The 48,280-nt window shown below is 70.8% G+C and carries 47 protein-coding genes (1 of these 47 running past the window's edge); 22 read left to right on the top strand and 25 right to left on the bottom strand.

What is annotated here, in order from left to right:
* On the top strand, window positions 1-539 hold a 539-nt coding region (locus tag IE209_RS33705; protein WP_229882638.1), incomplete at its 5' end, for a class I adenylate-forming enzyme family protein.
* A 3-nt stretch (window positions 540-542) separates the two neighbouring features.
* Here the strand turns inward: IE209_RS33705 and mnmH are convergent.
* Window positions 543-1,646 carry a tRNA 2-selenouridine(34) synthase MnmH gene (mnmH, locus tag IE209_RS01505; RefSeq protein ID WP_189685257.1) on the bottom strand — a complete coding sequence of 368 codons (1,104 nt, stop codon included), beginning with the start codon at window positions 1,644-1,646 and terminating at the stop codon, window positions 543-545.
* A gap of 129 nt (window positions 1,647-1,775) precedes the next feature.
* Between mnmH and IE209_RS01500 the strand changes: the two genes are divergently transcribed.
* Window positions 1,776-3,101: a C4-dicarboxylate transporter DctA gene (locus tag IE209_RS01500; RefSeq protein ID WP_189685256.1), complete on the top strand. Its 1,326-nt coding sequence runs from the start codon at window positions 1,776-1,778 to the stop codon at window positions 3,099-3,101.
* Window positions 3,102-3,105: 4 nt separating this feature from the next.
* The gene (locus IE209_RS01495) at window positions 3,106-3,792 is read left to right on the top strand and encodes a GntR family transcriptional regulator (protein ID WP_189685255.1); all 687 of its coding nucleotides are present in this window, start codon (window positions 3,106-3,108) and stop codon (window positions 3,790-3,792) included.
* Here the strand turns inward: IE209_RS01495 and IE209_RS01490 are convergent.
* The 16 genes from IE209_RS01490 to IE209_RS01415 form a co-directional block, all read right to left on the bottom strand.
* The gene (locus IE209_RS01490; protein WP_189685254.1) at window positions 3,789-4,379 is read right to left on the bottom strand and encodes a class I SAM-dependent methyltransferase; all 591 of its coding nucleotides are present in this window, start codon (window positions 4,377-4,379) and stop codon (window positions 3,789-3,791) included. The two genes, IE209_RS01495 and IE209_RS01490, sit on opposite strands and share 4 nt — an antisense overlap.
* A 3-nt stretch (window positions 4,380-4,382) precedes the next feature.
* Entirely contained in the window at window positions 4,383-4,928 is a 546-nt protein-coding gene (locus IE209_RS01485) for a DUF4256 domain-containing protein (RefSeq protein ID WP_189685253.1), read from the bottom strand.
* A complete protein-coding gene (locus IE209_RS01480) occupies window positions 4,925-5,830 on the bottom strand; it encodes a PaaI family thioesterase (RefSeq protein WP_189685252.1) in 906 nt (301 codons plus the stop codon). Before IE209_RS01480 ends, IE209_RS01485 begins: the two co-directional genes overlap by 4 nt.
* Window positions 5,831-5,886: 56 nt before the next feature.
* Window positions 5,887-6,360: a DUF2127 domain-containing protein gene (locus tag IE209_RS01475; protein ID WP_189685251.1), complete on the bottom strand. Its 474-nt coding sequence runs from the start codon at window positions 6,358-6,360 to the stop codon at window positions 5,887-5,889.
* Window positions 6,354-7,568 (bottom strand): cyclic di-GMP phosphodiesterase, encoded by a 1,215-nt coding sequence (locus IE209_RS01470; protein WP_189685484.1) that lies wholly within the window; start codon window positions 7,566-7,568, stop codon window positions 6,354-6,356. Before IE209_RS01470 ends, IE209_RS01475 begins: the two co-directional genes overlap by 7 nt.
* Window positions 7,569-7,614: 46 nt before the next feature.
* A complete protein-coding gene (locus IE209_RS01465) occupies window positions 7,615-8,415 on the bottom strand; it encodes an enoyl-CoA hydratase-related protein (RefSeq protein ID WP_189685250.1) in 801 nt (266 codons plus the stop codon).
* A gap of 197 nt (window positions 8,416-8,612) precedes the next feature.
* The gene (locus IE209_RS01460) at window positions 8,613-9,818 is read right to left on the bottom strand and encodes an ABC transporter substrate-binding protein (protein WP_189685249.1); all 1,206 of its coding nucleotides are present in this window, start codon (window positions 9,816-9,818) and stop codon (window positions 8,613-8,615) included.
* A 31-nt stretch (window positions 9,819-9,849) separates the two neighbouring features.
* A complete protein-coding gene (locus IE209_RS01455; protein WP_189685248.1) occupies window positions 9,850-11,127 on the bottom strand; it encodes an acyl-CoA dehydrogenase family protein in 1,278 nt (425 codons plus the stop codon).
* Complete coding sequence (locus tag IE209_RS01450) at window positions 11,124-11,486, bottom strand: DUF6285 domain-containing protein (RefSeq protein WP_189685247.1); 363 nt, start codon at window positions 11,484-11,486, stop codon at window positions 11,124-11,126. Before IE209_RS01450 ends, IE209_RS01455 begins: the two co-directional genes overlap by 4 nt.
* Complete coding sequence (locus tag IE209_RS01445) at window positions 11,486-12,481, bottom strand: phosphotransferase family protein (protein ID WP_229882636.1); 996 nt, start codon at window positions 12,479-12,481, stop codon at window positions 11,486-11,488. Before IE209_RS01445 ends, IE209_RS01450 begins: the two co-directional genes overlap by 1 nt.
* Window positions 12,471-13,493 carry a branched-chain amino acid ABC transporter permease gene (locus IE209_RS01440; protein ID WP_189685246.1) on the bottom strand — a complete coding sequence of 341 codons (1,023 nt, stop codon included), beginning with the start codon at window positions 13,491-13,493 and terminating at the stop codon, window positions 12,471-12,473. The genes IE209_RS01445 and IE209_RS01440 overlap by 11 nt, the downstream gene beginning before the upstream one ends.
* A 5-nt stretch (window positions 13,494-13,498) precedes the next feature.
* Complete coding sequence (locus IE209_RS01435; RefSeq protein WP_145544983.1) at window positions 13,499-14,371, bottom strand: branched-chain amino acid ABC transporter permease; 873 nt, start codon at window positions 14,369-14,371, stop codon at window positions 13,499-13,501.
* A 5-nt stretch (window positions 14,372-14,376) separates the two neighbouring features.
* A complete protein-coding gene (locus IE209_RS01430; protein WP_189685245.1) occupies window positions 14,377-15,093 on the bottom strand; it encodes an ABC transporter ATP-binding protein in 717 nt (238 codons plus the stop codon).
* Window positions 15,090-15,890 (bottom strand): ABC transporter ATP-binding protein, encoded by an 801-nt coding sequence (locus tag IE209_RS01425; protein ID WP_189685244.1) that lies wholly within the window; start codon window positions 15,888-15,890, stop codon window positions 15,090-15,092. The genes IE209_RS01430 and IE209_RS01425 overlap by 4 nt, the downstream gene beginning before the upstream one ends.
* Window positions 15,891-15,957: 67 nt before the next feature.
* Window positions 15,958-17,136, bottom strand: coding sequence for an acetyl-CoA C-acetyltransferase (locus IE209_RS01420; RefSeq protein WP_189685243.1), 1,179 nt, complete (start codon window positions 17,134-17,136; stop codon window positions 15,958-15,960).
* Window positions 17,137-17,189: 53 nt separating this feature from the next.
* Complete coding sequence (locus IE209_RS01415; protein WP_189685242.1) at window positions 17,190-18,416, bottom strand: CaiB/BaiF CoA transferase family protein; 1,227 nt, start codon at window positions 18,414-18,416, stop codon at window positions 17,190-17,192.
* 219 nt (window positions 18,417-18,635) lie between these two features.
* On the opposite strand from IE209_RS01415, the gene IE209_RS01410 reads away from it, so the two are divergent.
* Both IE209_RS01410 and IE209_RS01405 read left to right on the top strand, forming a co-directional pair.
* Window positions 18,636-19,073, top strand: coding sequence for an Hsp20/alpha crystallin family protein (locus tag IE209_RS01410; RefSeq protein ID WP_189685241.1), 438 nt, complete (start codon window positions 18,636-18,638; stop codon window positions 19,071-19,073).
* Window positions 19,074-19,099: 26 nt separating this feature from the next.
* Window positions 19,100-19,498, top strand: coding sequence for an Hsp20/alpha crystallin family protein (locus IE209_RS01405; RefSeq protein WP_189685240.1), 399 nt, complete (start codon window positions 19,100-19,102; stop codon window positions 19,496-19,498).
* A 16-nt stretch (window positions 19,499-19,514) separates the two neighbouring features.
* Here IE209_RS01405 and IE209_RS01400 read toward each other — a convergent pair whose 3' ends face one another.
* On the bottom strand, window positions 19,515-20,141 hold the full coding sequence (locus tag IE209_RS01400; protein ID WP_189685239.1) for a 2-hydroxychromene-2-carboxylate isomerase: 627 nt from the start codon (window positions 20,139-20,141) through the stop codon (window positions 19,515-19,517).
* Window positions 20,138-21,133 carry a Bug family tripartite tricarboxylate transporter substrate binding protein gene (locus IE209_RS01395; RefSeq protein ID WP_189685238.1) on the bottom strand — a complete coding sequence of 332 codons (996 nt, stop codon included), beginning with the start codon at window positions 21,131-21,133 and terminating at the stop codon, window positions 20,138-20,140. Before IE209_RS01395 ends, IE209_RS01400 begins: the two co-directional genes overlap by 4 nt.
* Window positions 21,134-21,370: 237 nt before the next feature.
* Here IE209_RS01395 and IE209_RS01390 point away from each other — a divergent pair, with 237 nt between their 5' ends.
* The 8 genes from IE209_RS01390 to IE209_RS01355 all read left to right on the top strand — a co-directional run bounded on the left by IE209_RS01390 (window position 21,371) and on the right by IE209_RS01355 (window position 29,617).
* On the top strand, window positions 21,371-22,591 hold the full coding sequence (locus IE209_RS01390; RefSeq protein ID WP_189685237.1) for an ABC transporter substrate-binding protein: 1,221 nt from the start codon (window positions 21,371-21,373) through the stop codon (window positions 22,589-22,591).
* Window position 22,592: 1 nt separating this feature from the next.
* Entirely contained in the window at window positions 22,593-23,651 is a 1,059-nt protein-coding gene (locus tag IE209_RS01385) for an alcohol dehydrogenase (RefSeq protein WP_189685236.1), read from the top strand.
* Window positions 23,652-23,658: 7 nt separating this feature from the next.
* Complete coding sequence (locus tag IE209_RS01380; protein WP_189685235.1) at window positions 23,659-24,801, top strand: acyl-CoA dehydrogenase family protein; 1,143 nt, start codon at window positions 23,659-23,661, stop codon at window positions 24,799-24,801.
* A gap of 189 nt (window positions 24,802-24,990) precedes the next feature.
* Window positions 24,991-25,773 (top strand): hypothetical protein, encoded by a 783-nt coding sequence (locus IE209_RS01375; protein ID WP_189685234.1) that lies wholly within the window; start codon window positions 24,991-24,993, stop codon window positions 25,771-25,773.
* Window positions 25,760-26,884: a hypothetical protein gene (locus tag IE209_RS01370; protein WP_189685233.1), complete on the top strand. Its 1,125-nt coding sequence runs from the start codon at window positions 25,760-25,762 to the stop codon at window positions 26,882-26,884. The genes IE209_RS01375 and IE209_RS01370 overlap by 14 nt, the downstream gene beginning before the upstream one ends.
* Window positions 26,848-27,984, top strand: coding sequence for a S1 family peptidase (locus IE209_RS01365; protein WP_189685232.1), 1,137 nt, complete (start codon window positions 26,848-26,850; stop codon window positions 27,982-27,984). The genes IE209_RS01370 and IE209_RS01365 overlap by 37 nt, the downstream gene beginning before the upstream one ends.
* The gene (locus IE209_RS01360) at window positions 27,965-28,459 is read left to right on the top strand and encodes a hypothetical protein (RefSeq protein ID WP_189685231.1); all 495 of its coding nucleotides are present in this window, start codon (window positions 27,965-27,967) and stop codon (window positions 28,457-28,459) included. Before IE209_RS01365 ends, IE209_RS01360 begins: the two co-directional genes overlap by 20 nt.
* 174 nt (window positions 28,460-28,633) lie before the next feature.
* Window positions 28,634-29,617: a diguanylate cyclase gene (locus IE209_RS01355; protein WP_373305253.1), complete on the top strand. Its 984-nt coding sequence runs from the start codon at window positions 28,634-28,636 to the stop codon at window positions 29,615-29,617.
* Window positions 29,618-29,634: 17 nt separating this feature from the next.
* On the opposite strand, the gene IE209_RS01350 is transcribed toward IE209_RS01355, so the two are convergent.
* Window positions 29,635-31,197: an acyl-CoA synthetase gene (locus IE209_RS01350; RefSeq protein ID WP_308433126.1), complete on the bottom strand. Its 1,563-nt coding sequence runs from the start codon at window positions 31,195-31,197 to the stop codon at window positions 29,635-29,637.
* A 205-nt stretch (window positions 31,198-31,402) separates the two neighbouring features.
* Entirely contained in the window at window positions 31,403-32,620 is a 1,218-nt protein-coding gene (locus IE209_RS01345) for an ABC transporter substrate-binding protein (RefSeq protein ID WP_189685229.1), read from the bottom strand.
* A 184-nt stretch (window positions 32,621-32,804) separates the two neighbouring features.
* On the opposite strand from IE209_RS01345, the gene IE209_RS01340 reads away from it, so the two are divergent.
* The 8 genes from IE209_RS01340 (at window position 32,805) to IE209_RS01305 (ending at window position 43,097) form a co-directional block, all read left to right on the top strand.
* Window positions 32,805-33,521, top strand: coding sequence for a glutathione S-transferase N-terminal domain-containing protein (locus IE209_RS01340; RefSeq protein ID WP_189685228.1), 717 nt, complete (start codon window positions 32,805-32,807; stop codon window positions 33,519-33,521).
* A gap of 1 nt (window position 33,522) precedes the next feature.
* Window positions 33,523-34,128, top strand: a complete 606-nt coding sequence (locus IE209_RS01335) for a 2-hydroxychromene-2-carboxylate isomerase (protein ID WP_189685227.1) — start codon at window positions 33,523-33,525, stop codon at window positions 34,126-34,128.
* Window positions 34,125-34,898, top strand: coding sequence for an enoyl-CoA hydratase (locus tag IE209_RS01330; RefSeq protein WP_189685226.1), 774 nt, complete (start codon window positions 34,125-34,127; stop codon window positions 34,896-34,898). Before IE209_RS01335 ends, IE209_RS01330 begins: the two co-directional genes overlap by 4 nt.
* 82 nt (window positions 34,899-34,980) lie before the next feature.
* On the top strand, window positions 34,981-36,219 hold the full coding sequence (locus IE209_RS01325) for an acetyl-CoA C-acetyltransferase (RefSeq protein ID WP_189685225.1): 1,239 nt from the start codon (window positions 34,981-34,983) through the stop codon (window positions 36,217-36,219).
* An 11-nt stretch (window positions 36,220-36,230) separates the two neighbouring features.
* Window positions 36,231-37,775 (top strand): AMP-binding protein, encoded by a 1,545-nt coding sequence (locus tag IE209_RS01320; RefSeq protein ID WP_229882635.1) that lies wholly within the window; start codon window positions 36,231-36,233, stop codon window positions 37,773-37,775.
* A gap of 92 nt (window positions 37,776-37,867) precedes the next feature.
* Window positions 37,868-39,358 carry a flavin-containing monooxygenase gene (locus IE209_RS01315; protein WP_189685223.1) on the top strand — a complete coding sequence of 497 codons (1,491 nt, stop codon included), beginning with the start codon at window positions 37,868-37,870 and terminating at the stop codon, window positions 39,356-39,358.
* 19 nt (window positions 39,359-39,377) lie between these two features.
* Complete coding sequence (lipP1, locus tag IE209_RS01310; protein WP_189685222.1) at window positions 39,378-40,319, top strand: LipP1 family hormone-sensitive lipase; 942 nt, start codon at window positions 39,378-39,380, stop codon at window positions 40,317-40,319.
* A gap of 51 nt (window positions 40,320-40,370) precedes the next feature.
* Window positions 40,371-43,097 carry an ATP-binding cassette domain-containing protein gene (locus IE209_RS01305; protein ID WP_189685221.1) on the top strand — a complete coding sequence of 909 codons (2,727 nt, stop codon included), beginning with the start codon at window positions 40,371-40,373 and terminating at the stop codon, window positions 43,095-43,097.
* 40 nt (window positions 43,098-43,137) lie between these two features.
* Here the strand turns inward: IE209_RS01305 and IE209_RS01300 are convergent, their stop codons facing one another.
* Window positions 43,138-43,995: a nucleotidyltransferase gene (locus IE209_RS01300; RefSeq protein ID WP_189685220.1), complete on the bottom strand. Its 858-nt coding sequence runs from the start codon at window positions 43,993-43,995 to the stop codon at window positions 43,138-43,140.
* Between the two features lie 152 nt (window positions 43,996-44,147).
* Between IE209_RS01300 and IE209_RS01295 the strand changes: the two genes are divergently transcribed.
* Window positions 44,148-44,918 carry a metallophosphoesterase family protein gene (locus IE209_RS01295; protein WP_189685219.1) on the top strand — a complete coding sequence of 257 codons (771 nt, stop codon included), beginning with the start codon at window positions 44,148-44,150 and terminating at the stop codon, window positions 44,916-44,918.
* Window positions 44,919-44,954: 36 nt separating this feature from the next.
* Here IE209_RS01295 and IE209_RS01290 read toward each other — a convergent pair whose 3' ends face one another.
* From IE209_RS01290 to IE209_RS01280, 3 genes are all read right to left on the bottom strand, one after another.
* Window positions 44,955-45,749: an SDR family NAD(P)-dependent oxidoreductase gene (locus tag IE209_RS01290; RefSeq protein WP_189685218.1), complete on the bottom strand. Its 795-nt coding sequence runs from the start codon at window positions 45,747-45,749 to the stop codon at window positions 44,955-44,957.
* A gap of 34 nt (window positions 45,750-45,783) precedes the next feature.
* On the bottom strand, window positions 45,784-47,943 hold the full coding sequence (gene fadB / locus IE209_RS01285; RefSeq protein ID WP_189685217.1) for a fatty acid oxidation complex subunit alpha FadB: 2,160 nt from the start codon (window positions 47,941-47,943) through the stop codon (window positions 45,784-45,786).
* 90 nt (window positions 47,944-48,033) lie between these two features.
* On the bottom strand, window positions 48,034-48,280 hold the 3' end of the coding sequence (locus IE209_RS01280) for a Bug family tripartite tricarboxylate transporter substrate binding protein (RefSeq protein WP_189685216.1). It continues 719 nt past the right edge of the window; the window shows 247 of its 966 coding nt (coding positions 720-966); the start codon falls outside the window, past its right edge — the gene reads right to left on this strand; its stop codon occupies window positions 48,034-48,036.

Raw genomic sequence — 48,280 nt, 5'->3', positions numbered from 1 at the left:
CCATCGCCGAGGTACGGATCGTCGACCGCGAAGGCCGCCCCGTGCCCAACGGCACCGTGGGCGAGATCGCCGCGCGCGGCCCCATGGTCATGCAGGGCTACTGGAACAAGCCCGCGCAGACCGCCGAGGTGCTGAAGGGTGGCTGGATGCACACGGGCGACGGCGGTGTGATGGACGAGGACGGCTTCGTCTACGTGGTCGACCGGCTCAAGGACATGGTGGTCACCGGCGGCGAGAACGTCTACTCGGCCGAGGTCGAGAACGCCATCGCGCAGCTGCCGCAAGTGTCCATGTGCGCGGTGATCGGCGTGCCCGACGCGCAATGGGGCGAGCGCGTGCACGCCGTGGTGGTGCTGCGCGCCGGCCAGGCGCTGACGGCGGAGGCACTCATCGCGCACTGCAAGACCTTGATCGCGGGCTACAAGTGCCCGCGCAGCGTGGAGTTCGTCGACGCGATCCCGCTGTCGCCGGCGGGCAAGCTGCTCAAGTACAAGCTGCGCGAGCAGCACTGGGCCGGGCGCGACCGCAAGGTCGCTTGACCCTCAGCGCGGCGCCAGCCGCTCGCGCAGCCAGTTCAGCACGGCCGCGCGCTCGCCCTCGAACACCACGCGCTCAGCCCGGCTCTGGCGCTGGTAGGCGTACATGGGGTCGTAGTACTGGCGCATCAGCACCGCGATCCATGCGCGGTGGCCGTCGACACGGCCACTGTCCAGCTGCTCGGCCAGCGCCTCTTGCATGACGCCCTGCAGCCGCTGGTACTGCGCGCCGCCCAGCCGCTTGGCCAGCCGGGCCAGGCTTTCCAGCAACCGGGCCGCGAAGCGCTCGGCGCCCTGCTCGGCGCCATGCACGGCGATGAAATCGGCGGCCTGCTGAACCACGTAGTCGCTGAGGATGCGGTCCAAGCGGGCCTCGAAGCTGTCGGTCAGGCAGACCAGCGGCGCCTGCTCCAGGCGCAGCCGCAGTTCCAGCGGCACCGAGCAGGTGCCCACGTGCCGGCCCTCGTCCTCCACCACGAACTGCTGCTGCCCTGCGGCGCGCTGGCGCAGGATGTCCACGGCGAGCCGGTTCTCGAAATCGATCTGCGCCGGCTGCGCCGTGGCGCGCGCGCCAAAGCTGGAGCCGCGGTGGTTGGCATGGCCCTCCAGATCCAGGCCGCCGGCCAGCGCCGCCAGCAATTCGGTCTTGCCGGTGCCGGTCAGCCCGCTCAGCACGAAGAAGCCGCACTGCGCCGCCGCCTCCTGCGTGGTCTGCAACAGGAAGCCGCGCATGGCCTTGTAGCCGCCCTCCACGCGCGGGTAGGCGATGCCGGCCTCGGCCTGCAGCCACTGCTGCACGATCTGCGAGCGCAGGCCGCCGCGGAAGCAGTACAGCACGCCCTCGGGATGGGCCTGGGCGAACGCAGCCCAGGCCGCGATGCGTTCGCGCTTGGTGGCGCCCGACACGAGGCGGTGGCCCAGCGCGATGGCGGCCTGCTGGCCTTGCTGCTTGTAGCAGGTGCCGACCTGCTGGCGCTCGCCGTCGTCCATCAGCGGGCGGTTGACCACACCCGGGAACGCGCCCTGCGCGAATTCGACCGGGGCGCGCACGTCCATCATGGGCACGGCGTTCAGGAACAGGGAGCGGTAGTCGGCAAACGTGGCGGGCATCGGCGCATTCTCGCGCCGCGCCGGCCCGGCCCTCCTTCTCATGGATAACCCGGTGTCGCTCGCAACGGCATCTTGTCTATATTTCTTGCATGCAAGATCAGCACGGTCTTGCATCCAACAGGAGCTGCCATGCGCTTTTTCCGTTCCCTCTTCGGCCAGGTCGTGATCGCGCTGGTGGTCGGCACCACGCTGGGCCTGGTCCATCCCGAGATCGCCGTCCAGCTCAAGCCGCTGGGCGATGCCTTCATCAAGCTGATCAAGATGATCATCCCGATGCTGGTGTTCTGCGTCGTGGTGCACGGCATCGCGGGCGCGGGTGACTTGAAGCGCGTGGGCCGCGTGGGCGTCAAGGCGCTGATCTACTTCGAGGTGCTGACCACGCTGGCCCTGGTGCTGGGCCTGGTGCTGGGCTACTGGTTCGAGCCCGGCGTGGGCATGAACGTGGACCCCAAGGCGCTGGACCCGACCGCCATGGCGGCCTATGCCAGCAACGCCGACAAGCTGACCAGCGGCGGCACGGTGGACTTCCTCATGAAGCTAATCCCCACCACCGTGGTCAACGCCTTCGCCACGGGCGACGTGCTGCAGGTGCTGCTGTTCGCCGTGCTGTTCGGCTGCGCGCTGGCGCTGCTGGGCGATGTCGGCCGGCCCGTCGCGCAACTGGTGGACACGCTGTCCCTGGTGCTGTTCAAGATCATGGGCATCCTGATCAAGCTGGCGCCGCTGGGCGTGCTGGGCGCCATCGCGTTCACGGTCGGCAAGTACGGCGTGGGCTCGCTCAAGCAGCTGGGCATGCTGGTCGCGCTGTTCTACGTGGCCGTGCTGCTGTTCGTGTCCGTGGTGCTGGGCACGGTGATGCGCATCTCGGGCTTCAGCCTGTGGAAGCTGCTGCGCTACCTGCGCGAGGAACTGGCCGTGGTGTTCGCCACCACGTCCTCCGACAGCGTGCTGCCGCAGATCATGGCCAAGCTGCGCCGCATGGGCATCCGCGACTCCACCGTGGGCCTGGTGATCCCCACGGGCTACTCGTTCAACCTCGACGCGTTCTCGATCTACATCACGCTGGCCGCGGTCTTCATCGCCCAGGCTACCAACACCCCGGTCAGCATGACCGACCTGCTGGCCATCCTGGCCGTGGCGCTGGTCACCTCCAAGGGCGCGCACGGCGTGCCAGGCTCGGCCATCGTGGTGCTGGCCGCCACGCTGCACGCCATCCCCGCGATCCCGGCCATCGGCCTGGTGCTGGTGCTGTCGGTGGACTGGTTCATGGGCATCGCGCGCGCCCTGGGCAACCTGATCGGCAACTGCGTGGCCACCGTGGCCGTGGCGGCCTGGGAGGGCGACATCGACCGGGCCCGCGCGCATGCGGTGCTGAACGGCGAGCCGGTCGAGGACGACGTGCCGGCATCGCCGGATGCCGCACCGGCCTACCCGGGACGCGCTGCTGCACACTAGCGCGATGTCCCACGAAGTCAGCCCCACGACCATCGCCGAGCGCGTGGTCCAGTCCATCCTCGCGCAAAAGCTCGCCCCGGGCGAGCGGCTCGGCGAGCAGCAGCTGGCCGACCTGTTCGGCGTGAGCCGCACCATGGTGCGCGAGGCGCTCATGCAACTGCAGGCGCGCGGCTTCGTCGAGGTGCAACCCAAGCGCGGCTGGTACGTGGTGCAGCCCTCGGCCGAGGAGGCGCGCGACGCCTTCGCGGCGCGGCGCATCGTCGAATCCGGCATCCTGGCCGCCGAGGGCAAACCGCTGGCCCAGACCATCCGCGCACTGCGCCAGCACATCGTCCAGGAGCAGCAGGCCATCGAGGGCGCCGATGCCGCCACGCGCGCCTTCCTGCTGGCCGACTTCCACGTCTGCCTGGCCCAGGAGATGGGCCACCGGCTGCTGTCGGACGTGCTGCGCGACCTGACGGCCCGCACCACACTGGCCGCCACGCTCTACCAGTCGCGCCACGACGCGGGCCAGTCCTGCGCCGAGCATGCCGCCATCGTCGCCGCCATGGAACGCGGCGACATGGGCGAGGCGCGCCGGCGCATGCTGGACCACATCGACAACGTCGAAGAGGCCTTGCAGACCGAGCAGGCCGAGCTCTCGCAGGCCGACCGGCTGCGCGCGACGCTGTCGCCGCTGGCCTTGCCTTAACTCCCTGCGGTTGCCGCGCGGCGCAGCACGGTTTCCCAGAGCGCCTTGCTGCGCAGGTACTTGCGCGTGTGCAGGTGCTCCTGCGCGATGCGCTCCCAGCCGGACGCGAACAGCCGGTCCAGGTCGGCCGCATCGAAGAAGCGCTTGGGCTGGCCGTCCACGCGGTAGTAGTGCGGTTCGATCGCGGGATGGCCGGTTGCGCCGAAATGCCGGTCTTCGGTCGAATTGAGCCGGCACAGCAGCAGGCCGCCGGGCCGCAGCGTGCGGTGCACCCGTTCCACCAGCGCCAATGTTTCCTGCCACGGGAAGTAGTGCAGGCTCAGGCTCGCCACCACGGCGCCGGCCGTGCCGGCGCCAAGCGGAAACGGGTCGCGGATGTCCTGGCAGCGGATGTCGGCGGCCGGTGCGCGCCGCCGGGCGGCGGCGACGGCGTCCGCCGAAATGTCGAAGGCCCTCACGTCCAGGCCGGCCGCCGTCAGCGTGGCCGTGTCGTCGCCCGGGCCGCAGCCGATCTCCAGCACGGGCATGTCGGCCGCTTGTTCGCGCAGCAGGGGCAGCCAGCGCTGCAGCCAGTGATCGGACAGCATGGCCTACACCTGCAGCAGGCCGCGAAAGCCGCGCGCCGCGTAGTACGACTGCGCGCCGTTGTGGTAGACGAAGACCTGGCCGTAGCGCCGGTCGCAGAACAATGCGCCCCCCAGTGCACGGATGGCGGGGGGCGTCTGCACCCAGCTGGAGGTCTTGAGGTCGAACTCGCCCAGTTGCTGCAGCGCGCGGTACTGGGTCTCGCTGAGCAGGGTGATGCCCATGGCTTCGGCCACGTCGGTGGCGCAGCCCTGGGGCTTGTTCTCCTTGCGCGCGTCGAGAGCCGCGCGGTCGAAGCACAGGCTGCGGCGCCCGCTGGGGCTCTCGGCCGCGCAGTCGCAAAACATGTAGCGGCCGCTCGCCGCATCCAGGCCGATCACGTCGGGCTCGCCGCCCGTGGCCTCCATGGCCTGCAGCGCATCGAGCGCGGCCGGGTTGGCGTCGAGCCGCGCCAGCACCTCGGTCCAGGCCAGGCCGGCATGCCGCTGCATGTGGGCCTGGAACCGCGCTTGCAAGGTCTGCAGCAGCGGCTTGCTTTCCTCGGCCTTCATGGGTTCGCCTCCGTCAACAGGAAATTGCCGCGCGCCACCGTGATCGGATGTTCAGGCCCCTTGCCCTGCCAGCAGCGCACCTGCACCAGCGCCACGCGCGCGCCCAGGCGCACGATCTCGCAGGCCGCGTAGGTGTCCTCGGGCCGCCCGCTGCGCAGGTAGTCGATCGAGAAGTCGATGCACTTGGGAAACTTGGCGCCGCCGATGGCCCCGATCAGGTGCAGCGTGGCCGCGCTCTCGGCGAAGCCCGCCACCACGCCGCCATGCAGGGCGGGCAGCTGCGGGTTGCCGATCAGCTTGGGCTGAAAGGGCAGGCGGTAGACCGGCGCGCTGCCGGGCTCGGCCTGGCGGATGCCCAGGTAGTCGGCGTAGGGGATGGCCATGCCATCCAGCACGGGCGCGTCGCCGGTCGGCGCGGCCCAGGAAGCGGCCTCGGCCGCCGCGGGGGCGGCCGGCCCAGCCGGGCGCCGCGCCGGCGTGGCCAGCATGAAGGCGGCCTGCACATGGGCCACCGGCTGCTCGGCCTCGGACTGCCAGACCGTGCCGCGCACGAAGGCCACGCTGGGCGTCATGCGGTAGCAGTGGGTCTCGCAATGCAGGTCCTGCCCCGGGCCGGCGCGGCGCAGGTAGTCCATGCGCAGGTCCAGCGTGGCAATGGGCTGGCGCTCGGTCAGCGCCGTGCCCACGGCCAGGCCGCAGCAGGAATCGGCCAACACGATCAGCGGGCCGGGGTGCAGCAGGCCGCGCGCCGGGTCGCCGATCCAGTCCGGCCGGTCCGGCAGCCGCATGGCGGCGCGGCCGACGCTGGCGGACGTGATCTCAAGGCCGATGTCGGCCATCTGGGGCGTGTGCGCAACGAAGCGGCGTTGCAGGGTTTCGATGGGAACGGGCAGGGCTTGCATCGCGGCGAGTATGCCGCCCGGCAGCGTGGCCGCAACCGCCCGGGTGTCCCGCCGGTTCAGGACCGCCAGCGCGGCCGCGCGCCGCGCTGGCGCAGCGCGCGCAGCATCAGCACCACAATGCCGGCATTGAGCAGCAGCAGCGCCGCGCTGAGCCAGCCCGGCCGGCGCAGCAATTCGGCCACCTCGAACGGCAGGTAGATGGCACCGCTGCCGGCCGCCAGCCATTCGGCCCAGGCCCGGCCGGTCCACAGGCCGTAGGCCTCGGCCAGGCGCAGCAGCGCGTAGGCCCCGGCGCCCAGGGCCAGCAGCGCCAGCCGCTGGTCCTGCAGGTGTTCGATGGCTTGCACGAAGACGTGCGGATAGCGCGCCGCCGGGTTCAGGTGCATGTGCTCCAGCAGCCGCAGCGCCAGCGCCTGCAGGTCGCGGTGGGCGAACACCAGCAGCCCGGAGGCACCGACGATGGCCAGCAGCCCCTTGGCGGCTTCGAACAGCGCCACGGTGCGCAGGGCGGGACGGGCCTGGCTCACCATGGCTGCACGGGAAAGCCCGCCCACAGTTCGTGCAGATCGGTGAAGTGCCACTGCGCCGGGTCCTCGCGCGCGACGATCTTCTCGTTCACGGTGCGCGACAGGTCCAGCACCTCGGGCACCAGGCGCAGCTGCGCCTTGGTCGAAAAGAAGATCTTGACCTTGGGCGTGGTCAGTGCCGGCGACTGCTCCACCACCACCGCGAGCCGGCCCGAACTGAGTTTCACGAGCGAGCCCACGGGGTAGATGCCCACGCTCTTGACGAAGGCCTGGAACAGCGACTTGTCGAAATGCCCGCCAGCCCATTCGGCCATGCGGCGCACCGCCTCGGACGGATCCCAGGCCTTCTTGTAAGGGCGGTCGGAGGTCACGGCGTCGTAGACGTCGCAGATCGCCGCCATGCGCGCGATGCGGCTGATGCCCTGGCCCTGCAGGCGGCCCGGATAGCCGCTGCCGTCCATCTTCTCGTGGTGGTGCAGGCACGCGTCCAGCACGGCCTCGCCCACGTCGCCGCAGGCCAGCAGCATGGCGTGGCCATGCACCGGGTGGCTGCGCACGATGTCGAACTCTTCGTCGGTCAGCTTGCCGGGCTTGTTCAGGATGGACAGCGGCACCTTGGCCTTGCCGATGTCGTGCAGCAGGCCGGCCAGGCCGGCGTCGCGCGTCTGCGCCTCGTCCAGGCCCAGCTGGGCGGCCAGCGACACCATCAGCGCGCAGACCGCGACCGAATGCATGTAGGTGTAGCTGTCGGCGGTCTTGAGCCGGGCCAGGCTGATCAGCGCGCCGGGGTTGCGCAGCACCGAATCGCAGACGTCCTCGACCAGCCCCCGGGCGGCCGACGAATCGGTCAGCCGCCCCATCCGCGCCTCTTCGAACACCGTGGTGATGCATTCGCGCGCCTGGCCGCAGAGCTTGACGGCGTTGCGCAGTTCCTCCTCCATGCCGGTCGCCGTGCGCCGCGAGGGCGTCGGCGTGGCCGCTTCCTGTGGCACGGCTTGCGCCGGCGTCGGGGCAGGCGGCGGCGCGGACAGCCTGCTGCGCGCCATGTCGATCCAGGCCGCCTGCACGCCGGAGGCGCGGATGCGCGCCAAATCCTCGGCGGATTCGAGCAGGAAGTTCTGACGCCAGAACGGATGGTCCATCCACGCACCGTCGAAACGCTGCAGGAACATGCCGAGGGTCAGGTCGGCGACGGGAACGCGCTTGAGCATGACGGCGCGCATTCTCGCCTATCCGGACTACATGTCCGAAAACTGATCAGTTTCTTGGAAAGATTGGATCTCTTTTCTCGCGAAACGCCTTCACACCCTCGGCGAACGAGGGCGCGTCGAGCAGCTCGCGCTGGCGTTCGGCCTCGTAGCGCATCTGCTCCACGAGCGAGACGCGGCCGGCCGAGTCGTAGGCCGCGCGCACCTCGCGCGCCGCATGGGCCGGCAGCTTGGCCAGGCGCTGGGCCAGGGCCAGGGCCTGGGCACGCAGCTCCGCATCCTCGACCACGGACCAGATGAGGCCCCATTGCGCGGCCTGCTCGGACGACAGCTTTTCGTTGAGCATGGTCATGCCGACGGCGCGGGCGCGGCCGACGAAGCGCTCGAGGAACCAGGTCGTGCCCAGGTCGGGCACGATGCCCAGCTTGGGCATGAAGGGCAGGTAGAAGTAGGCCGAGCGCGCGGCCACGACCACGTCGGCCGCCAGCGCGATGCCCACCCCGGCGCCGGCCGCCGGACCGTTGACGGCGCTGACCACAGGCATGGGCAGCGTGCGCAGGTCTTCGATGATGCGGTTTGACAGTGCCTCCATGGTCTCGTAGCTGGCCTGCCCGACCGAGGTGCCGTTGCCCGCCATGTTGCTGGACAGGTCGGCGCCCACGCAGAAGGCGCGGCCCGCGCCGGTCAGGACCAGAGCCGCAACGCTGCGGTCTTCGCGCAGCGCGGCCAGCCGCGCGCGCAGCGCGTGCTGCAGCTCGCGCGCGATCGGATTCAGCCGCTCGGGGATGTTCAGGCTGATGACGAGCACGTCGCCGTGGCGTTCTTCGAGCAGGGGGTTTTCGATGGTCATGGATACCTTTCAACTTTCGGTTGCACGAGCGCGCCGCACTGACGACGCTGGGCGGCACGCAAGCCGCCGTTCCGATGGCCGCGGAGCAGGCCATGCCAGCAGACGCGGCGCAACGGGCTCTGCCCGGGCGCTCGCGGCGCCCCCTGGAGGGGGGATGGGATTTCTACACGCAGTGAGAAATCCAAACGGGGGTTGTTTCATTTCAAACTCAGGACGGAACCGATGGGGTCGAGGTCGACCCCGTTGTAGCGCACGGGCTGCAGCGCGGCGAACACGTGCAGGTCCTGCGTGGAGGTGCTGATGCTGACGCCCGGCAGCAGCATCGCGATCCTGGGCTGCTTCAGACTGCTGGCGATGCGCCGTACGTTGTCGCGCGTGAGCTCGTCGCCGCACTCGCGCAGGATGTGGGCCATGAGCTGGCCCACCACATAGCCCGACACGCCCGAGGAGTTGTTCGGGTCCACACCGGGCGCATGGGTCTTGAGCAGGTTCAGGTAGGCCTGCATCTCGGGGTCGGCGGCCCAGCGCTTGGCAGCAGGCTCTTTCCAGGCCGACAGCGTGATCACGCCCTTGGCCTTGTCCGGCCCTGCCGGCTCCAGCGCCATCTTGACCGAAGAGCCCGCGAGATTGACGTAGCGGTCCGGCTCCCAGCCGAGCTCGGCCGCCTTGCGCAGGGCCTGGGCCACGGTGCGCGCCGTGGCGGCCAGCACCAGCACGTCGGCGCCGGCGGTCTTGAGCTGCACGATCTGCGAGTCCACCGTGGGATCGGTCACCTCGAAGCTGGCCTGGGCCACGAGCTTGGCGCTCTTGCCGGCCAGGCCCTGCTGCAGGCCCTTCTGGATCTCGCGGCCCAGATCGTCGTTCTGCATCAAGAGCGCCACCTTGGCCTCGGGCTTGTGGGCCAGGATGTGGGCCGCGAAGACACGGCCCTCGCCCTGGTAGCTGCCCAGGAAGGGCGAGGTCCAGGGGAACTTCTCGCCATCGTTGAACTGGCCGGCGCCGCTCTGCACGAACAGCTGCGGCACCTTCTTGGCGTTCATGTAGCGCTGGATCGCGAGGTTGGGCGCCGTGCCCAGGTTGCCGAACATGGCCAGGATCTGGTCCTGCTCGACCATGCGGCGCGCCACCTCCACGGTCTTGGGCGGCGAGTACTGGTCGTCGTAGATCAGCAGCTTGACCTTGCGGCCGTTGATGCCGCCCTGCTCGTTGAGTTGCTTGAAGTAGGCCTCGGCCACCTTGCCCACGATGGAATAGCCCGAGACCGGACCGGACAGCGGCATGGGCATGCCCAGCACGATCTCGGTGTCGCTGGCGCCGGGGTCGTATTTCTTCTGCGCGAGCGCCAGGCCCGGGGCCCACAGGGCCGCAGCGGCCAGGGTGATCTGTCGTCTGTTGATCTGCATGCGTGTCTCCTCGTTGCTCTGGTAGAACGAATCAGTGCTTGCCCGCGCCCATGTAGCCGAACAGGTGCCCGGCCACCTTGCGCATCTGGATTTCCTCGGAGCCTTCGGTGATGCGGTAGCGGCGGTGGTGGCGGTAGATGTGCTCGAAGGGCTTGTGGCGCGAGTAGCCCATGCCGCCGTGTACCTGCATGGCCCGGTCGGCCGCCTCGCAGACCAGCCGGTTCGCCCAGTAGTTGCACATGGAGACCTTGTCCGACAGCCGCTTCTCGACCTCGGGCTTGGGCATCTGGTCCATCTGCCAGGCGGTCTTGCGGATCAAGAGGCGCAGCATTTCCACCTGCGTCGCCAGTTCCACGAGCGGGAACTGGATGCCCTGGTTGCGCGCGAGCTCCTCGCCGAAGGGCTTGCGCTCGCGCGCATAGCGCACGCTCTCGCGCACGCAGTAGTCGGCTGCGCCCAGGCTGGAGGCGGCCTGGCGGATACGGTTCTCGTGCACGAAGTGCTGGGCGATGGCCAGGCCGCCGTCCAGCGGGCCCAGCAGCGCGTCTTCCGGCACCCAGACGTTGGTGAAGCTCACGCGCGGGTGGTCGGTCGGCATGTTGAAGGTCCAGAGGTATTCCTCGACCTTCACGCCCTCCGTCTTCGAGGGCACCAGCAGCGCGCTGATGCCCTTGGCCGCGCCGTCCACGCCACTGGTGCGCGCGAACACCAGGCAGTGCGTGGCGACGTGCATGCCCGTGGTCCACATCTTCTCGCCATCGATGCGAAAGCCAGCACGGCCGCCGCGCGTCTCGCGCACGGCGCGGGTTTCCATGTGGGTGGCGTCCGAGCCGTGGTTTGGCTCGGTCAGGCCGAAGGCGATCTTGAAGCGCTCGTCCAGCATGCCCTGCGTGAACTCCTGCTGCTGCGCCGGCGTGCCGAAGTCGCGCAGGATCAGCACGAAGGGGTTGTTGGCGACGATGGAATGCTCGTTCTGCAGGTCGTTGTGCAGGCCCAGGCCCTTGGACGCGAAGTGGTCGCGGATCACCGCCATCCACAGGTTGCTGCCGTCCCGGCCACCGAATTCCCTGGGCAGCGCGAAGCGCAGGTGGCCGGCGCGGTCGGCACGCCGGCGTGCCTCGCCCAGCAAGGCCTCCCATTCGTGGCGCGGCAGGCCGCCGTTCTCGAAATCGGTGCGCGCCCATTCGCGCCGGTGGTCGAAGAAGCGCTGGTTGTCGTCCTGCTGCTGCAGGGGGACGATCTCGCGTTCGATGAAGGCGTCGAGTTCGGCCAGGTAGGCCACGAGGTCGGCGGGAAGATCGAAGTTCATGGTTCGTCCGAATACCCTGGTTGGTCGATGGCGAGCTTGGCGGCCGTCGTGGCCTGCAGATGGGCCAGCAGGCCCGGGGTGGCGAGGTCCATGGCGCCCGCGGCGATGCGTTCGCACAGCAGGCGGTTGGCGGCCTCCAGCGCCGTCGGCGCACCGGCGCCCAGCAGTGCGCGCAATCCTTCCAGCTCGCGCGCCTGGGCGTCCGCGCCCTGCTCCACCTGGCGCTGCGCGATGGCCAGCGCATTGGCGGCCACGCGCACCTGGTAGGCCAGCGCGCCCTCGGTGGCGGGCAGCACGCGGTCACGCAGGAACTGCACCACGGCCTGCAGCAGCTCGGGCGCGTGCGGTCGATCCTGCATCAGCGGGTCTCCTCGGCCAGCAGGGCCAGCAGGTCGGATTCGGCTTCGGACGCGCGCCGGCCGATCGCGGCCTTCTCGAGTTCGGGTTCGGAGCCGTCGATCCAGGACTGCACCATGGACTCGCAGACGATGCCCCACTTGAGCGTGCCCAGCATCTCCCACCAGCGCAGCCGCGCCGCGTCGAGCCGGCCGCCGGCCTCCACATAGCCCGCGCAGAGCGCCTCGCGCGCGCCGAAGCCGCCGACCGGCAGCGCCTTGCCGCCGCCGAAGCGCCAGGAGCGCACGCAGATCCAGCCCAGGTCTTCCATGGGGTCGCCGAGGTGGGCCAGTTCCCAATCGAGCACGCCGCGCAGGCCGTCCGGACCGACCATGAGGTTGCCGTTGCGGAAGTCGCCATGGACGAGGACCGGCTGCGGCACATCGGGTGGTGCATGGCGCGCCAGCCATTGCAGCGCGAGCGCGAACACGGGCCGCACCGTGCCGTGGCTCTTGTGCAGTTCGGCCTGGAAGGCCAGCTCCGCCCGCGCGCAGGCCGTGCGCAAGGCCGGCAGCCGATCAGCGGCGAGGCCATGGATGCGCGCCATCGCGGCACCGCACTGCCGCGCCAACACGCCGCGGGCTTGCGCGAGCGCCGGATCGCGCACGATGCGCCGACCCAGCGTCTCGCCCTCCAGCCTGTCCATCACGAAGCCCCTGCCCGCCCCATCCTCGGGCCGCAGCACGTGTCGCACGGCCGGGGCCGGCACGCCGGCTGCGCGGGCGGCCGTGATCAAGGCCGCTTCGTTGGCCAGACCCGCCGCACCATGGTTGCGCCCCTTCTCCGCGGTGGCCGCGCGGCGCAGGATCAGTGCCTGGCCAGCGACCGTGAACGCCCAGGTCTGCTGGCTCGCGCCGCCCGACAGGCGGCGCAGATCCGCCACCGGGCCGCCCCCTGGCACCAGCCGCGGGGCCAGTGCCTGCAGGGCGTCCAGCAGCTGTTGCCGCTCATCCGGCACGGCCGAAGCGCGCCTGGATCTTGCGCAGCAGCCCGACCACACCACCCGGCATCACGAACATGAAGATGATCAGCACCACGCCGTAGACGGCCCAGGGCGCGGCCTTGGAGACTTTCTCGGCGAAGGTCGGCACGAACATGATGAAGATGGCGCCGAAGATCGCGCCGTACAGCGTGCCCACGCCGCCGACCACGATGCCCACGAGCAGCGAGATCGACAGGAACAGCGTGAACGAGTCCGGCGCGACGAACTGCACCGCGATGGCCGACAGCGCGCCGCCCACGCCCGTGAACGCAGCCGATACGCCGAAGGTCATGGCCTTGTAGTGGCTGTTGTCCACGCCCATGGCCTCGGCCGCCATGGCGTGGTCGCGGATCGCGCGCATGGCACGGCCGCTGCCGCTTTCCAGCAGGTTGTAGGCGATCACGAACATGACCACCGTGACGATCAGCGAGAACAGGTAGACCCACTGGTCCTCGGTGAGCGGCAGGCCGAACGGCGCGCCCGGCTTCATGAGCACGATGCCCTGCACGCCGCCCGTCCACTGCTCCAGGTGCTTGTACTTGAGCAGCTGCGGCATCGCCACGCCCAGCGCGAAGGTGGCCAGCGCCAGGTACAGGCCTTCGAGCTTCAAGGCGGGCCGGCCGAACAGGTAGCCTACGACCAGGCAGACCACGGCCGCCGAGGGCACCGTGAGGAAGTAGGGCATGCTCGCGTGCTCCATCAGGATGCCCGTGGTGTAGGCGCCGATGGCGTAGAAGGCACCGTGGCCCAGCGAGATCTGGCCGTTGTAGCCGGTCAGGATGTTCAGGCCCAGGAGCGCGATCGCGTACGACAGCACCATGGTGGCCTGGAACAGCTGGTAGCCCTTGAGCACGAAGGTCAGCGCGATGGCCAGCAGCACCAGCAGGCCGACCCAGACCAGGGTCTTGCGCGAGGCGGGTGCCTGGGCTGCAGCAGCCGGCGCGGCGACCGGCGCGATCGGCAAAGCGGAAGAGACTTGCGTGTTCATGGCGTTCAGACCCGCGTGACGATGGTGCGGCCCATGAGGCCCGACGGTTTGACGATGAGCACGCCCACGATCAGCACGAGCGCGACCGACAGCTTGAGTTCGGTGCCTACCACGTAGGTGCCGATCAGGTTCTCCAGCACGCCGACGATGAAGCCGCCCAGCACGGCGCCCACCGGGTTGTCGATGCCGCCGATCAGCGCGCCCGCGAAGGCGTAGAGCAGCACGCCGCTCATCATGTGCGGGTCCAGGAACACGACCGGCGCGACCATCATGCCGGCCACGGCGCCGATGGCGCCGGCCAGGCCCCAGCCCAGCATCAGCATGCGGCCCACGTTGATGCCGACCAGGCGCGAGGACGCCGCGTTCTGCGCCGCAGCGCGCATGGCCAGGCCCAGCGGCGTGAAGCGGAAAAAGCTGAACAGCAGGGCCACCACACACAGCGTGACGAAGATCGCGCCGACCTCGTGCGCCGACATCAGCGAGCTGGCGAACCAGGCGTCCGACGGGAAGGGGCTCGGGAACTGCTTGATGGTGTAGCCGAACAGCCAGCCGGCCAGGCTGTGGAAGATCACCAGCAGGCCGATGAAGACCACGACGACCGCGAGCACGGGCTTGTCGTGCATGGGCCGGATCACGGTGAACTCGACCACGGCCGCGAGGATGAAGGACAGCACCACGGTCGCCACGAAGGCGGCCCAGTAGGGCAGGCCGGCCTGCATGAGGCTCCAGGCGATGAAGGTGGAGAACATCGCCATCTCGCCCTGGGCGAAGTTGATGTGGTGCGTGGCCTGGTAGATCATGACCAGGGCCAGCGCCACGCTGGCGTAGATGCCGCCCGTGGCCAGGCCCGCCAGCAGCTGGTGGATGAAGGCGTCCATGTCTCTCACTCTCCCAGGTAGGCGCGGCGCACCGCGTCGTTGCTGCGGATCTCGGCCGAGGGGCCGGACAGCACGATGCGGCCGGTCTCGATCAGGTAGGCGGTGCTGGCCAGGGCCAAAGCGAGCTTGGCGTTCTGCTCGACCAGCAGGATGGACACGCCCTCCTCCTGGTTGATGCGGCGCATGATGGAGAAGATGTCCTTCACGATCAGCGGCGCCAGGCCGAAGGACGGCTCGTCCAGCAGCAGCAGGCGCGGCTTGCCCATCAGCGCGCGGCCGATGGCCAGCATCTGCTGCTCGCCGCCCGACAGCGTGCCGGCCTGCTGGGCGCGGCGCTCCTTCAGGCGCGGGAAGTAGCCGTAGATGCGTTCCATGTCGGCCTCGGCGCCCGTCCGGCTGGCCCGGGCGTAGGCGCCCAGGCGCAGGTTCTCCTCGGTCGTGAGGCCCAGGAAGGTGCCGCGGCCATCGGGCACATGGCCCACGCCGGCCTTGGCGATCTGCTCGGTGGCGCGGCCGTCGATGCGCTGGCCGGCCAGGGTGATGCTGCCCTGGGTGCTGACCATCATCTGGCACAGCGCGCGCAGCGTGGTGGTCTTGCCGGCGCCGTTGGCGCCCAGCAGGGCCACGACCTCGCCCTGCGCCACGTCGAGGTCGATGCCCTGCAGCACGCGCGTGGGACCGTAGGCGGCATGCAGGCCGCGGACTTCCAGGAGTTTCGTCATGCCGCTTCCGTTTCCTCTTCACCCAGGTACGCCCGGATCACTTCGGGATGCGCGCGCACCTGCTCCGGCGTGCCCTCGGCGATCTTCTTGCCGAAGTTCAGTGCGACCACCTTGTCGGAGACACCCATCACCAGGCTCATGTGGTGCTCCACCAGCAGCACGGTGACGCGGCGCCGGTTGCGGATGTCCAGGATCAGTTCGCCCAGGCTTTCCAGCTCCTCGTGGTTGAGCCCGCAGGCCGGCTCGTCGAGCAGCAGCAGCTGCGGCTCCGACGCCAGCGCGCGCGCCAGTTCCACGCGCTTTTGCGTGCCGAACGGCAGGTCGGCCACGGTGCGCTCGGCGACCGGCCCCAACTCCAGGAAATCGATGAGTTCGCGCGCCCGTGCCAGCGCGTCGGCCTCGATGCGGGCCACGCCGGGCAGCCGGAAGGCGTTGCGCAGAAAGCCCGCGTGGTGCTTGCTGTGGCAGCCGATCAGCACGTTCTCGAGCACGGTCATGGTGCGGAACAGCGCCAGGTTCTGGAAGGTGCGGCCGATGCCCAGGCCGGCCATCTTGTGGCGCGGCAGGCTGGCCAGGGGCTGGCCCTCGAACTCGATGCGGCCGCTGCTGAAGGTGTACAGCCGCGACAGGCAGTTGAACAGCGTGCTCTTGCCGGCGCCGTTGGGGCCGATCAGCCCGCAGATCTGGCCGCGCGCGACGTCGAACGAGACGCCGTCCAGCGCCACGATGCCGCCGAAGCGCACCGTCACGCCCTCGATGTGCAGCAGGGGTTTGTCTCCACGATGGTCTTGTGCCATGCGTCGGTCCTTCGTTCTTGTGGTTCGAAAACGGCGGGCGCTGCTGCGCACCCGCCGGCGAGCGCGGTCAGAGCCGTTCGATGATGGTCACGTTGGCCATGCCGCCGCCTTCGCACATGGTCTGCAGGCCGTAGCGCTTGCCGCGCTGGCCCAGCGCGTGCACCAGCGTGGTCATGAGCTTGGTGCCCGAGGCACCCAGCGGGTGGCCCAGCGCGATGGCGCCGCCGTTGACGTTCAGGCGGGCCGGGTCGGCGCCCGTGGCCTGCAGCCAGGCCAGCGGGATCGGCGCGAAGGCCTCGTTGACTTCGAACAGGTCGATGTCGGAGATCGACATGCCGGCCTTCTTGAGCGCGCGCTGCGTGGCCGGGATCGGCGCCTCCAGCATGATGACCGGGTCGTGGCCGAGCACGCTCATGTGGTGGATGCGGGCCAGGGGCTTGACGCCCAGGGCTTTCAAGCCGCGCTCGTTGACGACCATCACGCCGCTGGCGCCGTCGCAGATCTGGCTGGCCGTGGCCGCCGTGCAGCGGCCGCCCTCGGCGATGAGCTTGACGGCGGCGATGCTCTCCAACGTGGCCTCGGCGCGGATGCCTTCGTCGGCCAGGTGCTGCTCGCCGGGCTCGGTGCCGTCGGCCATGCGCACGGCCACGGGCACGATCTCGTCCCGGAAGTGGCCGGCCTTGGTCGCGGCCGCGGCGCGCTGGTGGCTCAGCAGCGCGTAGGCGTCCAGTTGCTCCTTGGACAGTTTGTAGTTCACGGCGATCTGCTCGGCCCCCGTGAACTGGCTGAACTGCACGCCGGGGTAGCGCCGCTGCATCGCGGGGCTCATGTAGGTGCCCAGCCCGGCCTTGGCCGCCAGGATGCCGGGCGTGCCCATGGGCACGCGCGTCATGCTCTCCACGCCGGCGGCGATCACCACGTCCATGCTGCCGGCCATCACGGCCTGGGCCGCGAAATGCAGGGCCTGCTGCGAGGAGCCGCACTGGCGGTCGATCGAGGTGCCGGGAACGGACTCGGGCAGGCTGGAGGCCAGCACGGCGTTGCGCGCGATGTTGGTGGACTGCTCGCCGGCCTGGCCCACGCAGCCCAGGATCACGTCTTCCACCAGGGCCGGGTCGGCGCCCGTGCGGGCCACCAGCGCGTCCAGCACCTGGGCGGCCAGGTCGGCCGGGTGCCAGCCGGCCAGCCGGCCGTTGCGGCGGCCGCCTGCGGTGCGGGCGGCGGCGACGATGAATGCTTCTGCCATGCGAGTGTCTCCTTAGCGATCAGGTGGCTGGGCGGGATGTTCGCGGCGGTGCCTCAGCGGGGCGTCGTCGGAACGGACGATTTTCCAGACGCGGGCGCGGGGCCGAGCACGCCGGCCGCGCGCCAGGCATTTTGCTGCGCCGCGTCATGCCCCAGCTCGGCCAGCACGTCGGCCGCATGCTGGCCCAGATGCGGGGCCGGCCCGGGGCCTGCTGCGGGCGTACCGTTGAACCGCGCGGGCGAGCGCGGCAGCCGCACGCGGCCCAAGGCCCCGTGGTCGACCTCGACCAGGGTGCCGTTGTGCAGCACCTGCGGGTCGGCCAGCACCTCGTGGCGCTCGTTCACGCGGCCCACGGGGCAGTTCTGCGCGCGCATGCGTTCGAGCAGGGTGGCGGTGTCGATGGCGGCCGCCTGCGGATCGAGCTCCTCGCGCAGCGCGGCCGCATGGCGGAAGCGCCCGTCCACGCTCGCGAAGCGCGGGTCCTTGGCGAGTTCGGGCCGGCCGAAGCCTGCGCACAGGCCGGCGAACTCGACCGGTTGCGGGCCCGAGGCCACGGCGTAGCCGTCGGCGGTCTTCCAGGGCTTCTGGCTCACGCCGAACTCGGGCGAGGCCGGCGGCGCGTCGTCGAGCCAGACGTGGTTGTACATGGCGTCGGGCCACTGGAAGGAGACGGCTGCGTCCAGCATGGCCAGTTCCACCCACTGCCCCTTGCCGGTGCGCGCGCGGGCCAGCAGCGCCGCGCAGATGGCCTGGGCGGCCGTCAGCGCGGTGAGCTTGTCGCACAGCGCGGCGGCCAGGACCTGCGGCTCGCCGCTGATCTGGTTGCGGTGCGAGGCGCTAATGCCCGAGACGGCCTGGATTACGGCGTCGTAGGCGCGCTCGCCGGCGTTCGGGCCGGTCTGGCCGAAGCCGCTGATCGACAGGTAGACCAGGCGCGGGTTCAGCGCCAGCAGCGCTGCGTGGCCCAGGCCCAGACGGTCCATGGCGCCCGGGCGGAAGTTCTCGATCAGCACGTCGGCGCGCTGCGCGAGCTCGCGCACGATCTGCTGGGCGGCCGGCTGCTTGAGGTCCAGCACCAGCGAACGCTTGCCGCGGTTAGCGGCCAGGAACATGGCCGAGATGTCGTCCTTGCGCGGACCGATGCGGCGCGAAGTGTCGCCGTCCGGCGATTCGATCTTGACCACGTCGGCGCCCTGGTCGGCCAGCATGCCGGCCGCGATGGGGCCGGACAGCACGGCAGAAAGATCCAGTACGCGAATGCCCTCCAGGGGTCCAGCCATGTCGTCGTCTCCTGTTGGAATGGGCCGGCGGGGCGCGCCGGCCAGCCCGGACTATCGCCGCGCCGGCCGCACGCGGCCATGGCGGAATCGTCCAAGCATGTTGGCACAAAGCGCCAGCGGAACCCTCTTGAAACGCCGCGCGGCCATCCCTACATCGTCACCGGAAGCGCCGGAGGACGCCTCCGGCGCTCCATCCGTTTCATCCCATGGAGGTTTCGCATGTACCGATCACTCTTTCCCCGCGACATGGTCGCCGAGATGGATCGCCTGCAGCGCGAGATGCAGCAGGCCTTCGATCTGTCCCCCAGCATCCGCGGCCTGGCCCGCAACGGCTACCCGGCCCTGAACGTCGGCGGCACGCCCAGTGCCATCGAGATCTACGCGTTCGCGCCGGGGCTGGAGCCGGCATCGCTCGAGGTCCACCTCGAACGCGGGCTGCTCAGCATCGCAGGCGAGCGCAAGAGCAGCCTGCCGCAGGCCGACAGCAAGGCGGCCGTGCACATCAACGAACGCTTCGCGGGCCGGTTCCGGCGCGCGCTGAGCATGCCCGAGGATGCCGATCCGGACGGCGTGGAGGCGCGCCTGCGCGACGGCGTGCTGCACATCACCGTGCGCCGCAAGGCCTCGGCCCAGCCGCGCCGCATCACCGTGCAATGAACCCGCAGCCTGCAAGGAGCAAGACCATGGACAATCAACACGAGGTGCAGACCACTGCCGGCCGGACGCCCCAGGCCGGTGCCCGCTACGCGGCCGAAGCGCTGACGCCGCCGGTGGATGTGATCGAGGACGCGGGCGGCATCACGATGTACGCCGACCTGCCCGGCGTCACACGCGACAAGCTGCAGCTGCAGGTGGAGGCCGACACGCTGACCATCGAGGCCGAGGCCAGCCTGGATGTGCCGCAGGACCTGGTTTCCAGCCACACCGAGGTGGGCCTGGCGCGCTTTCGCCGCGCGTTCACGCTCAGCAAGGAGCTGGACGCCGAGAAGGTGACGGCCGAACTGGCCCATGGCGTGCTGAAGCTGCGCATCCCCAAGGCCGCGCACGCGCAGCCGCGCCGCATCGAGGTGCAGCTGCAGTGAACGGCACGCGGCGGCCTCACCAACCGCCGCGCCGCAGCCAGTCGTCGACGAGGTGCAGCCGGTCGGCGCCCCAGAACATCTCGCCATCGACGACGAAGGTCGGCGTGCCCCACACGCCGGCCGCCACGGCCGCGTCGGTTTCGGCGCGCAGCCGCTCCTTGGCGGGCGCCTGCTGCACGGCGGCGGCGATGTCCAGCCGTGCAGCGTCCAGGCCCACGCTGGCGGCGGCCTGCGCGATCTGCGCGGGCGTGTTGGGCGGCGTCGCGCGCACGTGGTGCCATTCGAAGATCTCGCGCGCGAAACGCTTGGCCAGCAGCGGATCGAGGTCGTCGATGAGCCAGAACGCGCGGCAGGCGTTGGCGCTGATGAAGTTGGAAAGCCCGCCCGACTGGAACGGCAGGCCGAACCAGCGCGCCATGCGCGGCACGTCGCGCTTGTAGTAGTCGCCCTTGAGCGGCACCTCCAGGAAGGGCCGGGTCTGGCCCAGCTTGTCCTGCATGATGCCGCGCATGTAGAACGCGCGCCAGCGCACGCTGCGGCCGTGCTGGGCTGCCAGCGCGTCGATGCGCGTGGACGCGAAGTAGCCGTAGGGCGAGAGGAAGTCGAACCAGAAGTCGATGGGCGCTGCGCTGTCGGCCTTCATTGAACCTTGGCCCCCGACACCTCGATCAGCTGCTTCCAGACCGGCAGGTCCGCCAGGTAGCGCTGCTGCGTTTTCTCGGGCGTGCTGTCGATCACGGGCTCGAAGCCCAGGCCGCGCACGCGCTTTTGCACCTCGGGGTCCTGCAGCGCCTTGGACGCCTCGGCCGCCAGCCGGTCGACGACGGGCTTGGGCGTGCCGGCCGGTGCGATGAAGCCGGCCCAGCCGAACAGCCGGAACGGCGCGTCGTCCAGCCCCTGCTCGACCAGCGTGGGCACATCGGGCAGGGCCGACATGCGGCGCGGCCCGGTCACGCCCAGGTAGCGCAGCTTGCCACTCTGCACATGGGGCTGGGTGTTGGCCACGCTGCCGAAGGCCACGTCCACATGGCCGCCCAGCATGTCCTGCAGCAGCGGCGGTTCGCCCTTGTAGGGCACGTGCGTCATGCGGCTCTTGAGCCGCTCGTCCAGGTAGGCCATGGCCACATGGCCGTAGGAACCGGTGCTGTACGAGCCGTACTTGAGTTTGCCCGGGTTGGCCTGAATGTGATCCGCGAACTCCTTGGCCGTGCGGAACGGCAGCCTGGCATCGGCCACGAGCACCACGGCCGCATCCACCGCCTGGTAGACGTAGCTGATCTCGGTGCTGGGGTTGTAGGGCAGCTTGCTGTAGACGAACTGGTTGCCGAGCACGGCGCCCGAGAGGATCAGCGAGAGGGTGTAGCCGTCAGGTGCCGCCTTGGCCAGCGCGTCCGTGCCCAGGATGCCGCCAGCACCGGGCTTGTTGTCCACGACCAAGGGCTGGCCCAGGGCCGGCGCCATCTTCTCCGCAAGGATGCGCGCCAGCACATCGGTGGCGCCGCCGGGCGGCATGCCGACGATGACGCGCACGGGCTTGCTGGGGTAGGTGTCGGCCATGCTGGGCAGGGCCGGGGCGGCGAGCAGGGTGGCGCAGGTCCAGCAGAAGGCGCGGCGCGCCCGGTCGGCAGGCTTCATGGTGTGTCTCCAAGGGTAGGGGTGCGGCTGCGTGGGCGCAGTCTGTGCGCTGCGCACTATCGCGCCCGTGGCCGGCAGCGACCATGGCGGAATCGTCCAAAGCCATTGCAGGAACGGCCAGGACCGATCAGGGGAAACCCGGTGTCGCCCAGGCGGCGCGGCTCGTCGGAACGGACGATGCCACCCTCGCGCCGCCCGGGCAGCATGCAGCCTCCACCAACCATGGGGAGACACAAAATGCAGAACAGAACATCGCTGCCCGCCCTGGCGCTGTGCAGCGCGCTGGCCTTGTGGGCCGGCGCCGCCGCCGCCCAGGCCAAACCGCAGCCCGTGAAGATCGGCGTGCTGACCGATCTGACCTCCATCTACGCGTCCATCGGCGGCAAGGGGCTGGTCGACGCCGCGCGCATGGCCATCGAGGACTTCGGCGGCAGCGTGCTGGGTGCGCCGATCGAGATGGTCTTCGCCGACACCCAGAACAAGGCCGACGTGGCCGCGTCCAAGGCGCGCGAGTGGTTCGACACCCAGGGCGTGGACATGGTCACCGACCTGCCCTCCTCGGGCCTGGCGCTGGCCGTGAGCAAGCTCGGCGAGGAAAAGAAGAAGATCGTGATCGTGACCAGCGCCGCGACCTCGGAGCTGACCGGCAAGAGCTGCACGCCCTACACCGTGCACTGGACCTACGACACCTATGCGCTGGCGCGCAGCACGGGCGCGGCGGCCGTGAAGGCCGGCGGCGACAGCTGGTTCTTCCTGTCGGCCGACTACGCCTTCGGCCAGGCCATGGAGAAGGACACCACCGACGTGATCCACGAGATGGGCGGCAAGGTGCTGGGCAGCGCCAAGCATCCGCTGGGGGCCTCCGACTTCGCCTCCTTCCTGCTGCAGGCGCAGAGCTCCAAGGCCAAGATCATCGGCCTGGCCAACGGCGGCGGCGACACGATCAACAGCATCAAGGCCGCGAGCCAGTTCGGCATCGTGCAGGGCGGCCAGAAGATCGCCGCGCTGCTGGCCTTCCTGACCGACGTGAAGGCCATCGGCCTGCGCCAGGCCCAGGGCCTGCTGCTGACCGAGGCCTTCTATTGGGACCAGGACGACAAGACGCGCGCCTGGTCGCAGCGCTTTTTCAAGCGCAACGGCGTGATGCCCACCATGACCCAGGCCGGCACCTACGGCGCCGTGACGCACTACCTGAACGCCGTCAAGGCGGCCGGCACGCGCGACGCGGACAAGGTCATGGCGCAGATGCGCGCCACGCCCATCAACGACTTCATGACCGTGAACGGGCAACTGCGCGTGGACGGCCGCGTGGTGCGCGACATGCACCTCTACCAGGTCAAGACGCCGGCCGAGTCCAAGGGGGACTGGGACCTGTACAAGGTGGTCGGCACCACGCCCGGTGCCACCGCGTTCCGGCCTCTGTCCCAAAGCGAATGCCGTCTGGCGAAAGGAACCTGAGATGATCAGCTACGACCTGACCGCGTTCGGCGCCCCGCTCGCGCGCAACGAGCAGCCCACGCCCACGCCCACGGGCAGCCAGGTGCTGGTGCGCGTGCTGGCCGCGGGCGTGTGCCACAGCGACATCCACATCCGCCACGGCTACTACGACATGGGCAACGGCAAGCGCCTGAACATGGGCGACCGTGGCGCCGTGCTGCCGCTGACCATGGGGCATGAGACGGCCGGCGAAATCGTCGCCGTCGGCCCCGATGCCCGAGAGGCCAAGATCGGCCAGCGCGTGGTGGTCTATCCCTGGCTGGGTTGCGGGCAGTGCAAGGTCTGCGCGCGCGGGCAGGAGAACCTGTGCCTGAAGGGCCGCTCGCTGGGCGTGTTCGCGCCGGGCGGCTACGCCGACCACATCCTCGTGCCGCACGCGCGCTACCTGGTCGACATCGGCGACATGGCGCCCGAACAGGCCGCGCCCTGCGCCTGCTCGGGCCTGACCATGTACAGCGCCATCGGCAAGATCGACCCGGCCGTGCTCAAGGACGAGCATGTGGTGGTGTTCGGCGCGGGCGGCCTGGGCCTGATGGCCGTGGGCCTGCTCAAGGCCCTGGGCAACCCGGGCGCCATCGTGATCGAGCCCGATGCCGCCAAGCGCGCCGCAGCGCTGAAGGCCGGCGCCGCGCACGCCATCGACAGTGCCGCGCCCGATGCGGCCGAACAGGCGAAGGCGGCCGCCGGCGGCGCCGTCTGGGCCGCGCTGGACTGCGTGGGCACCGAGCAGACCGTGGGCACCGGCATCGCCATGCTGACCAAGGGCGGCCAGTTCGTGCAGGTGGGCCTGTTCGGCGGCAAGGTGGAGATCTCCACGCCCTCCATGCCCATGCGCGCCGTGAGCTACGAGGGCTCCTACGTGGGCAACCTGGGCCAGCTGCGCGCGCTGATCGACCTGGCCAAGGCCGGCAAGCTCGTGCCGCTCCCCATCGACGCGCGGCCGCTCGACCAGGCCGAGGCCGCCTTGCAGGATCTGGAGGCCGGCAAGGTGGTCGGCCGCGTGATGTTGAAACCGAACTGAGACATCCATGGACATCCAACGCACGGTCTACCGCGAAGACCACGAACAGTTCCGCACCACGGTCCAGCGCTTCCTGGACCGCGAATGCGTTCCCCACATGGCGGCCTGGAACGCGGCCGGCGCCATCGACCGCGCGGTCTGGGCCAAGGCCGGCCGCGAGGGCCTGCTCTGCACCATGCTGCCGACCGAGTACGGCGGCGGCGGTGGCGACTTCGGCCACTCCGCCATCCTGGCCGAGGAGATGGCCGCGCGCGGCTTGACGGGCATCAACTTCGGCCTGCACTCCGACATCATCGTTCCCTACCTGCACCGCCTGGGCACGCCCGCGCAGAAGGACCACTGGCTGCCGCGCTGCGCGGCCGGCGAGGTCATCACCGCCATCGCGATGACCGAGCCCGGCACGGGCAGCGACTTGAAGGGCATCCGCACGACGGCGCGGCGCGAGGGCGACGAGTACGTGATCAACGGCGCCAAGACCTTCATCAGCAACGGCCTGCTGTCCGACCTCGTGGTGGTCGTGGCCAAGACCGATCCGCAGGCCACCGGCTCCAAGGCCATGAGCCTGATCCTCGTGGAGACCGACCGGCCCGGGTTCCGCCGCGGTCGCAAGCTCGACAAGGTGGGCCAGCATGCAGCGGACACGGCCGAGCTGTTCTTCGACGACGTGCGCGTGCCCGCCAGCAACCTGCTCGGCGAGGAGGGCAAGGGCATGTACGCGCTCATGCACGAGCTGCCGCAGGAGCGCTTCCTCATCGCGCTGGGCGCCGCACGCGCTCTGGAGGCCTGCCTGGCCCACACCCTGGCCTACGTCAAGGAGCGCCAGGCCTTCGGCCACAGCGTCTGGGATTTCCAGAACACGCGCTTCAAGCTGGCCGACATCAAGGCCCAGTCGCTGGCCGTGCGCACGCTGGTCGACCACTACCTGGGCGAGCACATGCGCCGGCGCATCACGCTCGAGGAGGCCGCCGTCGCCAAGCTGTTCGCCACCGAGACGCTGGGCAGCGCGCTGGACACCATGGTGCAGCTGCACGGCGGCTACGGCTACATGCTGGAGTACCCGGTGGCGCGCGCCTTCGTGGACATGCGCGTGAACCGGATCTATGGCGGCACCAGCGAGGTGCAGCGGGACTTGATCGCGCGCAAGCTCTAGCGCGCCCGGCACGGGCGCCGCGGCCACGGCACCGCATCGCGGTGGTGGGGCGTTGCTCCTGCACCCCGCGGCAGATCCACACTTTGGGGGTTGACCCGCCCGCCACGCGGCGCAGAATCGCGCCGGTTGAAGAGCGCGCGTTCAGAGGGCATTGCGCACCCCTCCCAGCCACCACGGAGCCATTGCGCCATGGACAAGAAGCGTCGTTCTGCAGGGCCGAGCCTCTGGATCCTGCGCTGCGCCATCGGGCTGGCGGGCTGGATGGCAGGCGCCGGCGCCGGGGCCGCCGGGTTCCAGTGCGCCGACCTCCAGCCCAGCGAGTCGCAAACGCCGGCCTACCAGCGCATTCCGGGCCAGGCCCGCTGCGAGGGCTTCTACGCCCGCAACGTGTCCCAGCCCTTCGTCGAACTGCTGTCGCTGACGCTGTCGGCGCCGCCGCGCAACCCCAGCGTGCTGGAGATGCAGGCGTCGCAGCACGCGGCCATGCAGCTCGTGGTGCAGCCGCTGCGGCCAGGGCCGTTCTACCGCGTCGACGCCTGGATCGAGGCGGCACGCGCCGTGCGTTGGGACGCCGCACCCATGCTGGGCGCGACCGGACTGCAACTGCGCGAACTGGGCTTTCTGGCCCAGTCCGCCGGACCGGACGGCATCGCCACGCTGGTCCCCGTTGCCTTCGCCGGCGCCGATCCGGCGACGCCGCCCCGCACGGTCCACGCCGTCGTCCGCGCATCGGTACCCGTCGCCAAGCTGGCTTGGCGCAGCCTGCGCCGTGATGGCAGCGACGATGGATCCGGCGGCTGGCGCCCGATCGAAGGGCCGGAGCGCTTCGCCTGGGAGCGGATCGCGCTCACTCTGACCTTGCCGGCCGAAGGGGGCGGCGCGCAGATCAACGTGCAGGCCGTCGATCCGGCCGGCAAGCAGCTGCCGCTGCTGCGCTTTCGGATGGCCGCCCCTTCCGATGCCATCCCCTGATCCACGACACGCCGCACTGCAGCGCACGCGGGCCGAGGTCGCGCGCGGCCTGGCAGAGCGTGCCGCCGAGCCCGGCGCACCCCTGGACGAGCTGCGCGCACTGCAGGAGCGGCTGCAGCTGGTCGACGCAGCACTGGCCGCGGAACCCACGGCGCCGGCGCCCCGGCGCTGGCCGCCCGCGCTGTGGCCGGCCCTGGCGGTGGCCGTGCTGCTCTCCGTGGGCGCCGCGGTGCCCGTGCGGTCCGTGCCGTTCACGCTGCAGGCCAAGGCCCATGCGGTGGCGCTGCAACTCGATGCCGCCGGCGACCTGGGCCCGCAGCCGGTCGAGGGCGAGCTGCGCATCGAGGGGCAGACGCTGCTGGCATCGCCCGCGCCCGCGTTGCGGCAGGACGTGGAGCGCTTGGGCAGCAGCCCGCTGTGGCTGCACGCGCCACACCTGCTGCTGCGCGGCGTGCGGCACCCGGCGGCCAGCACGCTGACCGTGCGCGCCGGCGCCCCCGTGCAGCTCACGCTGGACGCGCCACGCCCCGTGCTGCGCGCGGACATCGAGTTCTCCGGGGCCGCGCGGTGGCGCGTCGGCGAGGCCGGCGCGGCCACATCGGCCAGCTTCGCGCAGGCCGAATGGCTGCAGGCCAGCGCAGGCGACGCCGCCCATCCGACGCAACGGCCGGCGCCGCTGGACCTGTGGCTGGGCCTGGCGCCAGACAAGAGCCTCAGCTGGACCACCCTGCGCCCCAGCGCGCTGCAGTTCGTCGAACGCCGCGCCAGCGCATCGGGCGAAGGCGTGGTCGCTTCCAGTCTGGAGCAGGCCCAGCTCGTGCTGCCTGTCACGGCGTCCGAGCTGAAGCTCGGTCCCGGCGACCGGATCGAGTTGGCCGGGCTGGAGCTCGAAAGCTTCGCGTTGAGCGCAGGCGAGAGCATCACCGTGCAGCTGTCCGGCACGGCCCGCGTGCTGCGCACGCGCACCGGCGATTTCGAGCGTTCGCTGAAACCCAGCCTGCTCGAGTTCATCGCGCGCCACCATGCGCTCGGCATGTTCTGGAGCACGGCCCTGTTCCTGTGGGGAGCGATCGCATGGGTGCGCAAGCAGTTCGACGGCACGCCGGCCTGAAACGGCTGGGGTGCGCGGCCGCACTGCTGGCCGCCGCCACCGTCCAGGCCGCCACGACGTACGACGACGGCCCCACGCTGGCGCGTCGCCTGCTCGCGACGGTGGTGCGTGTCGATGCGCAGGAGCATGGCTTCGGCATGCTGGTCGGCGCCGACCGCGACTTCCTGTACATCGCGACGGCCCGCCATGTGGTCAGCGGCGCGGAACGCATCACCCTGCAGGCCTGCGACGCTGCCCTGCCTGGCGAGCGGGCGGCGCAGCACATCGCAGCCTTCGATCTGCCCTCCGACGACCTGGCCTTGTTGCGCACGCCGCGTCCGGCGGACTTCCAGGCCCCGACCAAAGCACTGGCGCCGCCGGAAGAGGTCGCACCCACCGACCCTGCCTGGCTGCTGGGCCGGGACGACAGTTGCACCGTGCTGCCGCGCGCCGGCGCCGTGGCGGCGCGGCCCAACGCGCGCGCGCTGTGGCGGGTCGACATGCCCGGTGTGCTGGGCGGCAGTTCCGGCGCGCCCGTCACCACGGGGCGCGGCGTGATCGGGCTCACCACCGATTCGGACAACGCCAACATCACGGTGCTGGACGCCGCGCTGATCGCGCGGCGCGTGCAGGCCCATGGCGCGCCCTTCGACCTCGTCAAGGCGGACAACATCCCGCCGCTCGATCCCCAAGCCGCTGCGCAGGACCTGGCCGAGATGCTGAACCGCTACCTGTTCGAGCTGCGCGACGCGCAAACCGTGCTGCGCCAGCCCACGGCGGCGCGTGCCACCTTCACCCAGGCCGTGAACGAGTACAACGTGGCGGCCGAACGCTTCCGCGACGCCAAGGACAAGTACGACGGCACGCTTCGCCAGCATTGGGAGCCCGCCGTCGCCCAGCAATGGGCGGCGCTGCGCGACCGGCTGTGGGCCGCGCACGAGCGCTTCCTGTTCGTCAACGAACATGCCAGCAGCATCGTGCAGACCGAGCGCATCCCCGCCGTCGTGCAGGAACGCATGGCCGCACTGGACCCCGAGCTCAGCGGCATCCAGACCGCCATCTCCCAGTTTCTCAACGCCCTCAGCCAGAAGGAGATCGTCCATGCCAAGCCGCCGCCATGACCCGTCCGCCCGCCCATCGGGCACCGCGCCGCGCCGCGCCTCCTGGCCCCTGGCCGCCTTGCTCGCCGCGCTGCTCACCGCCGGCTGCGGCGGCGAGGCGGCCCTGGTCGTGCCCTTCTTCACCTTCGGCTTCGTGTTCAACGGCGATGTCGGCGGCGCCCAGCACGACATCGCCATCAACCTGAACCCGAATGCGCCGACCACGGAATCCGGCAACTTCGAGGAGTTCAGCAACTTGCGCTTCGACAACAACGAACATGTGGTGACCGGCAGCTATTCCGGCTGCACGCTCAAGCTCAACCTCGCGCCCATCCCCCCGGCGACCACCGTGCCCGCACCCCTGGCCGCCAGCTACGAGGGCCGCTTCACCGGCCCCGACACCATCCAGCTGACACCCCAGGGCGGCGACAACCTGCCCACGCTGACGGTGGTCAGGGGCCAGGGCGGGAAGGACACGCGGGCCAAGACCTGCTGACAGGGTCGCCTTGCCCAACGGCGCGCATTGCACCCATGCACCCCGCGCCGCTGGATATACTTTTTGTAACCAGCCGACTCCCCATGCCGACCGGCAGGGCTGCGCCCAGGCCACCGTCCTGCCATGGCCGACCGGCCGGACGGGCCGGTCACCCCACCCGCCCCGCACAGAACATTGAGCACCGCAAGTCCGCCCCATTCCGACATCGACAGCCTGAGCAGCGACAGCCTGAGCAGCGACAGCGCCGTCTACCGCACCCTGCTGGAATCCACCCGGGCCATCCCCTGGAAGATCGACTGGGCCACCAAGCGCTTCACCTACATCGGGCCGCAGATCGAGGCCTTGCTGGGCTGGCGCGCGGACAGCTGGCGCGGCGTCGAGGACTGGGCCATGCGCATGCACCCGGAGGACCGCGACGACGTGGTGAACTTCTGCGTGTCGCAATCGCAGTCCGGCGTCGACCACGAGGCGGACTACCGCGCCCTCACCAAGGACAACGGCTATGTGTGGATCCGCGACGTCGTGCACGTGGTGCGCAACGACCGGGGCGAGGTCGAGGCCCTGGTGGGCTTCATGTTCGACATCACCGAGCGCAAGAAGACCGAGGAGAAGCTGCTCGCGCTGCAGCGCGAGCTCGAAGCGCTGTCGTTCAAGGACGGTCTGACCCACATCGCCAATCGGCGCCAATTCGATGCGAGCCTGGAGCGCGAGTGGGACAGCGCGCGCAGCCAGGGCCAGCCGCTGTCCGTGCTGCTGATCGACATCGACTTCTTCAAGCAGTACAACGACGTGTACGGCCACATCCAGGGCGACCGCTGCATCGTGGACATCGCCCGCACGCTGAGCCTGGCGGTGGATAGCCCGCGTGACCTGGTCGCGCGCTTCGGCGGCGAGGAGTTCGTCATCCTGCTGCCGCAGGCCGACTGCACGGTGGCGCTGAAGGTGGCCGAACGCTGCCAGCGGCTGATCCGCAAGCAGGCCATCGTCCATGCGCAGTCGCCGCACGGCCAGTGCGTCACGGTCAGCATCGGCGTCGGCACCACCACGCCGCTCGGGCAGTCCAGGTCCGCCGATTTCGTCGAGGCTGTGGACCGGCAGCTCTACGCCGCCAAGAAGAACGGCAGGAACCGGATCGAGGCCCTGCGCGCGCCCGCCTGACCAGCGCCGCAGGCCGCTCAAGCCACGGCGCGCCGGTGGTCCTTCCAGTGCGGTTCGCGCAGCTTGTACTTCATGACCTTGCCCGCCCCGCTGATCGGCAGCGCCGCCACGAACTCCACGCTGCGCGGGCACTTGTAGCCGGCGATCAATGTCTTGCAGTGGGCCTGGATGTCCTCGGCCGTGGCCTCGGACCCCGGCCGCAGCACCAGCACGGCGTGCACGGCCTCGCCCCATTGCGCATGGGGCACGCCGATCACGGCCGCCGCGGCGACGGCCGGATGGCGCGTGAGCGCGGCCTCGACCTCGCCGCAATAGACGTTTTCGCCGCCCGTGACCACCATGTCCTTGAAGCGGTCGACGATGAAGACGAAGCCGTCCTCGTCCATGCGCGCGGCGTCGCCCGTGAACAGCCAGCCGCCCTTCAGCGTCTGGGCCGTGGCCTCGGGCAGGTTCCAGTAGCCCGACATCGCGCAGGGGCTGCGCACCGCGATCTCGCCGACCTGGCCGCGCGGCAGCTCGCGACCTTCCACGTCGACGATGCGCACATCCACGCCGTTCAGCGCCCGGCCGGCCGAAGGCAGCTTGCCGAGTTTGCGGCCTTCGGCCGAGTGGTACTCCGCGGTCAGGTAGGTCACGCCGGCGGCCAGTTCGGTCATGCCGTAGCCTTGCACGAAATCGGCATGCGGGAGCCGCGCGAAGGCCCGCTCCAGCAGGGCCTCGGAGATCGGCGAGGCGCCATAGCCGATCACGCGCACGCTGGACAGGTCGGCCTCGCGCGCAGCCGGGTCGTCGAGCAGGAACTGCAGCATCACCGGGATCAGCATGAGGCTGGTGATGCGGTGCTCGGCGATGGCCTTGAGCACGCCGCCCGGCGTGAAGGCCGGCAGGAACACGTTGGTCGTGCCCACCACCAGGCCACGCATCAGCGCCGACAGCCCGCCGAGGTGGAACAGCGGCGCGCTGTGCAGCAGCACGGCGTCGCGGTCCAGCGGCGAGGCCACCAGCGAGAGCATGGAGTTGGCGGCCAGCGCCTCCTGGCTCAGCATCACGCCCTTGGGCCGGCCCGTGGTGCCGCCCGTGTAGAACACGCCGGCCAGGTCGTCGCCGCTGCGCAGCGCGTCCTCCACGGGACTGGCCGCGGAGATGAGCTGCTCGGTGTCGAGAAAGCCTGTCGGCGCGGGCTTGTCGCCCACGTAGAGCAGCGTCTTCAGGCACGGCGCCTGGGCCTGCAGCTCCGCCACCATGGGCACGAAGCTGTCGTCCACAAACAGCATGGCGGTGGCGCAGTCCTGAAGCGAGAAGGCGATCTCGGCCGCGCTCCAGCGCGTGTTGACGGGATTGACCACGCCACCGGCCCACCAGACCGCCAGGTAGAACTCCAGCGTGCGGTCGGAGTTGAGCGCGAGCATGCCCACGCGGTCGCCCGCGACCATGCCCTGGGCCTGCAACGCGCCGGCCAGCCTGGCGACGCGCTCGTGCAGCTGGCGGAAGGTCTGGCGGCGGCCGTGGTAGACGGTGGCCACGCGGTCGGGGTACTGCTGCACGGCACGGTGCAGCGACTGGGTCTGGCGCAAGCGCATGGGGATCTCCTTTCAGTTGTCCATCGCGCTGGCGCACCACCCGCAGGGCACGAAACAGGCGCGCGAGCAGAGGTTCGGAAGGCCGCGGAGCAGGCCATGCCAGCGCAGCCGCGGAACGGGCTCCGCCCGGCCGCCGGGTGCGCCCCCTTGAGGGGGGATGGGACTTCTACACGCAGTGAGAAGTCCAAACGGGGGTGGTTTCATTTCAGGACGGCAGGATGGGGCCGAAGCGTTCGTAGGTGTCGCCCTTCAGGCGCAGCATCTGCAGCTGCTCGAGCGGGGCGTAGTCGCCAGGGCCGGTCTTCACGCGCATGCCGGCGCGCACCATGGGCAGCGTGAGGTCCAGCGCCGCGGCCTGGCGCATCACGTTCTCGCGCGTGAGCTGCTCGCCGGCCTGCTGTAAGACCTTCTCCATGAGCTGGCCCATGCTGTAGGCCAGCGCGTTGAGCGTCTCGTAGGGGTTGCCCTCGGGGTAATACTGGGCCATGAAGGCCGAGAACTCGCGCACCTCTGGCGTGTCGCGCTCGGCCGTCTCCGACGGGTCGCGCATGAAGGTGGCGGTGATCACGCCCTGCGCGTTCTCGATGCCGGCCGGCTTGATGACCGATTGCAGCGAGGCCGACACGCTGGCCAGGTAGTGCGTGGGCTTCCAGCCCATCTCGGCGCTGCGGCGGATCGCCATGGCCGCGAACTTGGGCGTGCTCACGTTGAAGAAGGTGTCGGCGCCCGCGGCCCGCAGCTGCACCAGCTGGCTGTCGATGGTGGGGTCGCTGAACTCGTAGCTGAGCTGGGCCACGACCATGGCCTTGGCCTTGTCGCCCAGCGCCTCGAGGAAGCCCTTGAGGTAGTCCTTGCCGAGGTCATCGTTCTGGTAGAGCACCCCGATCTTGGCAGCCGGCGCGTGCTGCAGGATGTGCCGGGCGTGGATGGCGGCCTCGACCTGGTAGGAGGTCTGGAAGCCCATGGTCCACGGAAAGGCCTTGGGGTCGTTCCAGCGGCTCGCGCCGCTCTGCACGAACAGCTGCGGCACCTTCTTGGCGTTCATGTACTTCTGGATCGCGAGGTTGGTCGCCGTACCCAGCACGGCGCCGATGAACAGCACCTCTTCCTGCTCGACCAGCTTGCGCGCCTGCTCCACGGTCTTGGCGGGGTTGTAGCCGTCGTCCAGCGACAGCAGCCTGAGCTTGCGGCCGTTGACGCCGCCCTGCGCATTGACCTTGTTGAAGTAGCCCTGCAGCGCCTTGCCCATGGTGCCGTAGGAGGATGCCGGCCCCGAGTACGGCAGGATGTTGCCGATCTTGATCTCGGTGTCGCTGACGCCGGGGCCGTAGGCCTTCTGCGCGCGTGCCGGCAGCGCGGTGGCCAGGCCCAAGGCCAGCGTCGCACGGCGTGACAGACCGGCGCGTTCTCCGTCTTTGTTCATGCTCTTGTCTCCTGGTGCTTGTCGTGACCTGCCAGGGCCCGGAGCCCCGGCCGGCGCGACATGCTAGGCCGGGGGTCCGCCCGGCCCATCGTCCGGAACGACGATTTCTGCAAGCACAGCCACCTGCGGGACAGCCGTGTCCCGGCATCCGCTTTACAAAGCGGCGCAAGGAGACAAGCGCGCCATGATCGACCTGCACTATTGGCCGACACCCAACGGCTGGAAGATCAGCATCCTGCTGGAGGAATGCGGCCTGCCCTACCGCGTCGTGCCGGTCCACATCGGCGCTGGCGGGCAGTTCGCGCCGGAGTTCCTGGCCATCAGCCCCAACAACCGGATTCCGGCCATCGTCGACCACGACCCCCTGGGCGGCGGCCCCCCGTTGGCGCTGTTCGAGAGCGGGGCCATCCTGCAGTACCTGGCGGAGAAGGCCGGCCGGTTGATGCCCAGCGCGCCGGCCGAGCGCTACCGCGTGCTGCAATGGGTCTACTGGCAGGTCGGTGGCCTGGGACCCATGGCCGGGCAGCACGGCCACTTCCTGCTCTACGCGGCCGAGAAGATCCCTTACGCCATCGACCGCTACGGCGCCGAGGTGCGCCGGCTCTACGGCGTGCTGGACCGCCAGCTCGCGGCCACGGACGCCTGCATCGCGGGCGAGTACTCGATCGCCGACATCGCCACTTTCCCCTGGGCCATGACGCACAAGGCGCAGCAGATCACGCTGGACGACTTCCCACACGTGAAGCGCTGGTATGCCGAGCTGCGCGCGCGGCCCCAGGTCCAGGCCGGTCTCGCGGTCGGCAAGGAGCTGGGCCGGCCCGGCAAGGCCATGGACGACGCCGCGCGCCGCCATCTGTTCCGCGGCACGAACGCCGCCACCACCGCAGCCACCAAGGAGTGACATGCCCGACATCGAATTCTTCTTCGACATCTCCAGCCCCTGGACCTACCTGGCCTTCACCAACGTGCAGCCCATGGCGGCCGAACTCGGCGCGGTGATCCGCTGGCGGCCCTTCATGGTCGGCGGCGTGTTCAACACCGTGAACCCCACGGTCTACGAGTCGCGCCGCACGCCCGTGCCGGCCAAGCAGGCCTACCTGGGCAAGAGCCTGGCGGACTGGGCGCGCTGGACCGGCGTGCAGGTGAAGTTCCCGCCCACGGTGTTCCCGGTCAACAGCGTCAAGCTCATGCGCGGCTGCCTGGTGCTGGACGAAAGCGGCCAGTTGCCGGCCTTCGCCAAGGCCGGCTTCGAGGCGTACTGGCGCGACGACCTGGACATCGCGCAGGACGCCGTCGTGCGCGAGGTCTGCCAGCGTGCCGGCGCCGATGCCGACGCGCTGCTGGCCGCCATCGGTGCGCAGCACATCAAGGACCAGCTGCGCGCCAACACCGAGGAACTCATCGCGCGCGGCGGCTTCGGCACGCCCACCATCTTTCTGGGAGACGACATGTACTTTGGCAACGACCACCTGCCGCTCGTGCGGGCCGCACTGGAGCGCGCACGATGAGCACGAGCGACGAACTGCTGCAGCTGTCCACGCCCTCGCCCGGCGTCGCCTGTCTCACGCTGAACCGGCCGCAGGCCATGAACGCGCTGTCGCTCGCGCTGCGCCAGGCCATCGCCGACGCCGTGGACCGCCTGGCGGCCGACCCCACCGTGCGCGTGCTGGTGCTGACCGGCGCCGGCCGCGCCTTCTGCGCCGGCCTGGACCTGCGCGAGATCGACGGCAACGCGCTGGGCAACGCCAAGGCAGACCCTGTGCTTGCGCTGCAGCGCTTCGGCCGGCCCATCATTGGTGCCATCAACGGCGCGGCCGTCACGGGCGGGCTGGAACTCGCCCTGGCCTGCGACGTGCTGATCGCCTCGACCCAGGCGCGCTTCGCCGACACCCATGCGCGCGTGGGCGTGGTGCCGGGCTGGGGCCTGTCGCAGAAGCTGCCGCGGCTGATCGGCATCGCCCGCGCCAAGGAGATGTCGTTCAGCGGCAACTTCGTCGGTGCCGAGCAGGCCGAGCGCTGGGGCCTGGTCAACCGCGTGGTCGCGCCCGAAGACCTGCTGCCCCAGGCCTTCGCGCTGGCCGCCGACATGGCCAGTGCGCTGCCCGAGGTGGTGCAGATCTACAAGCAGCTCATCGACGGCGGCTACGCCGGCAGCCTGGCCGACGGCCTGGTCGAGGAGAGGGCGGCATCGCGCCGCTGGGCCCAGTCGCTGGACACCGCCCAGCTGCGCGCCCGGCGCGAGGAGGTGCAGGCCCGCGGCCGCATCCAGGCCGGGTAAACCCCGACTCGTCGCTTCGGACGATGACGGCGGCGCGCCGCGCCGCTAGTCTGCCGATCTTCGCAACGCACAGACCACCACCATGTCCGACGCATACATCATCGACACCTGCCGCACGCCGCGCGGCATCGGCAAGGTCGGCAAGGGCGCCCTTGCCGACCAGCATCCCCAGCACCTGGCCGCCACCGTGCTCAAGGCCATCGCCGAGCGCAACCAGCTCGACACCGCCGAGGTGGACGACGTGATCTGGGGCACCTCCACCCAGCGCGGCAAGCAGGGCATGGACATGGCGCGCATGGCGCTGCTGGACGCCGGCTACAGCCACCTGGCCAGCGGCGTGACGCTGGACCGCTTCTGCGGCTCGGGCATCACCTCGGTCAACCTGGCGGCCGCCACCGTGGCCGCGGGCTTCGAGGATCTGGTCATCGCGGGCGGCTGCGAGATGATGAGCTACACGGCCACGCTCGCCGATCCCGCCAACCCCAACATGATGGACGCCGGCAACCTGCGCCTGCGCCGCAACGTGCCGCAGTCGCACCAGGGCGTCTGCGCCGACGCCATCGCCACGCTGGAAGGCATCCCGCGCAGCGCGCTGGACGAGCTGGCCCTCGTGAGCCAGCAACGCGCCGCCGCCGCCATCGAGGGCGGCCACTTCAAGCGCAGCCTGGTGCCGGTCTACCGCGAAGACGGCAGCCTGGCGCTGGACCGCGAGGAGTTCCCACGCCCGCAGACCACGCTGGAGGGGCTGGCCTCGCTCAAGCCCGCCTTCGAGGTCATGGCCGAGCGCCCCATCGACGACCAGGGCAACACCTATGCCGGCCTGATCCGGCAGGTCTTCCCGGACCTCAAGATCAACTACGTGCACCACGCCGGCAACAGCTCGGGCGTGGTGGACGGCGCCGGCGCGCTGCTGCTGGCCTCGGGCGCCTACGTCAAGAAGCGCGGCCTCAAGCCCCGCGCCCGCGTCGTCGCCATGGCCAACGTGGGCGACAGCGCCACGCTGATGCTCAACGCCCCGGTCCCGGCCGCGCGCAAGGTGCTGGCCAAGGCCGGCCTCACGGTGGACGACATCGACCTGTGGGAAATCAACGAGGCCTTCGCCGTCGTGGCCGAGAAGTTCATCCGCGACCTCCGGCTCGACCGTGCCAAGGTCAACGTGAACGGCGGCGCCATGGCGCTGGGCCATCCCATCGGCGCCACCGGCTCGCTGCTGATCGGCACGCTGCTGGACGAGCTGGAACGGCGCGACCTCAAGCGCGGCCTGGTCACCATGTGCGCCGCCGGCGGCATGGCCCCGGCCATCATCATCGAGCGCGTGTAGCGCAGGTGCCCGTGCACGGCCCCACTGCACCCGCGCTGGCACTGCGGGCCTTGCGTCGCCACCCGGAGCGCATCGCCTTCGTCGAAGAGGGGCGCCAGCTCAGCTATGCCGGGACACTGGCGCTGATCGGCCGCATCCAGGCCGTGCTGGCCGCAGGCGGCACCGCAGCGCCGCGCGTGGCGCTGCTCGCCGCCAACCGCGCCGAGGCCTGGGCCGCCGAGATCGCGGTGCAGGCCCTGGGCGGTAGCACGACCTGGCTGCATCCGCTCGCGGCCCTGCCCGAGCAGCAGTTCCAGATCGAGGACGCGCAAGCCCAGTTGCTGATGGTCGACGCCGCGACCTATGCCGAGCGCGGCGGCGCGCTGGCCGCCGCCTGCCCGCAGCTGCACCAGGTCTGGACGCTGGGCCCGGCCAGCTACGGCCGCGACCTGCTCGCTGCCATGGCCGCCGCCGGCGAACACAGCCCGCGCGATCTTTCGCAGGCGCACACCGTCGCCAGCCTGGGCTACACGGGCGGCACCACGGGCCGCTCCAAGGCCGCGCTGCGCCACCAGCACCAGCAGGCCGCGATCACGCGCGCCATCCTGGCGGACTTCGAGCTGCCGGCCACGCCGCGCTACCTGGCGGCTGCGCCGATCAGCCATGTGGCCGGCACCAAGCTGCTGCCCACGCTGCTGCGCGGCGGCACCGTGCACCTGCAGCGCGGCTTCGACCCGGAGCGGCTGCTGGCCACGCTGCAGGCCCAGCACATCAACATGACGCTGCTCGTGCCCACCATGGTCTACAAGCTGCTGGACCATCCGGGCCTGGACCGCACCGACACCAGCGCGCTGGAGCTGCTGCTGTACGGCGCCTCGCCCATGTCGCCCACGCGGCTGCTCGAAGGCATGGAGCGCATCGGCCCGGTGTTCTCGCAGCTGTACGGCCAGACCGAGTGCTACCCGATCAGCCTGCTCCGCAAGGCCGACCACGACCCGCGCCGGCCCGAGCGCTTCGCCTCCTGCGGCATGCCGCTGGCCGGCTGCGACCTGCGCCTGCTCGGCGACGACGGCGAAGAGGTGGCACCCGGCGCGCCCGGCGAGATCTGCGTGCGCGCCGACAGCGCCATGGCGCTGTACTGGAACCGGCCCGAACTCACGGCAGAGGCGCTGGCCGGTGGCTGGCTGCACACCAGCGACATCGCGCGCCAGGACGAGGCCGGCTACCTGTACATCGTCGACCGCAAGAAGGACATGGTGGTCTCGGGCGGCTTCAACGTCTACCCGCGCGAGGTCGAAGACGTGCTGACCACGCACCCGGCCGTGGCCATGGCGGCCGTGATCGGCGTGCCGGACCCGACCTGGGGCGAGGCCGTGGCCGCCATGGTCGTGTGCCGGCCCGGCATGCAGGTGGATGCGCAGGCGCTCATGGCGCTCGTCAAGCAGCACAAGGGCGCGCAACAAGCGCCCAAGCGCATCGATTTCGTGGAAGCGCTGCCGCTCACGGCGCTCGGCAAGATCGACAAGAAGGCGCTGCGCGCGCCGTTCTGGGACGGGCAGCAGCGCAAGGTGGGCTGAACGCCGCTGTCCCTTGGACGACGCGGCGGCTGCGGCAGCCGGCCTAAGATCTCCGCGAGGCACCCCGTGCACCGCGACAAGGAGACAAGCCCATGGCCATCGCCCAGAGCCAGAACGACAACGGCGCGCACTTCGACTTGCTGGTCATCGGCGCCGGCATCTCCGGCATCGGCGCCGCACGCCACCTGCGCCAGCGCTGGCCCGAACGCAGCGTCGCCGTGCTCGAGGCCATGGACGGCTTCGGCGGTACCTGGTGGACGCACCGCTACCCCGGCGCCCGCTCCGACAGCGACCTGTACACCTACGGCTACGCCTTCAAACCCTGGACGGGCAGCGCCATCGCCACGGCCGACGAGATCCGCCGCTACCTCGCCGACACCATCGCCGAGAACGGCCTGGCGCCGCTGATCCGCTACGGCCACCGCGTGCTGTCGGCCGACTGGTCGTCGACGCAGCGGCGCTGGACGCTGCGCATCGCGCGCAAGGCGCAGGGCGATGTGTTGACCCTGACCACGGGCTTCCTCTGGATGTGCGCCGGCTACTACGACCACGGCCAGCCCTACACGCCCGCCTGGCCGGGGCTGGAGCGCTTCCAGGGCCACGTGGTGCATCCGCAGCACTGGCCCGAGGACCTGGACTGCACGGGCCGGCGTGTGGTGGTGATCGGCTCGGGCGCCACGGCCGCCACGCTGATCCCGGCACTGGCCGAGCGCGTGGCGCACGTGACCATGCTGCAGCGCTCGCCGACCTTCTTCTCGGCCCTGCCGCGCGCCCACCCGCTCGAAGCACCGCTGCGCGCGCTCGACCTGCCGCCCGCGTGGACGCACGAGATCCTGCGCCGCGCCCACATCGCGCGCAACAGCGAGGTGGTGCGCATGTCCTTCGAGCGGCCCGAGGAGCTGCGCGCCAACCTGCTGCAGCAGGCGCGTGCCCAGCTGCCCGAGGGCTTCGACGTGGACCGGCACTTCAACCCGCGCTACCGCTCCTGGCAGCAGCGCGTGGCCGTGGTGCCCGACGGCGACCTGTTCGCCGCCATCCGCAGCGGCAAGGCCTCGGTGGTCACCGACGGCATCGAGTGCTTCGACGCCGGCGGCATCCGGCTGGCGAGCGGTGCGCAGTTGCCGGCCGACGTGGTCGTCACCGCCACGGGCTTCGAGCTGCAGGTGCTGGGCGGCGTGCCCTTCGGCATCGACGGCGTGCCCGTGGACTTCACGCAGCGCCTGACCTGGCGCGGCATCATGCTCGAGGGCCTGCCCAACCTGGCCTATGTCATGGGCTACTTCCGCTCGAGCTGGACGCTGCGGCTGGACCTGGTCTGCGAGCTGGTGTGCCGCGTGCTCCAGCACATGCAGGACGCGGGCCACGCCGTCGTCGCGCCCCGGCTGCGCGCCGAAGACGCGGGCATGCCGCGCCTGCCCTGGATGGACCCGCAGAACTTCAACGCGGGCTACATCCTGCGCGCCCAGCACCGCATGTTCCGCCAGGGCGACCGCGACCCCTGGCGCCACAACCTCGAGTACCAGGACGAGCGCAGCGCACTGCCGGCCGTGCGGCCCGACGACAGCACGCTCGCCTACCGCTGATTCCGAAGGAGAACGACCCATGCCCCTGGACCCCCACCTCGCCGGCGTGCTGCAGATGATGGCCGCGTCCGGCAGGAAGCCCACTTCCGAAGGCACGCCGGCCGAGGGCCGTGCGGGCTACCTCGCGCTGACCTTCGGCACGCGCAAGCCGACCGAGGTCGTGCCCGTGGCCCAGGTGCAGGACACCACGGTCGATGGCGCCACCGGCCCGCTGAAGGCCCGCATCTACCGCCCCGAGGGCGCGGGCCCCTTCCCCACCGTCGCCTACTTCCACGGCGGCGGCTGGGTCATCGGCGACCTGGACACGCACGACAACATGTGCCGCGACCTGTGCCGCGGCGCCCGGGCCGTGGTCGTGGCCGTGGACTACCGGCTCGCGCCCGAGCACCCGTTCCCGGCCGCGGCCCTGGACGCCGTGGCCGCGGCGCGCTGGGTCGTCGCGCATGCGGCCGAACTCGGCGGCACCGCCACCGTGGGCGTGGCCGGCGACAGCGCGGGTGGCAACCTCGCGGCCGTGGTCGCGCAGCAGCTGCGCGATGCCGGCACCGCGCTGGCCGCGCAGTTCCTGATCTATCCCGCGGTGGACCATGCGCAGGCCGACTACGCCAGCCTGGCGCAGAACGCCAAGGGTTATTTCCTGGAGACCGCGACCATGGCCTGGTTCTACGCGCACTACGCCGGCACGGTGGCCGACCCGCTGGACCCGCGCCTGGCACCGCTGCGCCACCGCGACCTCACGCGGCTGCCGCCGGCCGTGGTCGTGACGGCCGAGTTCGATCCGCTGCGCGACAGCGGCATGGCCTATGCCGAGGCCCTGCGGGCCGCCGGCAACCATGCCGAACACATCGCCGGCCCCGGCATGGTGCACGGCTTCTACGACATGGGGCGCTGGTCGCCGGCAGCACAGGCCCTGGTGCAGCAGGGCATCCGGCGCTTCGGCGAGCGGCTGCGCGGCGACTAGCCCCGCACGCCGCCGGCCGCCGCCGGGCACCCGGCTTGCCACGGCCGTGGCATGGATTCCGCCACCGGCAAGCACCCCGTGTTCGCTGGCCTCTGGGCCGCCGCCTGGGCGCGTCCGCGGCGCACCCTGCTCGCGCTCGGGCTGCTGCTGTCGGCCAAGGCCGCGGCCGTCGCCGTGCCCTGGCTGCTCAAGGCCGTGGTCGACCGCTTCAGCCAGCCGCAGCAGCTGCTCGAGCAGGCGCCCGCAGGCGGCGCCAGCCTGCACGCGCTCGTGCTGCCGGTGTTTCTGCTCCTGGCCTATGCGCTGCTGCGCTTTGCCGCCACCTTGTTCACCGAGCTGCGCGACCTGGTGTTCGTCCCCGTGCGCCAGTGGACCGTGACGGGCTACGCCGAGCGCAGCTTCGCCCACCTGCTGTCGCTGGGGCCACGCTTCCATGTGCAGCGCAACACTGGCGCGCTGATCCGCGACGTGGAGCGCGGCACGGCCGGCATCGGCTTCCTGCTCGGCGCCGGGCTGTTCACCGTGCTGCCCACGCTGGTGGAGTTCGCCGCCGTGCTGTTCGTGATGGCGCGCGGCTACAGCCTGTGGTTCACGGCCGCCATCCTGGCCACCTTCGGCGTCTACGCGGCGCTCACGGTGCGGCTCACCCGGCGGCGCGAGCTGCGCCAGCGCCGCGTCAACGACATGGATTCGCGCGCCAACGGCCGCCTGGTCGACAGCCTGCTGAACTACGAGACCGTCAAGGCCTACGCGCGCGAATCCGACGAGCGCCAGCGCTATGCCGAGATCTGCGCGCAATGGGCGCAGGACAGCATCGTCAACCAGCACGCGCTGTCGGCGCTGCACATCGGCCAGGGCGCGGTGATCGCGGCCGGCGTCGCCGCCGTGATGCTGCTGGCCGGCCAGGAGACCGTGCGCGGCGCCATGACCGTGGGCGACCTCGTGCTCGTCAACGCCTACCTGATCCAGATCTGCCTGCCGCTCAATGCGCTGGGCTTCGTGTTCCGCGAGGCGAGCGACGCGCTGGTCAACACCGAGAAGCTGTTCGCGCTGCTGGCGCAGCAGCCCGACATCGCGGACCGGCCCGGCCAGCCCGCCCTGGCCGTGCGCAGCGGCGTGGTCGCGTTCGAGCATGTGGACTTCGGCTACGAGGCCGGGCGCCAGGTGCTGTGGGACGTGAGCTTCACGATCGGTGCCGGCGAGACCGTGGCCGTGGTCGGTGGCAGCGGCTCGGGCAAGTCCACGCTGGCCAGGCTGCTGCTGCGGCTGTACGAAGTGCAGGGCGGCCGGGTCACGGTCGACGGGCAGGACCTGCGCGCCGTGCGCCTGGCCTCCGTGCGCGAGGCCATCGGCCTGGTGCCGCAGGACACCGTGCTGTTCAACGACAGCATCGCCTACAACATCGGCTACGGCCGCCGCGGCGCGGGCATTGCCGACGTGGTGGAGGCAGCCAAGGCAGCCCAGGTGCACGAGTTCATCCTGTCCTTGCCGCAGCAGTACGACACGGTGGTCGGCGAGCGCGGGCTCAAGCTGTCCGGCGGCGAGAAGCAGCGCATCGCGATCGCGCGGGCCTTCCTCAAGAACCCGCCCATCATGGTGTTCGACGAGGCCACCTCGGCGCTGGACACGCGCGCCGAGCGCGCCATCCAGGGCGAACTCGACCGCATCGCCGAAGGCCGCAGCACGCTGGTCATCGCGCACCGGCTCTCGACCATCGTGAACGCCGACGCGATCCTGGTCATGGACAAGGGCCGCATCGTCGAGCGCGGCCGCCACGCGGAACTGCTCGCGCGCGAGGGCCTGTACGCGCAGCTGTGGAACCTGCAGCGCCAGCAGCAACAGTTCGAGCGCCTGGAGCGGGCGCTGGCGCGCCAGCCCGTCGACCTCGTGGCGCTCGTGGCCGACACCATCGACGGGCTGCGCGAGGTCTTCGAGGCGCGCCAGGTGCGGCTGTACACCGACATCGCGATCGACGATGCCAGCGTCACGGGCGACCCCGGCACGCTGTCCCAACTGTTGCGCCAGCTCTGCGTCTGGGCCCTGCACGCCACGCCGGCGCGCGGCCGCATCGAGCTGCGGCTGGAACGCAGCGGCGCCCTGGCAAGGCTCAGCATCACGGACGGCCGCCACGCCGCCCAGCTTCCGCTCCCGCCTGCGCCGGACACGGCCCTGCCCCACGGCACGGACATGCCGCTGGACCCGATGGCATTGCGTTCCGCGGTCGAACGCCAGGGCGGGCAGTTCACGGTGGAGCCGCCCGGCGCCGCGCATGGCATGCGCTATGCGCTGAGCCTGCCGCTGCGTGCCGTGGCCCTCGCAGGCCCCGGGCCCGCCGTCCCGCAGCCGGCACCGGGACCGCTGCCATTGGCGGGGCTGCGCATCCTGCTCGTCGACGACCTGGCCGATGCGCGCGACATGCTCGCGGCGCTGCTGCGCCGGGAGGGGGCGCAAGTGCAGGCCTGCGCCAGCGGCGCGCAGGCGCTGGCCTGGCTGGACGCCCAGTCCAGCGCGTCATGGCCCCAGCTGCTGGTCTGCGACATCCTGCTCGGCGAGGAGGACGGCTACGCCGTGATGCGCGCCGTGCGTGCGCGCGAGGACGCGCGCAACGTCGCGCTGGCCGAGCGCATGTCGGCCGTGGCGCTGACCGGCCTGGCCCAGCCGGGGGACCGCGTGCGCGCGTTGATGGCGGGTTTCCAGGCTCACCTGGTCAAGCCCGTGGCGCCGCAGGAACTTGTGGCCACGCTGGCCGCGTTGGCCGCTCGGCCGCCAACCGCGTGAGCCGTCTGCCGGTGCCGCCAGGAAAATACTGCGGCAAGGCTTACGTACCCGGAGCCGCCGCGGGCGCAGCCTCCTTGCCGATGGCTGCGGTCCAGATCGCCACGTCCTCGGCCGTCATGCTGCCCGTGCCGTCGAGGCGGCCGTCGCGAAAGCCCAGCTGCTGCACGTCGTGCAGGTACTGTGCGCGCGACAGCAGTGTGCCGTCGCAGACCGTCGCGCGCTCGGCACTGGGCGCCTGCCCCTCGCGCGCCAGCCGCTGCGCGAGCTCGGCCAGCACCCAGACCGGGACCCGGTGGCGTTCGCCCGGGTAGATGAAGCCGAACAGGCTCAGGTGCGCGAGCAGCACGCGCCAGTGCGGGCCGAAGCGCTCCAGCAGGCCCGGCCAGTCGAAGCGCTCGGCATGGGCCAGCAGCAGGTGGGCGATGTCGCCGCCGTCGTAGCGCTCGCGCTCCATGATGAAGGCCTTGGTCAGCAGGCTGTCCTCCACGTTCACGAGGCGCACGGGCACGCCCAGCACCGTGGTGCGGCGGTTGCGCCGGAACCAGGCTGCGTCCACGGGCGTGAGGCCGTTGCCGGTGCCGAAGATCAGGTCGATGAAGGCCGGACCGCTGTGGACCTTGGCGAGCCAGTGCGGGTAGGGCAGGTCGGTGCGCCAGCCGTGCGACTGCAGCAGCTGCGCGATGCGCGGGCCGTCCGCCTTGCGGATGAACAGGTCCAGGTCCTTGGTCGGGCGGCGCACGCCGGTGTGGTGGGCATGGGCCAGCGCACCGCCCACCAGGAACGGGATGCGCGCATCCACGAGCACCCGCAGCACCGCCCGGTAGAACGCGGCGACGGCGGGGCCGACCTCCTCTTCGAGCGATGACGGGGGCGGTGGAGCAGTGGCACGGCGCGGCATGCCTGCACGCTACGCGGGCGGCGCCGCGTGCAGGCCGGGCCAAGCGCGCCATCGGCCGTCGGCGGGCGCCTACGGGCGCTGCCGGAGCGCTCCGATGGCCGGCACGGCGGGCGCCGGCGCAAGCTGGAGCCATCCCCAGCACCCCCTGCCCCATGACCGCGCCCAAGTCTTCCACGCACGTCCGCTTCGCGGTCGTCGGCGACATCCATGTCGACAAGGATTCCGCCGGCCGCCTGCGCGCGTTCTTCGCCCAGGCCGCGGACGCCGCCGATGCCTTGCTGCTGTGCGGCGACCTCACGGACTACGGCACGGCCGAGGAAGCGCGCGTGCTGGTCGGCGAGCTCAGTGCGCTCACGCTGCCCGTGGTTGCCGTGCTGGGCAACCACGACCACGAGTCAGGCACGCCCGAGGTCGTCGCGCAGGCACTCAAGGACGCCGGCGTGCGCGTGCTCGACGGCGAAGCCTGCGAGATCGAGGGCGTGGGCATCGCCGGGGTCAAGGGCTTCGCGGGCGGCTTCGGTCGCGCTTCGCTGGGCGCCTGGGGCGAGGCCGCGATCAAGTTGTTCGTGCAAGAGGCGCAGACCGAGGCCATGAAGCTGGAGTCGGCGCTGGCCAAGCTGCGCACGCCCCACCGGCTGGCCCTGCTGCACTACGCGCCCATCGCCGCCACGGTGCAGGGCGAGCCCGCCGAGATCTTTGCCTTCCTGGGCTCGAGCCGGCTGGAGGAGCCGCTGCTGCGCTACCCCGTGGACGCCGTGTTCCACGGCCATGCGCACCGCGGCACGCCGCAGGGCCGCACCATCAACGGCGTGCCGGTCTTCAACTGCGCTAAGCCGCTGTTGGAGCGCAGCCGGCCCGGCGAGCCCCCCTTCCTGCTGCACGAGGTGCCGCGGACCACGGCCGCGTCGAGCGCGGCGCCCTGAAGCCGGGGCACGCGGCCGGGCCGCTTCGCTACGCGCTCAGCGCGGTGCCATGCGGATGGCGCCGTCCAGGCGCACGCACTCGCCGTTGAAGTAGCCGTTGGTGACCATGGTCTCGGCCAGCTGGGCGTATTCGTCGGGATTGCCCAGGCGCTTGGGGAAGGGCACGGAGGCGGCCAGCGCGGCCTTCACGTTCTCGGGCGCGCCCTGCAGCAGCGGCGTGTTGAAGATGCCCGGCAGGATGGTGTTCACGCGGATGCCCTCGGCCATGAGGTCGCGCGCGATCGGCAGCGTCATGCCCACGATGCCGCCCTTGCTGGCCGAGTAGCTGGCCTGGCCCATCTGGCCGTCCACAGCAGCGACCGAGGCGGTGTTGACAATGGCGCCGCGCTCGCCCGAGTTGTCGGCATCCTGCAGAGGCTCCAGCGTGAGCATGCCGGCCGCGCTCTTGGCGATGCAGCGGAAGGTGCCGACCAGGTTGACCTGGATCACGCGGTCGAAGTTGGCGAGCGGGAAGTGCTTGATCTCGCCCGTGGTCTTGTCGCGGCTGGCGGTCTTGACCGCGCCGCCGATGCCGGCGCAGTTGATCAGGATGCGCTCCTGGCCGTGCGCGGCGCGCGCCTTGGCGAAGGCTGCGTCGACCTGCTCCTCGCTGGTGATGTCGACCTTGCAGAACACCCCGCCGAGTTCCTTGGCCAGGGCCTCGCCCTTGTCGGCATTCATGTCGAACAGCGCGACCTTGACGCCGGACTTGGCCAGGCGGCGCGCGGTGGCGGCGCCCAGGCCCGAAGCGCCTCCGGTGATGACGGCGGCGATGCTGGAATCGAGTTGCATGGTTCTCTCCTGTTGGGTTTGTGTGGGAATGGGATCAGAGGCGGTGGTAGCGGGCGCCCTCGGCCGCCATCGCGCGCATGCGCGCGGTGGGCTGGTAGGGCGGGCCGAAGGCGGCGTGCTTCTCGCACAGGGCCACCACCTGGGGCAGGCCCAGCCAGTCGGCGTACTGCAGCGGGCCGCCGGCATAGGCGGGGAAGCCGATGCCCAGCAGCATGGCGGTGTCGAGTTCGGCCGGCGTGGCGACGACGCCCTCCTCCAGCGCATGCGCGGCCTCCACCAGCATGGGCAGCATCATGCGCTCGACGATCTCGGCGTCGGTGAAGTCGCGCGCGCCGCCGGTCTGCAACGCGGCCACCAGCGCCCGCGCCGCCGGCGAGGAGGTCTTGCGCGGCTTGCCGGCCGGGTCGGCCTCATAGTCGTAGAAGCCGCCGCCGGTCTTCTGGCCGAAGCGGCCCGCAGCGACCAGCGTGCGGATGGCGTTGCGTTCGACCGGGCGGATGCGCGCGGGGTAGCCGGCCGCGATCACGTCGAACACGTGCGCGCCCACGTCCATGCCGACCACGTCCTGCAGATAGGCCGGCCCCATGGGCCAGCCGAAGGCTTCCATGGCGCGGTCGACCTGCTCGAAGTCGGCCCCGTCGGCAACCAGCTGCACGAAGGCGTTCACGTAGGGCGTGAGGATGCGGTTGACGAGGAAGCCCGGGCCGTCCTGCACCACGATGGGCACCTTGCCCATCGCGGCCGCATAGGCGACGGCCGTGGAAACGGCCTGCGGACTGGTGCGCGAGCCGCGGATCACCTCGACCAGCGGCATCACGGGCACCGGGTTGAAGAAGTGCATGCCGACGAAGTTCTCGGGCCGCGCGAGCGGCTGGGCGATGTCGTCGATGCGCAGGCTGGAGGTGTTGGAGGCGATCACCGTGCCGGGCCCCACGCTGCCTTCCAGCGCGGCGAGCACGCGGCGCTTGACGTCCAGGTTCTCGACGATGGCTTCGATCACGCAGTCCACCTCGTCGAAACCGGCCTCGTCGCGCTGCACCGTGATCGCGGCACGCACGGCCTGGGCCTTCTCGGGCTTCAGGCGGCCGTTCCTGACCTGGCGGGCCAGTTGCTTGTCGGCTTCGGCCAGGCCCTGCTCCAGCGCGGCTTGGGCGATGTCCTTCATGCGCACGGGCACGCCGCGCAGCGCGCTCGTGAAGGCGATGCCACCGCCCATGGTGCCGGCGCCGAGCACCGCGGCCCGGGCCACGGGCCGGCCCTCGCGCGCATGGCGCTTGTGCAGCTTCTTGACGGCCTGGTCGTTCAGGAATGCGCGCACGAGCGAGGCCGCGGCCTGGGTCTTGGCGACACGGCCGAAAGCGGCGGATTCGAGGTCGATGGCCCGATCACGGCCCAGGCTCGCGCCCTCGGCCATCGTCTCCAGCGCGGTCTGCGCGGCGGGCTGGTGCGGCGCGCCACGGCGCGCGGCGTCCAGCGCCTTGGCCAGCTCGGCGGCCACGGCGTCGGCCGCCAGCGGCAGCGGCGCGCGCTTGCGCTGCTGGCGGGCCGCCCAGTCGACCTCGCCGCGCACGGCGGACTGCAGCAGCGCGAGCGCGCGGTCGCGCAGCGCACCGGGCGCGGCGAGCTCGTCGACGACACCGGCCGCCAGCGCCTGCGCGGCCTTGGCCGGCCTGCCGCTGGCCACCCAGTCGAAGGCCGTGGCGAGACCCGCCACGCGCACCAGGCGCACGGTGCCGCCGAAGCCGGGGAACAGGCCCAGCTTGACCTCGGGCACGCCGACCTGGGCCGTCTCGGACATCACGCGCAGGGCGCCCAGCAACGCCAGCTCCAGGCCGCCGCCCAGCGCGAAGCCGTTGATGGCCACGACGCTGGGAATCGGCAGGTCCTCGAAGCGGTTGATCATGGCGTTGCTCTCGCGCACGCCGGCCGCGATCTGCTGCGGCTCCTGCTGGAACTTGAGGCCGAACTCGGTGATGTCGGCGCCGACGATGAACACGTCCTTCGCGCTCGTCACGAGCACGCCGCGCACGCCGGGTGCCGCAGCGATCACGTCGATCGCCTGTCGGAACTCATCGACGGTCCGTGCGTCGAGCTTGTTGATGGCATCGCCCTGGCGGTCGAAGCGCAGTTCGACCAGTCCTTCGGTGCCGGGCTCGGTGATCGGCAGGACCTGGATGCTTTGGCCTTGGAACAAGAACACTCTCCCTGCGGGCCCTTGCCCGCGTGCCGGGAAAGTCTAGGGAGAGCGCGGATGCCGGACCATCGTCCGAACGGACGAATCAGTTCAATCGATCCGGATGCCGTTCTCGGTGATGGCTTTCTTCCAGTAGGCCATGTCCTCGCGCAGGCGTTGCTCGAAGGCGGCGGGCGGCTCCACCACGGGCAACAGGCCCAATTGCGTGAGCCGGGCCTGCATCTCGGGCGCCTGCAGCACCTGGGCCACGCTCTCGCGGATGCGGCGCACGGTCTCCGGCGGCGTCTTGGCGGGCGCGAACAGCGCGTACCAGCCCGGCACGTCCAGCCCCGCATGG

The organism is Pseudorhodoferax aquiterrae, assembly GCF_014652235.1.
GTDB lineage: Bacteria > Pseudomonadota > Gammaproteobacteria > Burkholderiales > Burkholderiaceae_C > Pseudorhodoferax > Pseudorhodoferax aquiterrae.
This window is presented reverse-complemented; position numbering and strand designations above follow the sequence as displayed.

Coding starts and splice junctions, on each gene's coding strand:
- mnmH (WP_189685257.1), bottom strand. CDS start 1,646: ATGCCCGCCACGTTTGCCGACTACCGCTCCCTGTTCCTGAACGCCGTG.
- IE209_RS01475 (WP_189685251.1), bottom strand. CDS start 6,360: ATGGTGAGCCAGGCCCGTCCCGCCCTGCGCACCGTGGCGCTGTTCGAA.
- IE209_RS01470 (WP_189685484.1), bottom strand. CDS start 7,568: ATGCTCAAGCGCGTTCCCGTCGCCGACCTGACCCTCGGCATGTTCCTG.
- IE209_RS01410 (WP_189685241.1), top strand. CDS start 18,636: ATGTACCGATCACTCTTTCCCCGCGACATGGTCGCCGAGATGGATCGC.
- IE209_RS01295 (WP_189685219.1), top strand. CDS start 44,148: ATGACCGCGCCCAAGTCTTCCACGCACGTCCGCTTCGCGGTCGTCGGC.
- IE209_RS01345 (WP_189685229.1), bottom strand. CDS start 32,620: ATGAACAAAGACGGAGAACGCGCCGGTCTGTCACGCCGTGCGACGCTG.
- IE209_RS01325 (WP_189685225.1), top strand. CDS start 34,981: ATGTCCGACGCATACATCATCGACACCTGCCGCACGCCGCGCGGCATC.
- IE209_RS01380 (WP_189685235.1), top strand. CDS start 23,659: ATGGACATCCAACGCACGGTCTACCGCGAAGACCACGAACAGTTCCGC.
- IE209_RS01300 (WP_189685220.1), bottom strand. CDS start 43,995: ATGCCGCGCCGTGCCACTGCTCCACCGCCCCCGTCATCGCTCGAAGAG.
- IE209_RS01375 (WP_189685234.1), top strand. CDS start 24,991: ATGGACAAGAAGCGTCGTTCTGCAGGGCCGAGCCTCTGGATCCTGCGC.
- IE209_RS01420 (WP_189685243.1), bottom strand. CDS start 17,136: ATGGCAGAAGCATTCATCGTCGCCGCCGCCCGCACCGCAGGCGGCCGC.
- IE209_RS01480 (WP_189685252.1), bottom strand. CDS start 5,830: ATGCAAGCCCTGCCCGTTCCCATCGAAACCCTGCAACGCCGCTTCGTT.
- IE209_RS01360 (WP_189685231.1), top strand. CDS start 27,965: ATGCCAAGCCGCCGCCATGACCCGTCCGCCCGCCCATCGGGCACCGCG.
- IE209_RS01490 (WP_189685254.1), bottom strand. CDS start 4,379: ATGCTGTCCGATCACTGGCTGCAGCGCTGGCTGCCCCTGCTGCGCGAA.
- IE209_RS01350 (WP_308433126.1), bottom strand. CDS start 31,197: ATGCGCTTGCGCCAGACCCAGTCGCTGCACCGTGCCGTGCAGCAGTAC.
- IE209_RS01415 (WP_189685242.1), bottom strand. CDS start 18,416: ATGGCTGGACCCCTGGAGGGCATTCGCGTACTGGATCTTTCTGCCGTG.
- IE209_RS01305 (WP_189685221.1), top strand. CDS start 40,371: ATGGATTCCGCCACCGGCAAGCACCCCGTGTTCGCTGGCCTCTGGGCC.
- IE209_RS01405 (WP_189685240.1), top strand. CDS start 19,100: ATGGACAATCAACACGAGGTGCAGACCACTGCCGGCCGGACGCCCCAG.
- IE209_RS01460 (WP_189685249.1), bottom strand. CDS start 9,818: ATGCAGATCAACAGACGACAGATCACCCTGGCCGCTGCGGCCCTGTGG.
- IE209_RS01390 (WP_189685237.1), top strand. CDS start 21,371: ATGCAGAACAGAACATCGCTGCCCGCCCTGGCGCTGTGCAGCGCGCTG.
- IE209_RS01485 (WP_189685253.1), bottom strand. CDS start 4,928: ATGAAGGCCGAGGAAAGCAAGCCGCTGCTGCAGACCTTGCAAGCGCGG.
- IE209_RS01430 (WP_189685245.1), bottom strand. CDS start 15,093: ATGACGAAACTCCTGGAAGTCCGCGGCCTGCATGCCGCCTACGGTCCC.
- IE209_RS01290 (WP_189685218.1), bottom strand. CDS start 45,749: ATGCAACTCGATTCCAGCATCGCCGCCGTCATCACCGGAGGCGCTTCG.
- IE209_RS01330 (WP_189685226.1), top strand. CDS start 34,125: ATGAGCACGAGCGACGAACTGCTGCAGCTGTCCACGCCCTCGCCCGGC.
- IE209_RS01400 (WP_189685239.1), bottom strand. CDS start 20,141: ATGAAGGCCGACAGCGCAGCGCCCATCGACTTCTGGTTCGACTTCCTC.
- IE209_RS01435 (WP_145544983.1), bottom strand. CDS start 14,371: ATGGACGCCTTCATCCACCAGCTGCTGGCGGGCCTGGCCACGGGCGGC.
- IE209_RS01365 (WP_189685232.1), top strand. CDS start 26,848: ATGGGTGCGCAAGCAGTTCGACGGCACGCCGGCCTGAAACGGCTGGGG.
- IE209_RS01425 (WP_189685244.1), bottom strand. CDS start 15,890: ATGGCACAAGACCATCGTGGAGACAAACCCCTGCTGCACATCGAGGGC.
- IE209_RS01370 (WP_189685233.1), top strand. CDS start 25,760: ATGCCATCCCCTGATCCACGACACGCCGCACTGCAGCGCACGCGGGCC.
- IE209_RS01500 (WP_189685256.1), top strand. CDS start 1,776: ATGCGCTTTTTCCGTTCCCTCTTCGGCCAGGTCGTGATCGCGCTGGTG.
- IE209_RS01385 (WP_189685236.1), top strand. CDS start 22,593: ATGATCAGCTACGACCTGACCGCGTTCGGCGCCCCGCTCGCGCGCAAC.
- IE209_RS01450 (WP_189685247.1), bottom strand. CDS start 11,486: ATGCAGGATCGACCGCACGCGCCCGAGCTGCTGCAGGCCGTGGTGCAG.
- lipP1 (WP_189685222.1), top strand. CDS start 39,378: ATGCCCCTGGACCCCCACCTCGCCGGCGTGCTGCAGATGATGGCCGCG.
- IE209_RS01315 (WP_189685223.1), top strand. CDS start 37,868: ATGGCCATCGCCCAGAGCCAGAACGACAACGGCGCGCACTTCGACTTG.
- IE209_RS01495 (WP_189685255.1), top strand. CDS start 3,106: ATGTCCCACGAAGTCAGCCCCACGACCATCGCCGAGCGCGTGGTCCAG.
- IE209_RS01395 (WP_189685238.1), bottom strand. CDS start 21,133: ATGAAGCCTGCCGACCGGGCGCGCCGCGCCTTCTGCTGGACCTGCGCC.
- IE209_RS01465 (WP_189685250.1), bottom strand. CDS start 8,415: ATGACCATCGAAAACCCCCTGCTCGAAGAACGCCACGGCGACGTGCTC.
- IE209_RS01340 (WP_189685228.1), top strand. CDS start 32,805: ATGATCGACCTGCACTATTGGCCGACACCCAACGGCTGGAAGATCAGC.
- IE209_RS01335 (WP_189685227.1), top strand. CDS start 33,523: ATGCCCGACATCGAATTCTTCTTCGACATCTCCAGCCCCTGGACCTAC.
- IE209_RS01455 (WP_189685248.1), bottom strand. CDS start 11,127: ATGAACTTCGATCTTCCCGCCGACCTCGTGGCCTACCTGGCCGAACTC.
- IE209_RS01440 (WP_189685246.1), bottom strand. CDS start 13,493: ATGAACACGCAAGTCTCTTCCGCTTTGCCGATCGCGCCGGTCGCCGCG.